The 56,352-nt window shown below is 72.2% G+C and carries 53 protein-coding genes (2 of these 53 cut by a window edge); 30 read left to right on the top strand and 23 right to left on the bottom strand.

Annotated elements, in window-relative coordinates:
- The 4 genes from ACZ404_RS06600 to ACZ404_RS06615 form a co-directional block, all read left to right on the top strand.
- On the top strand, positions 1-683 hold the 3' end of the coding sequence (locus tag ACZ404_RS06600) for a S41 family peptidase (protein ID WP_468436538.1). 2,527 nt of this gene lie to the left of the window's left edge; the window shows 683 of its 3,210 coding nt (coding positions 2,528-3,210); its start codon lies off the left edge, out of view; its stop codon occupies positions 681-683.
- 121 nt (positions 684-804) lie between these two features.
- Positions 805-1,158, top strand: coding sequence for a histidine triad nucleotide-binding protein (locus ACZ404_RS06605; protein ID WP_468436540.1), 354 nt, complete (start codon positions 805-807; stop codon positions 1,156-1,158).
- Positions 1,159-1,164: 6 nt separating this feature from the next.
- Complete coding sequence (locus ACZ404_RS06610) at positions 1,165-2,070, top strand: ribonuclease Z (RefSeq protein ID WP_468436542.1); 906 nt, start codon at positions 1,165-1,167, stop codon at positions 2,068-2,070.
- 20 nt (positions 2,071-2,090) lie between these two features.
- Positions 2,091-3,083, top strand: coding sequence for an adenosine deaminase (locus ACZ404_RS06615; RefSeq protein ID WP_468436544.1), 993 nt, complete (start codon positions 2,091-2,093; stop codon positions 3,081-3,083).
- Here ACZ404_RS06615 and ACZ404_RS06620 read toward each other — a convergent pair.
- Positions 3,047-4,279, bottom strand: a complete 1,233-nt coding sequence (locus tag ACZ404_RS06620) for an MFS transporter (RefSeq protein ID WP_468436546.1) — start codon at positions 4,277-4,279, stop codon at positions 3,047-3,049. The two genes, ACZ404_RS06615 and ACZ404_RS06620, sit on opposite strands and share 37 nt — an antisense overlap.
- Before the next feature lie 367 nt (positions 4,280-4,646).
- Here ACZ404_RS06620 and ACZ404_RS06625 point away from each other — a divergent pair, with 367 nt between their 5' ends.
- From ACZ404_RS06625 to ACZ404_RS06635, 3 genes are all read left to right on the top strand, one after another.
- On the top strand, positions 4,647-5,543 hold the full coding sequence (locus ACZ404_RS06625; protein ID WP_468437172.1) for a 5-dehydro-4-deoxyglucarate dehydratase: 897 nt from the start codon (positions 4,647-4,649) through the stop codon (positions 5,541-5,543).
- Positions 5,540-6,808, top strand: a complete 1,269-nt coding sequence (locus tag ACZ404_RS06630) for a glucarate dehydratase family protein (RefSeq protein ID WP_468436548.1) — start codon at positions 5,540-5,542, stop codon at positions 6,806-6,808. Before ACZ404_RS06625 ends, ACZ404_RS06630 begins: the two co-directional genes overlap by 4 nt.
- Before the next feature lie 102 nt (positions 6,809-6,910).
- The gene (locus ACZ404_RS06635) at positions 6,911-8,047 is read left to right on the top strand and encodes a carbohydrate kinase family protein (protein ID WP_468437174.1); all 1,137 of its coding nucleotides are present in this window, start codon (positions 6,911-6,913) and stop codon (positions 8,045-8,047) included.
- Between the two features lie 41 nt (positions 8,048-8,088).
- Here ACZ404_RS06635 and ACZ404_RS06640 read toward each other — a convergent pair whose 3' ends face one another.
- From ACZ404_RS06640 to ACZ404_RS06665, 6 genes are read right to left on the bottom strand one after another with little or no spacing between them, the layout of a single operon-like run.
- Entirely contained in the window at positions 8,089-8,442 is a 354-nt protein-coding gene (locus ACZ404_RS06640) for a cytidine deaminase (RefSeq protein WP_468436550.1), read from the bottom strand.
- Positions 8,443-8,470: 28 nt separating this feature from the next.
- Positions 8,471-9,493 (bottom strand): S66 family peptidase, encoded by a 1,023-nt coding sequence (locus ACZ404_RS06645; protein ID WP_468436552.1) that lies wholly within the window; start codon positions 9,491-9,493, stop codon positions 8,471-8,473.
- 43 nt (positions 9,494-9,536) lie between these two features.
- The gene (locus ACZ404_RS06650; protein WP_468436554.1) at positions 9,537-9,896 is read right to left on the bottom strand and encodes an MmcQ/YjbR family DNA-binding protein; all 360 of its coding nucleotides are present in this window, start codon (positions 9,894-9,896) and stop codon (positions 9,537-9,539) included.
- A complete protein-coding gene (locus tag ACZ404_RS06655) occupies positions 9,893-11,191 on the bottom strand; it encodes a hemolysin family protein (RefSeq protein ID WP_468436556.1) in 1,299 nt (432 codons plus the stop codon). Before ACZ404_RS06655 ends, ACZ404_RS06650 begins: the two co-directional genes overlap by 4 nt.
- 9 nt (positions 11,192-11,200) lie before the next feature.
- The gene (gene ybeY / locus ACZ404_RS06660; RefSeq protein ID WP_468436558.1) at positions 11,201-11,698 is read right to left on the bottom strand and encodes an rRNA maturation RNase YbeY; all 498 of its coding nucleotides are present in this window, start codon (positions 11,696-11,698) and stop codon (positions 11,201-11,203) included.
- 12 nt (positions 11,699-11,710) lie between these two features.
- The gene (locus ACZ404_RS06665; RefSeq protein WP_468436560.1) at positions 11,711-12,790 is read right to left on the bottom strand and encodes a PhoH family protein; all 1,080 of its coding nucleotides are present in this window, start codon (positions 12,788-12,790) and stop codon (positions 11,711-11,713) included.
- 372 nt (positions 12,791-13,162) lie between these two features.
- On the opposite strand from ACZ404_RS06665, the gene ACZ404_RS06670 reads away from it, so the two are divergent.
- From ACZ404_RS06670 to ACZ404_RS06680, 3 genes are all read left to right on the top strand, one after another.
- A complete protein-coding gene (locus tag ACZ404_RS06670) occupies positions 13,163-13,639 on the top strand; it encodes a hypothetical protein (protein WP_468436562.1) in 477 nt (158 codons plus the stop codon).
- 172 nt (positions 13,640-13,811) lie between these two features.
- Complete coding sequence (locus ACZ404_RS06675; protein WP_468436564.1) at positions 13,812-15,140, top strand: beta-xylosidase; 1,329 nt, start codon at positions 13,812-13,814, stop codon at positions 15,138-15,140.
- An 86-nt stretch (positions 15,141-15,226) separates the two neighbouring features.
- Entirely contained in the window at positions 15,227-16,246 is a 1,020-nt protein-coding gene (locus ACZ404_RS06680) for a DUF916 domain-containing protein (protein ID WP_468436566.1), read from the top strand.
- On the opposite strand, the gene ACZ404_RS06685 is transcribed toward ACZ404_RS06680, so the two are convergent.
- Together ACZ404_RS06685 and ACZ404_RS06690 are read right to left on the bottom strand one after the other, a co-directional pair.
- A complete protein-coding gene (locus tag ACZ404_RS06685; RefSeq protein WP_468436568.1) occupies positions 16,140-16,478 on the bottom strand; it encodes a P-II family nitrogen regulator in 339 nt (112 codons plus the stop codon). The genes ACZ404_RS06680 and ACZ404_RS06685 overlap by 107 nt on opposite strands.
- Positions 16,475-17,788, bottom strand: coding sequence for an ammonium transporter (locus ACZ404_RS06690; RefSeq protein ID WP_468436570.1), 1,314 nt, complete (start codon positions 17,786-17,788; stop codon positions 16,475-16,477). The genes ACZ404_RS06685 and ACZ404_RS06690 overlap by 4 nt, the downstream gene beginning before the upstream one ends.
- A 174-nt stretch (positions 17,789-17,962) precedes the next feature.
- On the opposite strand from ACZ404_RS06690, the gene era reads away from it, so the two are divergent.
- Positions 17,963-18,916: a GTPase Era gene (era, locus tag ACZ404_RS06695; protein WP_468436572.1), complete on the top strand. Its 954-nt coding sequence runs from the start codon at positions 17,963-17,965 to the stop codon at positions 18,914-18,916.
- On the opposite strand, the gene ACZ404_RS06700 is transcribed toward era, so the two are convergent.
- Positions 18,913-19,767: a helix-turn-helix transcriptional regulator gene (locus tag ACZ404_RS06700; protein ID WP_468436574.1), complete on the bottom strand. Its 855-nt coding sequence runs from the start codon at positions 19,765-19,767 to the stop codon at positions 18,913-18,915. The two genes, era and ACZ404_RS06700, sit on opposite strands and share 4 nt — an antisense overlap.
- Before the next feature lie 136 nt (positions 19,768-19,903).
- Between ACZ404_RS06700 and ACZ404_RS06705 the strand changes: the two genes are divergently transcribed.
- Positions 19,904-20,755, top strand: coding sequence for an NAD-dependent epimerase/dehydratase family protein (locus ACZ404_RS06705; RefSeq protein WP_468436576.1), 852 nt, complete (start codon positions 19,904-19,906; stop codon positions 20,753-20,755).
- A gap of 6 nt (positions 20,756-20,761) precedes the next feature.
- On the opposite strand, the gene ACZ404_RS06710 is transcribed toward ACZ404_RS06705, so the two are convergent.
- Together ACZ404_RS06710 and ACZ404_RS06715 are read right to left on the bottom strand one after the other, a co-directional pair.
- Complete coding sequence (locus tag ACZ404_RS06710) at positions 20,762-22,018, bottom strand: MFS transporter (protein WP_468436578.1); 1,257 nt, start codon at positions 22,016-22,018, stop codon at positions 20,762-20,764.
- Entirely contained in the window at positions 22,015-23,328 is a 1,314-nt protein-coding gene (locus ACZ404_RS06715) for a GH1 family beta-glucosidase (protein ID WP_468436580.1), read from the bottom strand. The genes ACZ404_RS06710 and ACZ404_RS06715 overlap by 4 nt, the downstream gene beginning before the upstream one ends.
- Before the next feature lie 468 nt (positions 23,329-23,796).
- Here ACZ404_RS06715 and ACZ404_RS06720 point away from each other — a divergent pair, with 468 nt between their 5' ends.
- From ACZ404_RS06720 to ACZ404_RS06735, 4 genes are all read left to right on the top strand, one after another.
- Positions 23,797-25,113, top strand: coding sequence for a nucleotide sugar dehydrogenase (locus tag ACZ404_RS06720; protein ID WP_468436582.1), 1,317 nt, complete (start codon positions 23,797-23,799; stop codon positions 25,111-25,113).
- 413 nt (positions 25,114-25,526) lie between these two features.
- Positions 25,527-26,972 carry a glycosyltransferase family 2 protein gene (locus ACZ404_RS06725; RefSeq protein ID WP_468437176.1) on the top strand — a complete coding sequence of 482 codons (1,446 nt, stop codon included), beginning with the start codon at positions 25,527-25,529 and terminating at the stop codon, positions 26,970-26,972.
- A gap of 103 nt (positions 26,973-27,075) precedes the next feature.
- Positions 27,076-29,193 (top strand): polysaccharide deacetylase family protein, encoded by a 2,118-nt coding sequence (locus ACZ404_RS06730; protein ID WP_468436584.1) that lies wholly within the window; start codon positions 27,076-27,078, stop codon positions 29,191-29,193.
- Complete coding sequence (locus tag ACZ404_RS06735) at positions 29,190-30,011, top strand: hypothetical protein (RefSeq protein ID WP_468436586.1); 822 nt, start codon at positions 29,190-29,192, stop codon at positions 30,009-30,011. The genes ACZ404_RS06730 and ACZ404_RS06735 overlap by 4 nt, the downstream gene beginning before the upstream one ends.
- A gap of 19 nt (positions 30,012-30,030) precedes the next feature.
- On the opposite strand, the gene ACZ404_RS06740 is transcribed toward ACZ404_RS06735, so the two are convergent.
- Together ACZ404_RS06740 and ACZ404_RS06745 are read right to left on the bottom strand one after the other, a co-directional pair.
- The gene (locus ACZ404_RS06740) at positions 30,031-30,297 is read right to left on the bottom strand and encodes a protealysin inhibitor emfourin (protein WP_468436588.1); all 267 of its coding nucleotides are present in this window, start codon (positions 30,295-30,297) and stop codon (positions 30,031-30,033) included.
- A gap of 31 nt (positions 30,298-30,328) precedes the next feature.
- Positions 30,329-31,399: a M4 family metallopeptidase gene (locus ACZ404_RS06745; protein ID WP_468436590.1), complete on the bottom strand. Its 1,071-nt coding sequence runs from the start codon at positions 31,397-31,399 to the stop codon at positions 30,329-30,331.
- Between the two features lie 326 nt (positions 31,400-31,725).
- Between ACZ404_RS06745 and leuA the strand changes: the two genes are divergently transcribed.
- From leuA to ACZ404_RS06770, 5 genes are all read left to right on the top strand, one after another.
- The gene (gene leuA, locus ACZ404_RS06750) at positions 31,726-33,447 is read left to right on the top strand and encodes a 2-isopropylmalate synthase (protein ID WP_468436592.1); all 1,722 of its coding nucleotides are present in this window, start codon (positions 31,726-31,728) and stop codon (positions 33,445-33,447) included.
- A 187-nt stretch (positions 33,448-33,634) separates the two neighbouring features.
- Positions 33,635-34,330: a TerB family tellurite resistance protein gene (locus ACZ404_RS06755; protein ID WP_468436594.1), complete on the top strand. Its 696-nt coding sequence runs from the start codon at positions 33,635-33,637 to the stop codon at positions 34,328-34,330.
- A gap of 154 nt (positions 34,331-34,484) precedes the next feature.
- Positions 34,485-36,563 carry an MMPL family transporter gene (locus ACZ404_RS06760; protein WP_468436596.1) on the top strand — a complete coding sequence of 693 codons (2,079 nt, stop codon included), beginning with the start codon at positions 34,485-34,487 and terminating at the stop codon, positions 36,561-36,563.
- A gap of 47 nt (positions 36,564-36,610) precedes the next feature.
- Positions 36,611-37,837, top strand: a complete 1,227-nt coding sequence (locus ACZ404_RS06765) for a sensor histidine kinase (protein ID WP_468436598.1) — start codon at positions 36,611-36,613, stop codon at positions 37,835-37,837.
- Positions 37,834-38,505 (top strand): response regulator transcription factor, encoded by a 672-nt coding sequence (locus tag ACZ404_RS06770; RefSeq protein ID WP_468436600.1) that lies wholly within the window; start codon positions 37,834-37,836, stop codon positions 38,503-38,505. Before ACZ404_RS06765 ends, ACZ404_RS06770 begins: the two co-directional genes overlap by 4 nt.
- Before the next feature lie 26 nt (positions 38,506-38,531).
- Here ACZ404_RS06770 and ACZ404_RS06775 read toward each other — a convergent pair whose 3' ends face one another.
- Positions 38,532-39,458, bottom strand: coding sequence for a dihydrodipicolinate synthase family protein (locus tag ACZ404_RS06775; RefSeq protein ID WP_468436602.1), 927 nt, complete (start codon positions 39,456-39,458; stop codon positions 38,532-38,534).
- Between the two features lie 216 nt (positions 39,459-39,674).
- Here ACZ404_RS06775 and ACZ404_RS06780 point away from each other — a divergent pair, with 216 nt between their 5' ends.
- The 6 genes from ACZ404_RS06780 (at position 39,675) to ACZ404_RS06805 (ending at position 47,036) form a co-directional block, all read left to right on the top strand.
- A complete protein-coding gene (locus ACZ404_RS06780) occupies positions 39,675-39,890 on the top strand; it encodes a hypothetical protein (RefSeq protein ID WP_468437178.1) in 216 nt (71 codons plus the stop codon).
- Between the two features lie 225 nt (positions 39,891-40,115).
- A complete protein-coding gene (recO, locus tag ACZ404_RS06785; protein ID WP_132783564.1) occupies positions 40,116-40,862 on the top strand; it encodes a DNA repair protein RecO in 747 nt (248 codons plus the stop codon).
- Between the two features lie 49 nt (positions 40,863-40,911).
- Positions 40,912-41,751 (top strand): isoprenyl transferase, encoded by an 840-nt coding sequence (locus ACZ404_RS06790; protein WP_468436604.1) that lies wholly within the window; start codon positions 40,912-40,914, stop codon positions 41,749-41,751.
- Positions 41,752-41,908: 157 nt separating this feature from the next.
- Positions 41,909-43,831: an ATP-binding protein gene (locus tag ACZ404_RS06795; RefSeq protein ID WP_468436606.1), complete on the top strand. Its 1,923-nt coding sequence runs from the start codon at positions 41,909-41,911 to the stop codon at positions 43,829-43,831.
- Positions 43,828-46,494, top strand: coding sequence for an ATP-binding protein (locus tag ACZ404_RS06800; RefSeq protein WP_468436608.1), 2,667 nt, complete (start codon positions 43,828-43,830; stop codon positions 46,492-46,494). Before ACZ404_RS06795 ends, ACZ404_RS06800 begins: the two co-directional genes overlap by 4 nt.
- Positions 46,491-47,036 (top strand): Pycsar system effector family protein, encoded by a 546-nt coding sequence (locus ACZ404_RS06805; RefSeq protein WP_468436610.1) that lies wholly within the window; start codon positions 46,491-46,493, stop codon positions 47,034-47,036. Before ACZ404_RS06800 ends, ACZ404_RS06805 begins: the two co-directional genes overlap by 4 nt.
- A 57-nt stretch (positions 47,037-47,093) precedes the next feature.
- On the opposite strand, the gene ACZ404_RS06810 is transcribed toward ACZ404_RS06805, so the two are convergent.
- Genes ACZ404_RS06810 through ACZ404_RS06825 form a run of 4 tightly spaced genes read right to left on the bottom strand, consistent with a single transcriptional unit; the run spans position 47,094 to position 50,208 of the window.
- On the bottom strand, positions 47,094-47,504 hold the full coding sequence (locus ACZ404_RS06810) for a Fur family transcriptional regulator (RefSeq protein ID WP_468436612.1): 411 nt from the start codon (positions 47,502-47,504) through the stop codon (positions 47,094-47,096).
- Between the two features lie 60 nt (positions 47,505-47,564).
- Positions 47,565-48,467 carry a metal ABC transporter permease gene (locus tag ACZ404_RS06815; protein WP_468436614.1) on the bottom strand — a complete coding sequence of 301 codons (903 nt, stop codon included), beginning with the start codon at positions 48,465-48,467 and terminating at the stop codon, positions 47,565-47,567.
- Positions 48,455-49,234 (bottom strand): metal ABC transporter ATP-binding protein, encoded by a 780-nt coding sequence (locus tag ACZ404_RS06820; RefSeq protein WP_468436616.1) that lies wholly within the window; start codon positions 49,232-49,234, stop codon positions 48,455-48,457. Before ACZ404_RS06820 ends, ACZ404_RS06815 begins: the two co-directional genes overlap by 13 nt.
- 20 nt (positions 49,235-49,254) lie before the next feature.
- The gene (locus tag ACZ404_RS06825) at positions 49,255-50,208 is read right to left on the bottom strand and encodes a metal ABC transporter substrate-binding protein (protein ID WP_468436618.1); all 954 of its coding nucleotides are present in this window, start codon (positions 50,206-50,208) and stop codon (positions 49,255-49,257) included.
- A gap of 161 nt (positions 50,209-50,369) precedes the next feature.
- On the opposite strand from ACZ404_RS06825, the gene ACZ404_RS06830 reads away from it, so the two are divergent.
- The 3 genes from ACZ404_RS06830 (at position 50,370) to ACZ404_RS06840 (ending at position 53,587) form a co-directional block, all read left to right on the top strand.
- The gene (locus ACZ404_RS06830; protein ID WP_468436620.1) at positions 50,370-51,752 is read left to right on the top strand and encodes a glycine--tRNA ligase; all 1,383 of its coding nucleotides are present in this window, start codon (positions 50,370-50,372) and stop codon (positions 51,750-51,752) included.
- 195 nt (positions 51,753-51,947) lie between these two features.
- On the top strand, positions 51,948-52,958 hold the full coding sequence (locus ACZ404_RS06835) for an aldo/keto reductase (RefSeq protein WP_468436622.1): 1,011 nt from the start codon (positions 51,948-51,950) through the stop codon (positions 52,956-52,958).
- A gap of 26 nt (positions 52,959-52,984) precedes the next feature.
- Positions 52,985-53,587, top strand: a complete 603-nt coding sequence (locus ACZ404_RS06840) for a TetR/AcrR family transcriptional regulator (RefSeq protein ID WP_468436624.1) — start codon at positions 52,985-52,987, stop codon at positions 53,585-53,587.
- 62 nt (positions 53,588-53,649) lie between these two features.
- On the opposite strand, the gene ACZ404_RS06845 is transcribed toward ACZ404_RS06840, so the two are convergent.
- From ACZ404_RS06845 to ACZ404_RS06860, 4 genes are all read right to left on the bottom strand, one after another.
- Positions 53,650-54,789 (bottom strand): serine hydrolase domain-containing protein, encoded by a 1,140-nt coding sequence (locus ACZ404_RS06845; protein ID WP_468436626.1) that lies wholly within the window; start codon positions 54,787-54,789, stop codon positions 53,650-53,652.
- Positions 54,786-54,908, bottom strand: coding sequence for a hypothetical protein (locus ACZ404_RS06850; protein ID WP_468436628.1), 123 nt, complete (start codon positions 54,906-54,908; stop codon positions 54,786-54,788). Before ACZ404_RS06850 ends, ACZ404_RS06845 begins: the two co-directional genes overlap by 4 nt.
- A gap of 6 nt (positions 54,909-54,914) precedes the next feature.
- Positions 54,915-55,139 carry a hypothetical protein gene (locus ACZ404_RS06855; RefSeq protein WP_468436630.1) on the bottom strand — a complete coding sequence of 75 codons (225 nt, stop codon included), beginning with the start codon at positions 55,137-55,139 and terminating at the stop codon, positions 54,915-54,917.
- 95 nt (positions 55,140-55,234) lie between these two features.
- Positions 55,235-56,352, bottom strand: the 3' portion of a protein-coding gene (locus ACZ404_RS06860) for an MFS transporter (protein ID WP_468436632.1). The gene runs 310 nt beyond the window's last position; only the last 1,118 of its 1,428 coding nucleotides appear in the window; the start codon falls outside the window, past its right edge; it ends in the stop codon at positions 55,235-55,237.

The raw sequence follows: 56,352 nt of genomic DNA on the forward strand, positions 1-56,352 counted from the left end.
ACGCCGTCGTCGTCCCCCTCGCCGACGAGGAGCCCCTGCGCTACCACGCCTGGGTCGCCGACCGCCGCGCCTACGTCCACGAGAGGTCCGGCGGCCGCCTCGGCTACCTCCACGTGCCCGACATGCAGGCTCCCGGCTGGGCCCAGATCCACCGCGACCTGCGCGTCGAGGTGGCTCGCGAGGGCCTGGTCGTCGACGTCCGGGAGAACCGCGGCGGCCACACCTCCCAGCTCGTCGTGGAGAAGCTGGCCCGCCGGATCGTCGGCTGGGACCTGCCGCGCGGCATGCGGCCCGAGAGCTACCCGCGGGACGCCCCGCGCGGCCCGGTCGTCGCCGTCGCCAACGAGTTCTCCGGCTCCGACGGCGACATCGTCAACGCGGCGATCCGGGCCCTCGGCATCGGCCCGGTCGTCGGCACCCGCACCTGGGGCGGCGTCATCGGCATCGACAGCCGCTACCGCCTGGTCGACGGCACCCTCATCACCCAGCCCAAGTACGCCTTCTGGCTCGAGGGCGCCGGCTGGGACGTCGAGAACCACGGCGTGGACCCCGACGTGGAGGTACCCCACACGCCCCAGGACTGGGCGGCGGACCGGGATCCCCAGCTCGACGAGGCAGTGAGGTTGGCGTTGGAAGCGCTGGAGGGGAGTCCTGCGAAGGTGCCGCCGAGCATCCCCACCTGAGGGGCGCGGGCCGCATCGACATGCGGCTCCGCCGCGTGGGCGCGAGCAACCCCCACCGGGCCCGCAGCCGAACGACTACGATGCCCAAGTAACGATCACCGGCGAAAGCGAGCGCAGCGATATGGCGGGAGAACCCCAGGACGACTGCCTGTTCTGCAAGATCGTCGCGGGCCACATCCCGGCGACGATCGTCCGCGAGACCGACACCACCGTCGCCTTCCGCGACATAAACCCCCAGGCCCCCACCCACGTCCTGGTGATCCCCAAGGCTCACTACAAGGACGCAGCCGCCCTCGCCGCCGGCGCCCCGCAGCTCGCCGCCGACGTCCTCGCCGAGACCCAGGCCGTGGCCGACGAGGAGAAGCTGGCGAGCTACCGCATCGTCTTCAACACCGGCAGCGGCGCCGGCCAGACCGTCTGGCACGCCCACGCGCACGTCCTCGGCGGGCGCGGCCTGGAATGGCCCCCCGGGTAACGAGCCGTGTCCGTACGCGAACTGGTCGTCCTCGGCACCGCCAGCCAGGTCCCGACCCGCCACCGCAACCACAACGGCTACCTGCTGCGCTGGGACGGCGAGGGCATCCTGTTCGATCCCGGCGAGGGAACGCAGCGGCAGATGCTGCGCGCCGGGGTCGCCGCCCACGACCTGAACCGGCTCTGCGTCACGCACTTCCACGGCGACCACAGTCTGGGCCTCGCCGGAGTCATCCAGCGGATCAACCTCGACCAGGTGCCGCACGAGGTCACCGCGCACTACCCGCGTTCCGGGCAGCGCTTCTTCGACCGGCTGCGGTACGCCACCGCCTACCGGGAGACCGTCCGCCTCACCGAGGCGCCGGTCGCCGCCGACGGTGTCCTCGCGGTGACCCCGTCGTACACCCTTCAGGCCCGCCGGCTGTCCCACCCGGTGGAGTCCTACGGCTACCGGCTGACCGAGCCCGACGGGCGCCGGATGCTGCCCGAGCGGCTCGCCGCCCACGGCATCAAAGGGCCGGACGTGGGCCGCATCCAGCGCGAGGGGCGGCTCGGCGAGGTGACACTGGAGGACGTGAGCGAGGTGCGGCGCGGACAGCGGTTCGCGTTCGTCATGGACACCCGGCTCTGCGACGGCGTCCACGCCCTCGCCGAGGGCTGCGACCTGCTCGTCATCGAGTCCACGTTCCTCGACGAGGACCTGGAACTCGCCGTCGACCACGGTCACCTGACGGCCGGTCAGGCGGCGGCCGTGGCGCGGGACGCGGGCGTACGGCACCTCGTCCTCACCCACTTCAGCCAGCGCTACTCGGACCCGGACGAGTTCGAGCGGCAGGCCCGGGCCGCCGGGTACGAGGGGGAGCTGACCGTGGCGTACGACCTGCAGCGGGTGCCGGTCCCGAAACGACGGTGAAGCAGCCGTACGATGCTTTGATGCCCCTCCCGAAAGCAGAACTGCACCTCCACATCGAAGGCACGCTGGAGCCCGAGCTGGCGTTCGCGCTGGCTGCGCGCAACGGCGTCCGGCTGCCGTACGCCGACACGGACGCGCTGCGCGAGGCCTACCGGTTCCAGGACCTCCAGTCCTTCCTGAACCTGTACTACGAGCTCATGGCCGTCCTGCGCACCGAGCAGGACTTCGCCGATCTCGCGGACGCCTACCTCGCCCGCGCCGCCGCGCAGGGCGTCCGGCACGCGGAGATCTTCTTCGACCCGCAGGCCCACCTCGCCCGGGGCGTGAGCATGGGCACGGTCGTGGAGGGGCTGTGGCGGGCGCTGGGCAGCAGCGAGGCGAACCACGGCGTCTCCACCCGGCTCATCCTGTGCTTCCTGCGCGACGAGTCCGCCGAGTCGGCCCTCCAGGCCCTGGAGGCGGCGCGGCCGTACCTGGACCGGATCACCGGCGTCGGCCTCGACTCCGCCGAGGTCGGGCATCCGCCGGTCAAGTTCCGGGAGGTGTACGAGGCCGCCGCCGCGCTCGGACTGCGGCGCGTCGCGCACGCCGGTGAGGAGGGGCCGCCGGAGTACATCACCGAGGCCCTGGACGTGCTCGGCGTGGAGCGCGTCGACCACGGCCTGCGCTGCCTGGAGGACCCGGCACTGGTCGAGCGGCTGGTGCGCGAGCGGATCCCGCTGACCGTGTGCCCCCTGTCCAACGTCCGGCTGCGCGCCGTGGACACCCTCGCCGACCATCCCCTGCCGGCCATGCTCGACGCCGGTCTGCTGTGCACGGTCAACTCCGACGACCCGGCCTACTTCGGCGGGTACGTCGCCGACAACTACCACGCCGTGCGCGACGCCCTCGGGCTGACCAGGGAGCAGATGCGCGAGCTGGCCCGCAACTCCTTCCGCGCCTCCTTCCTGGACGACGACGAGGAGCGCCGGGCGCGTTACCTGGCCGAGGTGGAGGCGTACGCGTTCGGGTAGGCCGTCTCGTACGTCTGCTGCCGGGCGGGCGCGGCGGGGGCGTCCACCTGGATCTCCACCACGGGCAGCGACTGCCTGCCCACCCGCACCGCCACCACGGTCATCGGCACCGCCACGCCCAGCAGTCCGACGGCCAGCACCTGGCCCATGACCGGGAACCCGGCCCACGCCGCCAGCACGCTCCCGCTCAGCGGGCCCGCCGCCGTGCCCAGGGACGCGGCCGAACCGACCAGCACCGCCCAGCGGCCGCGCGGGTCCAGGGAGGCGGCCAGGCCGATGACGTACGAGAGCACGACCGGGTAGAGCAGGTTCCAGGAGATCTCGCCGAGCGCGAAGGTCCGCAGGTCGGTCGCCGACGCGCTGAGCGCGACACAGCCCGCGATGAGCGCGGTGCCGACGCCGATCGGGACCGCCCGGCCCAGCCGGGGCCCGAGCGCGCCCGCGCCCACCACTCCGACCAGCCCGGTACCGAGCGCCACCGCGAACACCGCGCCGACGGCGGCCTCGCCGAGGTGGGCCTGGCCGAGGCCGATGCGCCCGCTGACGCCCCACAGGGCGTTCTGCGCCAGGGACCAGCACGGCATGGCCGCCGCCAGCAGCAGCCCGGCCCGGGGGTGGGGGAGCCGGCCGCGTTCGGCGCGGGACGTGCGGGGCGGGGCCGTACGGGTTGCCAGCCGGGCGGTGAGCGGCCACACCGCGAGTGCGAACAGGGCGACGGCGGCAAGCGGTTGGCCGTGGCCGGGGCCCAGGTGGGGGATCGTCAGGTACAGGGCGCCCGCGAGGGCGGAGACGCAGAGCAGGCCCAGCGTGGTGACCCGGTGAGGATCACGCTCGGCGGCGATGCCGCCTGCGGCGACCGCCGTGACCGTACCGGTCCCGAACCCGCCGGCCAACGCGCCCACCACGACGGCCGGTACGGCACCGGTGAGCGCGGCTCCGCCGTAGCCGAGGAAGGCCAGCGCGAGTCCGAACCGGGCGAGGGCGCGTGCGCCGAACCGCTCGACCCGGGAGGCCAGCAGGAAGCCGGCCGCCGCCGAACTCAGCAGCAGTGCGCTGCCGATGGCCCCGGCCTGGGTGGCGGAGAGCGGCAGCCCGGTGTCGAGCCGGCCGACGGTGGTCGGCAGCAGGTAGGGGGCGAGGTACCCGGCCGTGAACAGGGCGACGAGGGGCCAGGGAGTGGGGCGGGGGGCGGACACGGGCGTTCCCGGGGCAGGCGAGAGGAGCGGCTCTGAGAGGGGGGAGGGCGACGGCCGTCGACGGACGGGAACGCGCGAGCAAGTTGTATCAAGCACGCGGTTCCGGGGAGAAGTTCGGGTGGCGTGATCCGGATCACTCTTGCGTTTGTGCTCATGGGGAGGGGGTATGAGCGGGCTTTCATCGGGACCTTCGCCCGTCATGCTCCCTTTCGCCCCCCTTCTCCGTCCGGTCCGCGAGCGGCCGTTGACGGCTGATGTCGGGGTATCTAGCCTCTGTTTTCATACATGGACAGCATTCACAAGGGGAGATGATCAGGTGGACGGCGACCCGAGTCCGCAGGACGTTGCGCGGCGACTGCGGCAGGGCATGGCACAGGGTGTGCTGTCCTTCCCGCTGACCGCCTTCCACGACGACGGCTCCCTCGATCCCGACGGCTTCCGCGCCCATGTGGCCGGCCGGCTCGCCGCCGGCCCCGGCGCCCTCTTCCCGGCCTGCGGCACCGGCGAGTTCTTCTCGCTGGACGAGGAGGAGTACCGGCAGGTCGTCCGCATCGCTGTCGAGGAGGCGGCCGGGCGCGTGCCCGTCGTGGCCGGCACCGGGTACGGCTGGGCGCAGGCCGCCCGGTTCGCGCGCATCGCCGAGGAGGCCGGCGCCGACGCCCTGCTCGTGCTGCCGCACTACCTCGTCGCCGCTCCGCAGGACGGCCTCGCCGCCCAGCTGGAGCAGCTCGCCGCCCGCACCCGGCTGCCCCTCGTCGCCTACCAGCGCGGCCAGGTCGCCTACACGCCCGCCTCGCTGCGGCGCCTCGCGCGCCTGTCGAACGTCATCGGCCTCAAGGACGGCCACAGCGACCTCGACCGCCTCCAGCGCCTCACCCTCGCCGCCCCCGAGGACTTCCTGTTCTTCAACGGCGCCGCCACCGCCGAGATCCAGGCCCGCGCCTACGCCACCGTCGGTGTGCCCGCCTACTCCTCCGCCGTGCACGCCTTCGCGCCCGAGATCGCGGGCGCCTTCTTCACCGCCCTCCGGGACGGCGACCACGGCACCCTGGACAAGCTGCTGCGCGGCTTCTACGTCCCCTTCGTCGAACTCCGCGACCGCACCCCCGGATACGCGGTGTCCCTGGTCAAGGCGGCGGCCCGGCTGCGCGGGCAGCGGGTCGGACCCGTCCGGGCCCCGCTCACCGACCCCTCGCCCGCCGACCTCGCCGCGCTCGAGGCCCTCCTCACCGCCGGACTCGACCTCGTAGGAGCCTCCCTGTGACCCGTGACCTGACCATCGCCGAGGTGCGGCTGACGCCGATCCTGGTCGCCGACCCGCCGCTGCTCAACACCCAGGGCGTGCACCAGCCGTACACCCCGCGGCTGATCGTGGAGGTCGTCACCGCCGACGGGATCACCGGTCTCGGCGAGACCTACGGCGACACCAAGTACCTGGAGCCGGCCCGCTCGCTCGCCGCACGCCTCCCCGGCCGCTCGGTCATGGACGTGAACGGACTGTTCGCGCTCGACCTCGCCGTGGACGAGTCACGGGTCCGTGGCGAGGTCGACGCCGGCGGGCTGCGCGGCGTGCAGAGCGCCGACAAACTGCGGCTGTCCGTGCTGTCCGCCTTCGAGGTCGCCTGCCTGGACGCCCAGGGAAAGGCGCTCGGCCTGCCCGTGCACGCACTGCTCGGCGGCAAGGTGCGGGACTCGGTGGAATACAGCGCCTACCTCTTCTACAAGCTCCCCTCCGAACGGGACGACTGGGGCGCCGCCCTCGACCCGGCCGGAGTCGTCGCCCAGGCACGGCGGTTCAAGGAGCGCCACGGGTTCACCTCCTTCAAGCTCAAGGGGGGCGTCTTCCCGCCCGAGCAGGAGATCGCCGCCGTACGCGCCCTCGCCGAGGCCTTTCCCGGGCACCCCCTGCGCCTCGACCCCAACGGCGCCTGGACGGTGGAGACCTCGCTGAAGGTCGCCGAGGAACTCGGGGACGTCCTCGAGTACCTGGAGGACCCGACGCTCGGCACTCCCGCCATGGCCGAGGTGTCCGCCCGGACCGAGGTGCCGCTGGCCACCAACATGTGCGTGACCACCTTCGGCGAGATCAAGGAGGCGTTCACCAAGGACGCCGTCCAGGTGGTGCTCTCCGACCACCACTACTGGGGCGGACTGCGCAACACCCAGCAGCTCGCCGCGATCTGCGCCGCCTTCGGGGTCGGGGTGTCCATGCACTCCAACACCCACCTCGGCATCAGCCTCGCCGCCATGACCCACGTGGCGTCCACCGTGCCCGGCCTGCGCCACGCCTGCGACTCCCACTACCCCTGGCAGTCCGAGGACGTCCTCACCGAGCGGCTCGCCTTCACCGACGGCCGCGTCGTGGTGTCCGACGCACCCGGGCTCGGCGTCGAACTGGACCGGGAGCGGCTGGAGCGGCTGCACCGGCGGTGGGCCGAGGACGACGGCACCCTGCGCGAGCGCGACGACGCGGCGGCGATGCGCGTGACCGACCCCGGGTGGCGGACCCCGGTGATGCCGCGCTGGTAGCCGTCCGTACGGTGCCCGTGCCCGGTGCGATGTGGTGCACACTGGCCAGACCCGCATCACGTCAGGGAGCGCACCGTGACCCCGTCGACCCCGTCGCACACGATCGCCGGAGAGGAACCCGAGCACCTCACGCAGGCAGGGCGCCGCGAGCCCCAGGTCGACCCGCTGGCCGCCCTGCGCGCACCCGGCGACCCGCCCTGGGACGTCTACCTCACGGGCACCGTCTTCCTCGACATCGTCTTCACCGGCCTGGACTCGGCGCCCGTGCGCGGCACCGAGTCCTGGGCCCGGGGCATGGGCTCCAGCCCCGGCGGCGTCGCCAACATGGCCACCGCCCTCGCCCGGCTCGGCCTGCGCACCTCGCTCGCCGCCGCCTTCGGCGACGACCACTACGGCGAGTACTGCTGGGACGCGCTCGAGCAGGGCGAGGGCATCGACCTCACCCCCTCGCGGACGGTGCCCGGCTGGCACTCACCGGTGACGGTCTCCATGGCGTACGAGGGCGAGCGCACGATGGTGTCCCACGGGCACGAGCCGCCGCCCGAGGAGCCGGCCCCCGACTGCCCGCCCCGCGCCCGTGCGGCCGTGGCCTCCCTCACGCCGGGCACGCGGGCGCCGTGGATCGCCCAGGCCGCCCGCGAGGGCACCCGCATCTTCGCCGACGTCGGCTGGGACGACACCGGCGCCTGGGACCTCGCCGGGCTGCCCGACCTGCGGTACTGCGAGGCGTTCCTGCCCAACGCGGAGGAGGCGAAGCGGTACACCGGCGCCGACTGCCCCCGACGGGCGGCGCACGCCCTGACCGAGCACGTGCCGGTGGCGGTGGTGACCCTCGGCTCCGAGGGCGCGTACGCCGTGGACCGGCGCACCGGGGAGGCCGCCGAGGTGCCCGCGATCGCCGTGGAGGCGCTGGACCCCACGGGGGCCGGGGACGTCTTCGTGGCCGGCTTCGTCACCGGCACCCTGGCCGGCTGGACCCTGGCGGACCGGCTCGCCTTCGCGGGCCTGACGGCGGCCCTGTCGGTGCAGGAGTTCGGGGGGTCGCTGTCGGCGCCGGGGTGGTCGGAGATCGGGGCGTGGTGGCGCCAGGTGCAGTCCGTGGAGGGTCAGGATCCCGCAGGGCTGCGACGGTACGCCTTCCTGGAGGGGCTGGTCCCCGAGGAGCTGGACCGGCCGTGGCCGCTGCGGCGGGCGGTGCCGACCATCGGGTTCCGGCGCCGCGGGGACGGCGAGGCCTGACGCGCCGGCCCCACGGGGCCGGCGGCCGGCCCCCGGGCACCTCAGCCGGCGGCCACGGTGGTGCGCACCTCGCCGTCGGCGCCGGCCAGCAGCACCGGCGTCCCGGCGCCCCCGAGATCGGCGACAGCGGCCAGGTCGGCCGCGGCCACCGTCTCCGCGTCGCTCACCACGGCCGCCGCCTCCAGCGCCGTGGCCCCGGACGCCACGGCCATGGCGACGGCGGTCCGCAACGCGCTCAGCTTCAGCGACGCCAGCTCCACCGACCCGGCCACATACGTGCGCCCGGTGTCGTCCCGCACCGCGGCACCCTCCGGTACACCGTTGCGGGCCCGCACGGAACGGGCCAGGGTGACGATCTTGCGGTCCTCGGGGTCAAGCGCGTTGCTCTCGGTCATGCCCCGAGCATACGAAGCGCCGTCCCCCTCACCCCGCCAGGGTCTGGACGAGCTCGCTCCGGTCGGGGGTGTGCCGTACCCGGGCGCGGGCGCCGTTGACCACGGCCAGGGAGGGCGGGACGTGGCCGCACTCGACGTCGGCGAGGATCGGCACGCCGAGCGGGGCGAGGGCGTCGAGGACCGCCTCGTGCTGGGTGAGGGTGCCGCGGTCGGGGGCGCGGGTGCGGCCCACGAGGACGGCGCGGGCCCGGTCGAAGAAGCCGGCGAGACGCATGCCGTGCAGGTTCCGGCAGATGGTGAACGCGTTGTCCTCGCACGCCTCGACGTAGACGAGCAGCGGCTCGTCCCCGGCGAACCGCGAGGTGTCGAGATACGGCGTCCCCGCGAGGTTGACGAGGGTCTCGACGCAGCCGCCGATCAGCCGGCCCTCGACGTCCACATCGCCCGTGCCGTCGAGGCGGGTCCAGCGGCCCTCCGCGTCCAGGGTGAGGTCGCGGATCCCCGGATCACGGGTCCAGTCGTCCCAGCCGCTCGTCCGGTACCGGCCGGGCGGGGTCTGCGTGAACGGCCCGCCCTGCGGGGCGGTGACGACGTCCAGCCAGGACATCAGGCCCTCCGGCGTCCGGTACGGCGTGTCCATCAGGTTGCTGCCGTGCACGGTCGCGACCCCGGTGAGCAGCGTCAGCGGGGTGATGATCGTCGACATGTCCGAGTAGCCGACGACCCAGGTCGGCTCGGCCCGCCCGATCGCCTCGAAGTCCAGCAGCGGCATCAGGTCGATCGCGGTCTCCCCGCCCCACGGCGGCACCACGGCCCGGATCGTCGGGTCGGTCAGCATCTCCATCAGCTCGCCGGCCCGCTCGGCGGCCGGTGCGCTGATGTGCGTCGAGCCGTCCATGCACCGGCCGACGACCACCTCGTACCCGCGCGCCTCGAGGTCCCGGAGCGCGACGTCGAGCCGCCCCCGTAGCGGCTCGGCCACCCCGCTGGACGGGGAGGTCACTCCGACACGGTCACCGGGGCGCAGCGGGCGCGGGTATCGAACGGTCATGCGCCGGATTCTGACACGTGGTCACTCCCGCCCGGCAAGGCAATTACGGCCGGTCCAGCCGCAGCCGCTCCGCCTTCGGCAGACCCGCGACGACGAGGTCGTACGAGTCCTCGATCAGCTCCCGGACAAGGCGGTCGGGCAGGCCGCCGGACACCGTCACCGTGTTCCAGTGCCTCTTGTTCATGTGCCACCCCGGCACGATCAGCCCCTCGTGCTCGCCGCGCAGCCGGATCGCGTCCTCGGGGTCGCACTTGAGGTTGACCGTCAGTGGCCGGGCGCCCAGCTCCGTCAGGGCGAACATCTTGCCGAGCACCTTGAAGACCGAGGTCTCCGGGTTGAAGGGGAAGTCCTCCACGGCCGCGTTGAAGGACAGGCAGAAGGCGCGCAGGTCCTCGGGGCTCACTCGGCGCTCTCCTCCTCGGCGGGCTTGCCGGCCGGCTCCACCAGGACCGTCACGATCTTGTTCCGGCGTCCGGCCGCCGCCTCCGCCGTCAGCCTCAGCCGGCGCTCGTCGGGCAGCTCCACCTCGGCCGACGCACCGGCGATGGGCACGCGGCCCAGCGCCTTGGCGAGCAGCCCGCCGACGGTCTCCACGTCCTCGTCGTCGTACTCCTCGAGCCCGTACAGCTCGCCGAGGTCGGTGATGTCCAGACGGGCCGTGACCCGGAAGCGGTCGTCGCCGAGGTCCTCCACCGGCGGGAGCTCCCGGTCGTACTCGTCGGTGATCTCGCCGACGATCTCCTCGAGGATGTCCTCGATGGTGACGATCCCGGCGGTGCCGCCGTACTCGTCGATCACGACGGCGACGTGGTTGCGCTCCTTCTGCATCTCGCGCAGCAGGTCGCCCGCGTTCTTGGTGTCGGGCACGAAGACGGCCGGCCGCATCGCCGTGGAGACCAGATCGCTCTCGGCGTCCCGGCTGATGTGCGTCTTGCGGACCAGGTCCTTCAGATACACGATCCCGACGATGTCGTCCTCGCTCTCCCCGGTGACCGGGATCCGGGAGAACCCGGAGCGCAGCGCGAGCGTGAGGGCCTGCCGGATGGTCTTGTACCGCTCGATGACGACGAGGTCGGTGCGCGGCACCATCACCTCGCGCACCAGGGTGTCGCCCAGCTCGAACACCGAGTGCACCATCCGGCGCTCCTCGTCCTCGATCAGCGACTCCTTCTCGGCCAGGTCGACCAGCGCGCGCAGCTCCGCCTCCGAGGCGAAGGGCCCGCGCCGAAAGCCCTTGCCCGGGGTGAGCGCGTTGCCGATGAGGATGAGCAGGGACGGGATCGGGCCCATGATCCGCGCGAGCGGCAGCAGCACGTACGCCGCCACGGTCGCCGTGTTCAGCGGGTGCTGCCGGCCGATGGTGCGCGGGGACACCCCGACGGCGACGTACGAGACCAGGACCATCACGCCGATGGCGATCAGCAGGGCCTGCCAGGTGGCGGCGAACTCCTGCAGGCAGGCGTACGTCACCAGGGCCGCCGCGGCCATTTCGCAGGCGACCCGGACCAGCAGGGCCACGTTCAGATAGCGGGTGGGGTCGGCGGTGATCTGGGCCAGCTTGGCACTGCCCCGGCGGCCCGACTTCACGGCCTCCTCGGCACGGAAGCTGGACACCCGCGCGATGCCCGCCTCCGCGCAGGCGGCGAGCCAGGCGACGACGACCAGCGCGATCGCGCCGACCACGATCTGCGGAGACATATGGCCCGCTTACGAGACGGTCGGCGCCGGGGACGGCCCGGTCAGCCCCCGCTCGGACCGCCACCCGTCGACGATGGCGGCCTGCAGCCCGAACATCTCCGCCTTCTCGTCCGGCTCCTCGTGGTCGTACCCGAGCAGGTGCAGCACCCCGTGGACGGTGAGCAGCTGCAGCTCCTCGTCCATGGAGTGCTGGGTCGGCGCCTCCGCGCCCTGCTTGGCGGCGACCTCCGGGCACAGCACGATGTCGCCGAGCAGCCCCTGCGGCGGCTCGTCATCGTCCTTCGACGGCGGGCGCAGCTCGTCCATCGGGAACGACATGACATCGGTCGGACCCGGCAGGTCCATCCACTGCAGGTGCAGCTGCTCCATGGCGTCGGCGTCCACGACGATCACCGAGAGCTCGGAGAGCGGGTGGATGCGCATCCGTGCGAGCGCGTAGCGGGCGATGTCGAGGATCGCCTGCTCGTCGACCTCGGTGCCGGACTCGTTGTTGACGTCGATCGACATGGTCGTGCTGGTCTACTTCCCCTTGGGAGCCTTGGCGCCGGTCCTGCCACGGCCGCCCTTGTGACCGCCGTTCTCCGTGCCGTGCTCGCTGTCGTACTGCTCGTACGCGTCGACGATACGGCCCACCAGCTTGTGCCGTACGACATCGTGGGACGACAGCCGGGAAAAGTGGACGTCCTCGACCCCTTCGAGGATCTCCTGCACCTGCCGCAGACCGCTCTTGGTGCCGTTCGGCAGGTCGACCTGGGTCACGTCACCGGTGATCACGATCTTCGAGTCGAAGCCGAGCCGGGTGAGGAACATCTTCATCTGCTCCGGGGAGGTGTTCTGGGCCTCGTCCAGGATGATGAAGGCGTCGTTGAGGGTGCGGCCCCTCATGTACGCCAGCGGCGCCACCTCGATCGTCCCCGCCGCCATCAGCCGGGGGATGGAGTCCGGGTCGATCATGTCGTGCAGCGCGTCGTAGAGCGGGCGCAGATAGGGGTCGATCTTCTCGTAGAGCGTGCCGGGCAGGAAGCCGAGGCGCTCGCCGGCCTCGACCGCCGGGCGGGTCAGGATGATGCGGTTGACCTGCTTGGACTGCAGGGCCTGCACCGCCTTGGCCATGGCCAGGTAGGTCTTGCCCGTACCGGCGGGGCCGATGCCGAAGACGATCGTGTGCTTGTCGATCGCGTCGACGTACCGCTTCTGGTTCAGCGTCTTGGGGCGGATCGTGCGGCCGCGCGAGGACAGGATGTTCTGCGTCAGTACCTGGGCCGGGGTCTCCGGCCCGTCGCTCGTCCCGTTCTCGCTCGCCTTGAGCATGGCGATCGAGCGTTCCACTGCGTCCTCCGTCATCGGCTGCCCGGTGCGGAGCACCAGCATCATCTCGTCGAACACGCGCTGGATGAGGGCGACCTCCGCCTCGTCGCCGACCGCGCTGATCTCGTTGCCCCGGACGTGGATGTCGGCCCCCGGGAAGGCCTTTTCGATCACGCGCAGGAGGGAGTCTCCTGACCCCAGCACGGTCACCATCGGATGCTGGGCGGGGACGCTGATCTGTGCTCTCGCCTGCCCCTGCGCGGGGGTGTGAGCTGTGGGTGTCTGAGTCATGGGCCGGCGCTGTAGGCCTGCGGTTCCTCCTCGTCACGGCCGCACAGCTGAGGGCGGCCTCGCACTGTCCAGAGTACGACGGGGGGCTGACAACGCCGTAGGACTTTTCCGCGGGGACCACCCCTCCCGCGCGAGCCGGTCACGGAGCGCAGTCGGCCGGGCCGGCGGACCGAACGAAAGGTAGGCCGGAATTCAACCTTGTCGGGTTCCTGCCCCGGCGCATCAATGGACCCGTACGTTCCGACGACCCGTCAGATCCGCACCGCCGCCGCAGTGTGACCGCACCCACCTGCCCAGGCCTGCCGTTCGTCGGCGCACCTTCCACCACCACCCCCCGCACGGCATCCCCACAGGGAAGGGAAGCGGATCCCCATGAGAGGCACACGCACAGCAACGGGTGCGGCACTGGTCGCCGGGGCCCTCGCGGTCACCGGGCTCGCCTTCGCGCCCACCGCGGCGGCCGTCGCCCCGCAGTCGGCCACCATCACCGCGAGCTGCGGCATCTTCGGCGGCGGTGCGGCCACGCTCACCGCCACGCAGGACGGCACCTCGGCCACCATCACCCTCACCTCGTCCGCGATCACCGCGCCGCTGCCGGTGGCGCAGGACTCGATCACCTCCACGCTCACCATGGCCAAGGCCGGCGGCGGCAGCGTGGTGTTCAGCGGGAAGAAGAACCCGGCCATGAACACCGGCGACCCGGTCAGCGTCGGCCCGCTCGGCGGGACCGTCGCCTCCGGTGACAGCCTGGACGCCTACGGCGGCTCGCTGAAGATGGTGATCTTCGGGATCACCGTGACGTGCACGGCGAGCGGCCCGCAGTCGCCCGGCCCGTTCGTGTTCGACTGACGCGGCCCAGCGGTCTGCTCCGGTTCTCCTCGGGATGCCGCGGAATCTGCGGAATCTGATGATCCGTCAGGTTTCTGCGGCATCTCCATTGACTTCTCACCCCCGCTCCACATCAATGCCCCCTGTCGGCGCAGATGAGCCGCTGCGCCCGCAACCCTCAGGAGGGGGCCCCATGGGTTCGACACCCCGAAGATCCCGACGGTGGCGCTGGGCGTCACTGTTCGGGGCGACCGCGCTCGCGGTCACCGCGGGCGGCGCGCTGGCCTGTCCGGCCGGTGCCGCCGGCACGAACGTGGACTACGCCACGCACTGCATCCCGCCCGCCGTCGCGGGCATCCCGCCGATCGACGGCACCACCACCGCCAACGTGTCGGTGGACAACCCCAGCCCGAAGGTCGGCGACACCGTCACCGTCACGTACACCGTGGTCACGGCCGCCGCCAGCAACCCCACGGACCTGGCGCTGCCGGCCGACATCATGACCCCGACCGGCAAGGTCACCCTCGGCGGCGCACAGACCGGGGACGTCACCGTCGCCGGGCCGAAGAAGAACCCGCCGGTGCCGGGGAAGGCGGCCTTCCCGTCCTTCTCCATGACCGGCACGTTCACCGTCACCAAGGCCGGCCAGATCACCCTCTCGCCGGGCGACTACAACATCCACACCAGCTACATCCTCGAACTGGACACCCCCTGCACGGTCACCAACCCGCCCGCCCCGGTCTCCCAGACCGTCACGGCGACCGACGGCACCCCGGCCAACACCCGGGCCATCGCGCTGGGTTCGGCCTCCGGTGACCCGGGCGCCGCTGTCACCGTCAGCGGCAGCAACTTCACGCCGGGCGCGACGGTCACCCTGGCCGGGCGCGCGGGAGGCACCCAGACCGCGGACACCGCGACCGTGACCGCCAACGCCCAGGGCTCCTTCAGCGGTTCCCTCGTCGTCAAGGACAGGACGACGACCGGGATCGTGGCCTACGAGGGCGCCTCCTGGAGCGCGGACAAGGGCGCGGGCCCGGCGGCCTACGTCGTCAACGACAACACGCCCGTCCCGGCCGGCAGTCAGAAGCTGACCACCACCGTCAAGGCGGGCACGCTGTCGATGTCCCAGGCCGGGGACTCCGTCGCGCTGTCGGCGGTCGACTTCGGCAAGGGCGGGGCCTCGACCGGAAAGCTGCAGACGGTGACCGTCAAGGACTTCCGCGGCGGGCCCGCGGGCTGGTCCCTGACCGGCAAGGTCACCGACTTCACCGGTCCCGGCGCCAAGATCGACGCGAGCAGACTGAGCTGGACCCCGGCCTGCGCGACCAAGGCCGGCAGCCCCAGCACCTGCAAGGCCGGTTCGGCGGGCACGGTGGGCCTGACGGGAGCGACGCTCGCGTCGACCCCCGACTCCACGCTCACCGGCGGTGAGTTCACCGTCGACGCCGGGCTCTCCCTGGACGTGCCGGCGTTCACGCCCCCGGGCTCGTACTCCGGCGTCCTGACCCTCACCCTCACCTGACACCGCACGGCCGGGCGCCCCTGCCGCACGACAGGGTCCGCACCCGCCCGACCACCACCGTCCGAGCCCATGGGGGGTCCGCACCCATGCGCAAGCCGTACGTCCTCCTCCTGAGCCTTCTCGCCCTGTTCCTCGGCGCCGCCGCCGCGCCCGCGCAGGCCGCCGACAACGGGAGCTGGTCCGTCTACCCGGTCGCCTCGAAGATCGCCGCGCGGCCCTACTTCTACCTCTCCGCCGACCCCGGCCAGAGCCTCACCGACAAGGTCGCCGTCGCCAACAAGACCGGCCGGCCGCTGACCTTCCGGCTCTACGCGGCCGACGCCTACAACACCGCGCGCGACGGCGGGTTCGCCGTGCGGACCCTGAAGGAGCGCATGCACGGCGTGGGCGCCTGGGCCAGACCGGCCCGGTCGCGCATCACCGTGCCGGGCCACCGGACCGTCACCGTGCCCTTCACCCTGCGCGTCCCCGAGGGCGCCGCACCCGGCGACCACCCCGGCGCGATCGTCGCGCTCGACGAGCGGGTCGACCCCGGCAGCGGAAGACTGGCGCTCGGCGTGCAGCGGGCCGTCGGCGCCCGCGTCTACCTCCGGGTCAGCGGGCCCACGCTGCCCGCGCTCTCGGTCGAGCACGTGGGGATCAGCCACCACCAGCCCCTGATCCCGGGCCTCGGCGACAGCACGGCGACCGTCTCCTACACGCTGCGCAACACCGGCAACGTCACGCTGCACCCCAGGGTGGAACTGACGGCACGCGGGCTGTTCGGCCGCAGCCTCCTGGACCGCCGGCTGACCGGAGGGCCCTCCGAGCTGCTGCCCGGCCAGCAGGTGCGGCTCAGCGAACCCTGGCACGGGGCACCCCAGCTCGACCGGGGCGACATCACCCTGACGGCGAGCGCGCCGGGCACCCGTGAGTCGGCGAGCGCCTCCTTCCTCGCGCTGCCGTGGCTCGCGGTCGCCCTGGTGTTCGCGGCCGGCGTGGTGACGAGGGTGCTGCTGGTCAGAGCGCGTCGGGGCCGCGTTCGCCGGTCCGCACGCGGACGACCGTCTCCACGGGCAGCGCCCACACCTTCCCGTCCCCGATCTTCCCCGTCTGCGCGGCCTTGACGATCGCGTCGATCACGTCGTCGGCGACCGCGTCCTCGACCACGACCTCGATACGGACCTTGGGCACCAGGTCGACCCGGTACTCGGCTCCCCGGTACACCTCGGTGTGGCCGCGCTGGCGGCCGTAGCCGCTCGCCTCGGTCACGGTCAGGCCGTGCACGCCGAGCTCCTGCAGGGCCGTCTTGACCTCGTCGAGGCGGTACGGCTTGACGATCGCGGTGATGAGCTTCATGCCTGCGTGTTGACCTTCTGGGCGGAGGAGACGACGGGGGACGCGCCGACCGGGGCACCATGCCCCAGGACCCCGTGATCGTAGGCCGTCTCGGCGTGCACCGTAAGGTCCAGTCCGGTGTACTCCTGCTCCTCGCTGGCCCGCAGGCCCATCACCCTGTCGATCAGCTTGCCGAGGCCGTACGTCACCGCGAACGCGTACCCGGCGACGACCACCACGGCCAGCAGCTGCTTGCCGAGCGGGACGAGCCCGCCGCCGTAGAACAGGCCCTCGGTGCCGCCGGTCATCGCCCTCTCGGCGAACAGGCCGATCAGCAGGGTGCCGATGACGCCGCCGACCAGGTGGACGCCGACGACGTCGAGGGAGTCGTCGTAGTTCAGCTTGAACTTCCAGCCCACCGCGTAGGAGCAGACGACACCGGCGGCGAGGCCCACGATCAGTGCGCCGAGCAGCGACACCGTGCCGCAGGACGGGGTGATCGCGACCAGGCCGGCCACCGCGCCGGAGGCGGCGCCCAGCGTGGTCGGGTGGCCGTCGCGCTTCTGCTCGACGAAGAGCCAGCCGAGCAGGCCCGTGCAGCCGGCGGCGAGGGTGTTGAGGAACGCGGCGGCGGCCAGGCCGTTCGCGCCGAGCGCGCTGCCCGCGTTGAAGCCGAACCAGCCGAACCAGAGCAGACCGGCGCCGAGGACGACCATGGGCAGGTTGTGCGGGCGCATGGCGTCCTTCTTGAAGCCCAGCCGCGGACCGAGCACCAGGCACAGGGCGAGGCCCGAGGCACCGGAGGTGATCTCCACCGGCAGGCCGCCCGCGAAGTCCAGGGCGCCGAGCTTGTCGAGGATCCAGCCGCCCGGCCCCCACACCCAGTGGGTGACCGGAACGTATACGAGCAGGGTCCACACCGGGACGAACACCAGCCAGGCGGAGAACTTCGTACGGTCGGCGACCGCGCCGCTGACCAGGGCGGCCGTGATGATCGCGAAGGTCAGCTGGAAGGTGGCGAAGAGCAGGGTGGGGACGGTGCCGTGGACACTGGCCGGGCCGAGGCCGCTCATGCCGGCCTGGCCGAGTCCGCCGATGAGGCCCCCGAAGACGTCGTCGCCGAAGGCGAGGGAGTAGCCGCCCGCCAGCCAGACCACGGTGACCAGGGCGATCGACACGAAGCTCATCATCAGCATGTTGAGGACGCTCTTCGTGCGGACCATGCCGCCGTAGAACAGGGCCAGGCCCGGGGTCATCAGCAGGACGAGGGCGGTGGCTGCGAGCAGCCAGGCGGTGTCGCCGGTGTTCACGTGCGCGGCGGCGAGGGTCACGGGCGTCTCCAACGGTGTGGTGGCTCGTCAGAGCGTCACCGGTGTGCGTTTCCGGTTGCGTACGGGTGTGTTTCCGCCACGTTTCGTTGCGGTCGGGTTTCCGGAACCTCACGGGCTGCGGGGGCTCGGGCGGCTGGTACGGCGGGGGCTCGTGGATCAGGGAGAATGGGGGCCATGAGTGTTCGTACCCAGTCATCCGCACAGCCGGGCGAGACCGTCCACCGCGCCGGCTTCGCCTGCTTCGTGGGCCGCCCCAACGCGGGCAAGTCCACCCTCACGAACGCTCTGGTCGGGCAGAAGGTGGCGATCACCGCCAACCAGCCGCAGACGACGCGGCACACGGTGCGCGGCATCGTGCACCGGCCCGACGCCCAGTTGATCCTGGTGGACACCCCGGGCCTGCACAAGCCGCGCACGCTGCTCGGCGAGCGGCTGAACGACGTGGTCCGCACCACCTGGGCGGAGGTCGACGTGATCGGCTTCTGCCTGCCGGCGAACGAGAAGATCGGGCCGGGCGACCGCTTCATCGCCAAGGAGCTGGCCGGGATCCGCAAGACGCCGAAGGTCGCCGTCGTCACCAAGACCGACCTGGTCGACTCCAAGACCCTCGCCGAGCAGCTCATCGCGATCGACCAGCTGGGCAAGGAGCTGGGGATCGAGTGGGCGGAGATCGTGCCGGTGTCGGCGGTCGGTGCCCGGCAGGTGGACCTGCTGGCCGACCTGCTGGTCCCGCTGCTGCCGGAGGGCCCGGCGCTCTACCCCGAGGGCGACCTCACGGACGAGCCCGAGCAGGTCATGATCGCGGAGCTGATCCGCGAGGCGGCGCTGGAGGGGGTGCGCGACGAGCTGCCGCACTCCATCGCGGTGGTCGTGGAGGAGATGCTCCCGCGCGAGGACCGCCCGGCGGACCGCCCCCTGCTGGACATCCATGCGAACGTCTACATCGAGCGGCCCAGCCAGAAGGGCATCATCATCGGCCCCAAGGGCAAGCGGCTGAAGGAAGTCGGCATCAAGTCCCGCAAGCAGATCGAGGCGCTCCTGGGTACACCGGTCTTCCTGGACCTGCATGTGAAGGTGGCGAAGGACTGGCAGCGCGACCCGAAGCAGCTGCGGAAGCTGGGTTTTTAGTTCGCTGCCCCTTGGGGTGACATGTCCTGCAGGCCCACCACCCGCAGCAACTGCAGCCTCTCGTAGGACTCCGTGCCCGGGCGGGCTGTGTGGAGGACGAGGGCGTGGTGGTGGGCGTGGTTCAGCAGGACCTCGCAGTCCAGTTCCAGCAGGCCCACCACGGGATGCTGGAAGCGCTTGGTGGAGGCGCGGCGCACGGACACCTCGTGAGTGTTCCACAGGCGGGCGAACTCCTCGCTGGCCGAGCGGAGTTCGGCCACCAGAGCGGCCGGTTCGGGGTCGTCGGGGCGGGCCGCCGCCACCGCGCGCAGGTTGGCCACGTGGTCGCGGGCGTGCCCGGGGACGTCCTCGGGCGGGAAGAGGGCCCGGGCCGCGGGGTCCAGGAAGAACCGGCGGGTGAGATTGCGGTCGCGCGGCGGCCGGGCGAACGCGTCACCGACCAGTGCCTTGGCCATGGCGTTCTGCGCGAGCACCTCGCCGCAGTCCGTGACCACCTGCGCCGGCACGTCGTGCAGCCGGTCCAGGACCAGCAGCAGCCCGGGGCGCACATGGGACGGCGTCGCCTCCGGGCGGGGCGGCTCCTCGCCCGCCAGGTGGAAGAGGTGGTCCCGTTCGTCGTCGGCCAGGCGCAGCGCCCGCGCCAGCGCCGTGAGCATCTGGCGGGAGGGGCGCGGGCCGCGGGACTGTTCCAGCCGGGTGTAGTAGTCCACCGACATGCCGGCCAGCGCCGCCACCTCCTCCCGGCGCAGACCCGGTGTGCGGCGCCGGGCACCGGGTGCGAGACCCACGTCGGAGGGGTCGAGGCGGTGACGGCCGCGGCGCAGGAAGTCGGCGAGTTCGGGTCGGTTCACGCCTCCAGCCTGGCCGAGTCCGCCCGGCTTATCCAGGGACTGCCGATCCCCTGATCGGGAGGTCTCTCCCGGTCCGGGCCGCGGCGGCCGAGAGTGGATGCCGTTCACCGACGTCGTCCACCGAGAGGACCCCATCATGTCGACGACACTCGTCACCGGCGCAACCGGCCAGGTCGGGGCCGGGTTCCTGCCCAGGCTGCTGGCCCAGCGGCGGCCGGGGGAGCAGGTCCGGGTCCTGGTGAGGGACCCCGCCCGCGCCGACCGGCTCTCCGGCCTCGGTGCGGAACCCGTCCTCGGCGACCTGCGCGACGCCGACGTCCTCGGCAAGGCCCTCGCGGGCGCCGACGCCGTCGTCAACATCGCCGCCGCCTTCCGGGGCGTGCCCGACGAGGAGGCGTGGGCCGTCAACCGGGACGCCGCCCTCGAACTCGGCCGGGCGGCCGTCGCGTCCGGCGTACGGCGGTTCGTGCAGGCCAGCACCAGCCTGGTGTACGGGGTCGGTCGCGGCCGGCCGCACGTGGAGGACGACCCGAGCGTGCCGGGCGGGCCGATGTGGATGACGTACCCGGAGTCGAAGGCGGCGGCCGAGCGCGGGCTGCTGGCCCTCGACGGCCTGGACGTCCGCATCGGCCGCCTCGCCTACGTCTACGGCGACGGCGACCCGCACCTGCCGAACATCACCCGCTGGACCGCCCACCAGCCCGCCACCAAGCGGCACCACCTCGTGCACGTCGCCGACGTCGCCCAGGGTCTGCTGCGCCTGCTGTACGCCCCCGGCGCCGGCGGCCGGGCCTACAACATCGCCGACGACGTCCCCGTCACCGTCCTGGAACTGCACCAGTTGCTCGGCGCCGCGCTCCCGGACTCCGAGGAGCCCGACCACGACCCCTGGCACGGGCTCGTCCGCACCGACCGCATCCGCCGCGAACTGGGCTACCGGCCGCAGTACCCGACCGTGTGGACGGCCCGCGACGCCGGAGCCCTCTGACCCCCGTCAGTCCACTCCTCTGATCCGGCCCACCAGCACCGCTCCCGCCAGCCCGATCACGGCGGCCACCAGGTACAGCACCCGGTAGCCGCCGAGGTGGGTGACGACCGGCGCGGCGAGGGCGGGGGCGGCGACCTGGGGCAGCGCGTTGGCCACGTTGATCACGCCGAGGTCCTTGCCCCGGTCGAGCGCCGTCGGCAGGACGTCGGTCATCAGCGCGAAGTCGACCGAGGTGAACACGCCGAAGCCGACCCCGAGGACCGCCGCCGCCACGATCGCCCCCGGCCAGGTCTGCCAGGCGGCCAGCCCCGCCGTCGCCACCGCCATCAGCACCCCCGACCAGACGACGAACGGCTTGCGCCGGCCCACCCGGTCCGACCAGACCCCGCCCACCACCACGGTCGCCATCAGCGTCAGGCCGTTGACGGCGGTCAGGATCAGCACCCCCCGGTCGGGTTCGGAGTAGTGGAGCCGGTCCCGGAGGTAGTAGAGGAGGTACAGCAGCACGAGCGCGTTGCTGAGGTTGATCAGGAACCGGGTCAGCCAGGCCCAGCCGAGGTCCGGGTGGCGGCGCGGGCTCAGCCAGAAGCCGGCGAGGAAGCTCCGCCACGACCACGCCGGACGGTCCTCGGCAGACAGCCGCAGATCGGGGTGGCGGAGTACGTACGGCAGGACGCCGACCACGGTGAACACCGCGCACGCCGCATACCCGGCGACGACCCCGCCGGCCAGGGTGGCGAGCCCGGTGCCCCCGACCACGCCGAGGATCTGCGCGGCGCCCAGCCAGCCGCCCACCGCTCCGCGTTGGCCTCTGGGCACCCGGTCCGGCACGGCGGCCGTGACCGCGGCGAAGGCCGCGTTCAGGGTGAGCTGGACCAGGCACCAGCCCGCCGTCATCGACCACACCCCGCCCGCGCCCGCGAGCAGCAGCAGACAGAGCGCGCCGCCCGCCGTCCCGGCCACGATCCACGGCGTACGGCGGCCCCGGCGGGCGGTCGTACGGTCGGAGAGGGCGCCGAAGAGCGGGTTGGCGAGCAGGGACACCACCGCGCCCGCGCCTGTCACCCAGGCCAGCATCGTCTCCTTCGACATTCCGGAGCCGGGCGCGAAGTCCTTCGCCTGCGAGGCGAGCAGGATCTGCAGCGGGCCGAACCAGCCCACCCAGATCGCCCCGTTGGCCAGGGACAGGGCGGCCGTCCAGCCCCGCCCGACCGGTTCGACGGGCTCGGCGAGCGCGGCCGGGGTGCTGCGGGCCGTGGTCATCTCTGCGCCCGCAGCACGTCCCGGAACCAGTGGTAGGACGCCTTCGGGGTGCGCTGGAGCGTTTCGAAGTCGACGTGGACGAGACCGAAGCGGCGCGCGTAGCCCTCGGCCCACTCGAAGTTGTCCATCAAGGACCACACGAAGTAGCCGCGCACGTCCACGCCGGCGTCCATGGCCGTGTGCAGGGCCCGTATGTGGGCGTCCAGGAAGGCGATCCGGTCCTGGTCGTCGAGGCCCTCGTACGAGCAGCCGTTCTCGGTGATGACGACGGGCGGGAGCCGGTCGCCGTAGCGGTCGCGAAAGGTGGTGAGCAGCTCGGTCAGGCCCTCGGGTACGACCGGCCAGCCGAAGTCGGTCACCGGGCGGCCCTCGATCTCCCGCACCGAGAAGGGCAGTTCGGCGGGCAGCGTGAGTCCGCCGTACTCGGTGCCGACGCCTCCCGGGGCGCCGACCCGGGTCGGCGCGTAGTAGTTGATGCCGTACCAGTCGACCGGCTCGGCGATGACCTCGAGGTCGGCCTCCACGTCCCCCGGCATCAGGGCGCCGAGGCCGTCGGGGTATGCGCCGAGGAGGACCGGCTCGGCGAACAGCCGGTTGAGCAGCACGTCGTAGAAGCCGGCCGCCTCCAGGTCGGCGGGCTCCTGGGAGGCGGGCCAGGTGGGGCCGTGCGAGTTGGCGATGCCGATGCCGCCCGCCCCGGCGGCGCGCAGGGCCCGTACCGCCAGACCGTGGGCGAGGAGCTGGTGGTGGGCGGCCGGGAGCGCGTCGAACAGGAGCTGTCTGCCGGGGGCGTGCGCGCCGAGGGCGTGGCCCAGCAAAGTGTGTTCGGCGGGCTCGTTGAGGGTGATCCACTGGGCGACGCGGTCGCCGAGCCGATCGGCGACCACGCTCACGTGGTCGGCGAACCGGGCGGCCGTGTCCCGCTCCAGCCAGTCCAGCGAGGCGGGCAGGTCCCAGTGGAAGAGGGTGGGCACGGGCCGTATCCCCGCCGCGCACAGCTCGTCCACCAGCCGGTCGTAGAAGTCCAGTCCGCCGGGGGAGTTGACCCGGGGCCAGGAGAGGGAGAACCGGTACGCGTCCACGCCGAGACCGGCGAGCAGGGCCACGTCCTCCCGGTACCGGTGGTAGTGGTCGCAGGCCACCGCCGCCGTCGAGCCGTCCTTCACCCGCCCCGGCTCGGCCGTGAACACGTCCCACACGGACGCCTCGCGCTCCTCGACCGCCCCCTCGATCTGATGGGCCGAGGTGGACACCCCCCACAGGAAGCCGGCCGGGAAACGGGGGATCGGGTTGCCTGCATCAGTCGCCATGGCCGGGATCATCCTTACCCGCGGTAACAGAAGTCAACGCCCATGTGAAAGGCGACTGGTTACCACCGGTAGGGCTTCACGAGTCCTCCACAACTCATCACGCCTTGATCGCAACTTGTTAATGATCTCCCCATGTCGACGATGATCGATGGTGATCAAATCGGACCTATTCCCCGACGATTGCGCGCATATACCGGGTAAATCGCTCAAGTTGCCACGTGTCTGACGTTTGATCGAATGGCGGCACCGCAAGTAGTTTCCAGGTCAACGTTTCTCCACGGCGTCTCCACATGGACCGGGTCAGGCCAGCGCCCGCCGCCGTGGACACGGGGCTCCCCTCTGCCGGGCGGGCTGCGCGACCCGCAGCGCTGGTGCAGCACGGCCCGCCGCCGCATGCCCGACAGCCATGCCGAAGCGGCCCGGTGGGGGGCGGCTGCCCATCTGCCCTGATCTTGACCACGGAGAGTCATGGAACTTCTCTCGCCCGCACGGCCGGCTTCCGCCTCCAGTGCCCCTTCTCCCGACGAGCACGCCGCCGCGCCGGTGGCCGTCGTGGGCCTGGGCTACGTCGGCCTGCCCACCGCCCTCGCCCTGCTCGCCGCGGGCAACGAGGTGGTCGGCATCGACGTCAGCGAGGCCCGGCTGGCCGCCATCCGCACCGGCGACGTCGATCTGCTGCCGAGCGACCACGACCGGCTCACCGCCCACCAGCGGGACCCGCGCTTCACGCTGACCTGCGACCCCTCGGCCGTCCAGCGGGCGAGCACCGTCGTCATCTGCGTACCCACGCCGGTCGACCGCCACCTGGTGCCCGACCTGGGCGCGCTCTCCGCCGCCTGCGCCGCCGTGGTCGCGCACGCCGTGCCCGGCCAGCTCATCATGCTGACCTCCACCACCTACGTCGGCACCACCCGCGAACTGCTCGTGGAGCCGCTGACCGCGCGCGGCCTGCGCGTCGGCACCGACGTGTACGTGGCCTTCTCGCCCGAGCGCATCGACCCGGGCAACGCCCACCACGCCCAGGACGCAACCCCCCGGGTGGCCGGCGGCACCAACGAACTGACCAACCGGCTGGCCGAGGCCGTCCTGCAGCGCACGGCGCCGGCCGTGCACCTGCTGCCCTCCGCCGAGCAGGCCGAGATGACCAAGCTGTGGGAGAACACCTTCCGCGCCGTCAACATCGCGCTGGCCAACGAGTTCGCCGAGGACTGCCGGGTGCTGGGCCTGGAGCCGCTGTCCATCATCGAGGCGGCCGCCACCAAGCCGTACGGCTTCATGCCGTTCTACCCCGGCCCGGGCGTCGGCGGGCACTGCATCCCGTGCGACCCGCACTACCTGCTCTGGCAGCTGCGCGCCCGCCGGGTCTCCTCGCCCCTCATCGACGCCGCCATGACGGCCATCGCGGGCCGCCCGCGCCGGGTCGTGCAGCGCGTGCGGGACCTCCTCGCCGAGCACGGCACCTCCGTCTCCGGCGCCCGCGTCCTCGTCGTCGGCGTCGCCTACAAGCCGGGCGTGGCCGACCTGCGGGAGTCCCCGGCGCTGGAGATCATGGAGGAACTCGCGGCCGACGGCGCGAAGACGGAGTTCCACGACCCGCTGGTGACCTCGCTGCGCCTCGGCGCCGCCGTGCACACCAGCGTGACCGACCCGGCCGCCGGGGACTGGGACCTCGTCCTCGTGCACACCGTGCACCCCGGGGTGGACCTCGGCTGGCTCGCCGCGCAGCGGCTGGTGCTGGACGCCACCTACCGGCTCGACTCCGTGCCCAGCAAGGCGGTCGTGTGAGCAACGGACCGCACCTGCCGCCGGGCGACGGGCGGTGGTACGAGGACACCCCGCCCGTCCGGCCCGGCCGCACCGACCCGCCGGCCGAGCACCCGGGGTACGCCGACCGGTGGGGCACCGGGGACGCCCTGGCGTACGTCGACGAGGCGTTCGGCAACCGGCCCGGCGGTCCCGCAGCCCCCGCCCAGCCCGCCCAGAACCCGTCGTACCCGCCGGCTCCGTCGTACGGGACGTCGTACGACACGGCGTTCGACACGGCGTTCGCCACGGCCTCGGTCGGCGTGCAGCCGTACGACCCGGGCGTGCCCGCCGGCGGCACGGCCCACGACGCCGCGTACGGCGGGTTCGGCACCTCCACCGCGCCGGCCGGCGCGGTGACCGCGCCCGCCCGGCCCTCGGCGCAGCCCGTGCCGCTGCCCCCGCTGCGCTCGGCCCGCCGGCACAAGCCCGGGCTCCTGCGCCGCTGGCTGGACCGGCAGGACCCGGCCATCCGGCACGCCGCCCGGCGCGTGCTGACCCTGCTCGGCCTGCTGCCCCTGCTGCTGATCCTGGCCCGGGAGGCACCCCGGCTGGCGCAGAGCCCCCTGGTGCTCGGCTACGGCTTCACCGTGCTGGTCGGCACCATCGCCATGCTCTACATCGCCTACAGCCGCTACGACGACCCCTCCGAGCGCCGGCTCAGGCGCCGTCCCCGCGCCAAGGACCTGGCCGCCTTCCCCGCGCTGCCCACGGTGCCCCGCGTGTCCTTCCTGCTCGCCGTCAAGGACGAGGAGGACTGCATCGAGGACTGCGTGCGCTCCATGGCCGGCAGCGACTATCCGGACCTGCAGGTCATCGTGGTCGACGACCTCTCCGAGGACGGCACCCGGGACGTACTGCGCCGGCTGGAGGCCGAACTCGGCATCACCGTCATCTACCTGGAGAAGAACCTCGGCAAGAAGCACGCCCTGGTCCGGGCCTGCGAGATCGCCGACGGCGACGTCATCGCCTTCACCGACTCCGACTGCATCCTCGCCCCCGACGCGCTGGCCCGCTGCATACGCGCCCTGGTCACGCACCCGGAGCTGGGCGCCGTCAGCGGTCACGCCCGGGCGCTGAACGCGGCCGACACCTTCTTCACCAAGGCCCAGGACGTCTGGTACGAGGGCCAGTTCCGGGTGGCGAAGGCCGCCGAGTCCACGTTCGGATCGGTCACCTGCGTCTCCGGTCCGCTGGCCGTCTTCCGCCGCGACGCCATCTACAACTACCTGCCCGCCTGGGCCGGCGACCGCTTCCTCGGCGCGCCGTTCCGCTTCGCCACCGACCGTCAGCTCACCGGCTACGTCCTCGGCCAGCGGTGGCGCGGCAAGGCCCTCAAGCGGCGCTACGCCGACTCCCCGTTCGTCACCGCGCAGGACTATCCGGAGCGCGCCTGGCGGATCGGGTACGTGCAGTCCGCGAAGGTGTGGACGAACGTGCCGGCCCGGTTCAAGCCGTTCATGAAGCAGCAGATCCGCTGGAAGAAGAGCTTCATCCGGAACCTGTTCTTCACCGGCTCCTTCATGTGGCGCCGCGGCCTCGGCCCCGCCGCCCTGTACTACGGGCACGCCCTGTGGGTGGTCGCCGCGCCGGTGATGGCCTTCCGGCACCTGCTGTGGGCGCCGCTGCACGGCGCCGCGTTCCTCACGCTGCTGTACCTGTGCGGAGTGGTCCTCAAGGGCTGTGTCTGGGGCCTCGCCTTCAAGATCGACAACCCGGACGACGGCCGCTGGCGCTACCGCCCGCTGATGAGCCTGCTCTCGGCGCTCGTCCTGGCCTGGCTGCTGCCGTACTCCTTCGCCACCATCCGGCGCGGGGTGTGGGCGCGGGGGGCCAACTGATGAAGAGGCCGCCCTTCGTGCTGCGGCTGCTGGCCGCCCTGCTCACCGTCGCCGTGGTCTGCGGCATCTACTTGATCGTGCTCACGAGAGGAAGCGTTCTGCCGTGACTCACCCGGAGTCCTTCGCGGCGCAGGCCACCACGCGCCGCAGGCAACGCCGTGGGCCGGGGCACTACGCCGCCCGGGCCGGCCTGGTGCTCCTCGCCCTGGCCGTGCTCGCCCTGCCGTTCTACGCCGCGACCGAGTACTACCTGTACCAGAAGTACGTCAGCACCCAGGTGGACACCGCCGCGGTCGACCTGACCGCCGCCGACACCGGCGCCTGGGCCGCACGGATCAAGACCCTGCCCGCCACCTCGGCTCCGGTCGTCCTCGCCTACCACGACATCAGCTACAACAAGAGCGACTACGCCGTCACGCCCAAGGCCTTCGAGGCCCAGATGGCGGCCCTGGAGCAGGCCGGGTACCGCAGTCTGACCACGGACGAGTTCGTCGACTACCTCAAGGGCGGCCCGGCGCCGCCGCGTTCGGTGTACATCACCTTCGACGACGGCCCCAACGGCCTGTGGGTGTACGGCGACCGGATCCTCGCCCGGCACCACATGCACGGCACCGTCTTCCTCATCACCGGGCGGGTCGACCAGCGGCCGTACTACCTGTCCTGGAAGGAGATCCAGCGCATGGCCGACTCCGGCCGCTGGGACTTCCAGGACCACACCCACGCCCTGCACCAGCGAGGCCCCGTGGACGCCATCGGGCACACCGCCTCCATGCTGGCCAACCGGCTGTGGCTGAAGGCCGAGAACCGGCTGGAGACGCCGGCGGAGTACGAGAGCCGGGTCACCGCCGACATCAAGCGCTCCTTCGCGGACTTCGCCGACCACGGACTGCCCAAGCCGCAGGTCTTCGCCTTCCCCTTCTCGGAGGCGACCGAGAAGGTCAACCTGCCCACGCCCGGTCCCAGTCTGCAGGGCCTGATGGACCGTTACTTCGCGGCGACGATGACCAACGTGTCGTCCCGGCCGCTGACGGCCAGCCGGCGAGCGGCCGCGGCCCGGGACGTGCAGCGACTGGAGGTGGTCAACACCACCAGGCTCGACCGCCTGATGTCCGACATCACCCGCTGGACCCAGGTGGCCCCGTCCGACCCGGCGCCGCTGTCCCACCCGGCGCTGTGGGAGAGCAACGACGGCACCGGGCAGGCCGACATCGGCGCCCTCACCGGGAAGGGCACCACGGGCTCCGGGTCCGGGCGCTACGTCGCGGCCGACTACCGGCAGATGAGCAGCGTCGACTGGACCGGCTACCAGGTGGACGCCACGATCGGCCACCTCGGCGACGGCACCAACCAGGGCGGCATCCAGGTCCGGCACGGCAGTCTGGAACCGGTGGACGTCAGCGTGAGCCAGGGCAGCCTGCTGCTCTCCGTCAAGGGCAGGCACGCCGGCGAGGCGAAGCTGACCCCGGGCGTCTCCCACCGCGTCCGCGTCACCGTCAAGGGCGCGACCACCACCGTGCAGGTCGACGGCACGGTCACCCTGCACCACACCTCCCGTCTGCCCGCGGCCGACATCACCGGCGGCATCGGCATCCGGGTGGGCATCAACCGGGCCGGCGCCGCCTGGGCGCGGTTCACGGCCCTGTCCGTCAAGCAGCTCACCGGCACCTTCGCCGACTCCGGCGGCGCCCAGCAGGACGTCTCCGGGGCCAAGCCGATGGACCCGGCGGCGGAGTGGCTCAGCGCCCCCGGCGTCCGGGCGCCCTTCCACATCTCCCGCACCGCCGTCGAGCCCACCGGCCGCACCCTGTCCGCCTACGGTGCCTACCAGCCGGAGCGGACGCAGGGCTGGACCGGCTACACCGTCACCGGCACCGTGCAGCGGCTGTCCGGGCCCGGGGTGAGCGGGGCGATCTGGGTCCGGGTGGGCAGCGCGCTCGCCATCAGCGTGCGGGTGGGCCGCGATCAGCTGAACGTCTACTCCGGTGACGCGGACAACCAGCAACTGGTCGGCACCCGCACCCTCACCGCGGCCGACAGCCACCGGGTGTCCGTGACGGTGACCGACGGCTCGACGGTCGTCGCCGTGGACGGCGCCACCCGCATGACGCTCATGGCCAGGTCGGAGACCGGAGGCGTGGCCTACTCCGCCTACCGGGACATGACCCGGCACTCCTGGCCCACCGTCACCGGCCTCGCGGTGACGCCCCGGGTGAGCTCGTGACCGACGTTCCGGACACGGGGCGCCCCGGGGTGTCCCGGCGCGCCCTGCTGGGCGGCGCCCTCGCCGCCGGTGCCGTGGCCGCAGCGGCCGGGTCGCTCCTCGTGGTGTACGGCTCCGGGCGGCACGGGACGGCGCCCTTCGCGCCGGTGCTGACCGGAGCGGGACTGGTGACGAACGAGTACGCCTTCCGCCACCCGCACGCCGCCGGCGCCCGCCGCTCCGAGGACTGGGTGGTCACCAGCGGGTCCCTGTTCGCCGTGCACGGCGACGGCTGGACCGGAGTGCCGGACACCGGCTTCACCGGCCCGGACTCCGCCCGGACCACCGACTCCGCCGTCTTCCGGCTGGTCAGCCGGCGCCGGGACTTCGGCGCGGTGTCGGTCACCACCCGGGTCCGCCTGAGCCCGCCCGTCACCACCCCCCGTACCCCGGCCCAGGACTGGGACGGGGGCCACCTCTGGCTGCGCTACCACAGCCCCCAGGAGCTGTACGCGCTCAGCTTCCGGCGGCGGGACGGCTCGGTGGTGATCAAGCGGAAGGTCCCGGCCCGGGACGCCGCGGCCGTCGACGGCGGCGACTACGCGACCCTGGCCGAGGCCCGCCACGCCTTCCCCTACGGCGGCTGGCACCAGGTCACCGCGTCGGCCGTCAACCAGCTCGGCGGTGTGCGGCTGGAGCTGGCGGTCGACGGCCGCACGGTGCTGGACACCGTCGACCGCACCCCCGGCTCCCTCGTGCTGCCGGGGGGCGTCGGCATCCGCGCGGACAACTCCGAACTGCTCTTCCGGGACTTCCGCGCCACCTCGGCCGGCTCCTGAGGCCCCTCGTAAGCCCCTCCTAGGCCCCCTCCTTCAGCACCCGTGAGATCAACTCCCGCTGCTCCTCGGTCAGTCGGGGATCCGCCGCGTACACCGTGCGGCCGTCCACGGTGATCTCGTACCGAAAGCCGTCCGGGACGCCGGCGGGCGGTGCGCCCCGGCCGGACGCGAGGGCGCGCTCGGCCAGGGCCTGCCACTCCAGGGCGTCGGGCCGGCCCGAGGTGTCCACCTCGGCCCGCCGCTCGATGCCCGCGAACCCGCCCGTGCGCCTCACCTGAATCCGCATGGGCTCAGTGTCGCAGCACGACGGCGTCGTCCTACAGCGTCCGCACCCCGACCTGCTCCCAGCCCTTCTGCACGGCCTGCAGCTCGTCCCCGGCGCCGTAGCGCTCCCGGGCCGCCTTGACGGTGAGGGTGGCGAAGTCGGCGAACAGGGCGTCCTGCTTCAGCTCGCCACCGGTGAGCACGTCGTACCAGATCTGGCCGGCCTTCTCCCAGGAGTGGCCGCCGATGGCCGTCGCGACGAGGTAGAACGCGTGGTTCGGGATGCCGGAGTTGATGTGCACGCCGCCGTTGTCGCGGCCGGTGCGCACGTAGTGCTCCATGGTCGCCGGCTGCGGGTCCTTGCCGAGGACGTCGTCGTCGTACGCCGTGCCCGGCGCCTTCATCGAGCGCAGGGCCACCCCCGTGACGCGCGGCGCGAGCAGCCCCGCGCCGATCAGCCAGTCGGCCTCGGCGGCGGTCTGGCCGAGCGTGTACTGCTTGATCAGCGAGCCGAAGACATCGGAGAGCGACTCGTTCAGGGCGCCCGACTGGCCGAAGTAGTCGAGGTTCGCCGTGTGCTGGGTGACGCCGTGGGTCAGCTCGTGGCCGATGACGTCGACCGGGATCGTGAAGTCGAGGAAGATCTCGTTGTCGCCGTCGCCGAACACCATCTGCTCGCCGTTCCAGAAGGCGTTGTCGTAGTTCTCGCCGAAGTGCACGGTGGCGTCCAGCGGGAGCCCGTCGCCGTCGATGGAGTGCCGGCCGTACGCCTTCAGGTACAGCTCGAAGGTGGCGCCGAGGCCCGCGTAGGCGCGGTTGACGCTGGCGTCGGAGCCGGGCCCGGAGCCCTCCTCGCGGACCTTGCGGCCGGGCAGGTCCTGGGTGTGCCCGGCGTCGTAGATCGTGCGGTGCGGCTGGTCGGCGGCGGCGCCGGCGGGCGCCGCGACGGAGGGCGCGCCGATCACCGTGGTCAGGCGCCGCTTGGTGCGCTGGTAGGCGTCGTGCTCCAGGGACCGGCGGGCCGGTCCGGAGAGCGCGGAGTCCTCGTGCTGCGCCAGTTTGTCCAAGATGTGCGGCGGCACGATCGTGCAGAAGACGGGCTCGAAGCCCCCGTTGGTGGTCATGTCCGCACCATCGCACTGAGTGATGCCGGTGTCACTACTCGCAACCATGATTGGTGAAATACACGGACATTCGTCGTCGCGCTGCGTCACGGAGTGGTATGGCGCACTTTTTGTCCGATTCGCCCCGGCGGTCCCGCATACTGGAACAGGCCCGCGCATCCGGCGCCGCTCGGCTAGGCTGCGGAGCATCATGCGTTTCGGGCTGCTTCTTCTTAGCTGCCGCGGCGAGGGCCTGTAGTCAAGGCCGACTCCCTCCCCGCGGAGCTTTGGCGTTGCGTCGTCGGCCGTCCACTCGGACATCCGGACACCTGAGGAGCCCTCGCATCATGGCGAACCGCCAGCAGCCCAGCCCCATGCCGATCCACAAGTACGGCCGCTACGAGCAGGTCGACATCCCGGACCGCACCTGGCCCGAGAAGCGCATCACCGCCGCTCCCCGCTGGCTCTCCACCGACCTGCGCGACGGCAACCAGGCCCTGATCGACCCGATGTCGCCCGAGCGCAAGCGCCGGATGTTCGACCAGCTGGTCAAGATGGGCTACAAGGAGATCGAGGTCGGCTTCCCCGCCTCCGGCCAGACCGACTTCGACTTCGTACGCTCCATCATCGAGGAAGAGGGCGCGATCCCCGAGGACGTGACCATCTCGGTGCTGACCCAGGCCCGTGAGGACCTGATCGAGCGGACCGTGGAGTCCCTGAAGGGCGCCCGCCGGGCCACCGTCCACCTGTACAACGCCACCGCCCCCGTGTTCCGCCGGGTCGTCTTCCGCGGCTCCAAGGACGACATCAAGCAGATCGCCGTCGACGGCACCCGCCTGGTGATGGAGTACGCCGAGAAACTGCTGGGCCCCGAGACCGAGTTCGGCTACCAGTACTCGCCGGAGATCTTCACCGACACCGAGCTGGACTTCGCGCTGGAGGTCTGCGAGGCGGTCATGGACGTCTACCAGCCCGGCCCGGGGCGCGAGATCATCCTCAACCTGCCCGCCACGGTGGAGCGTTCGACCCCCTCCACGCACGCGGACCGCTTCGAGTGGATGCACCGCAACCTGACCCGCCGCGAGTACGTCTGCCTGTCCGTCCACCCGCACAACGACCGCGGTACGGCCGTGGCGGCGGCCGAGCTGGCCCTGATGGCCGGCGCCGACCGCGTCGAGGGCTGCCTGTTCGGCCAGGGCGAGCGCACCGGCAACGTCGACCTGGTCACCCTGGGCATGAACCTGTTCTCGCAGGGCGTCGACCCGCAGATCGACTTCTCCGACATCGACGAGATCCGTCGTACGTGGGAGTACTGCAACCAGATGGAGGTCCACCCGCGCCACCCGTACGTGGGCGACCTGGTCTACACGTCCTTCTCCGGCTCCCACCAGGACGCCATCAAGAAGGGCTTCGACGCCATGGAGGCCGACGCGAAGGCCAAGGGCGTCACCGTCGACGACATCGAGTGGGCGGTGCCGTACCTGCCCATCGACCCCAAGGACGTCGGCCGCTCCTACGAGGCCGTCATCCGCGTCAACTCGCAGTCCGGCAAGGGCGGTATCTCCTACGTCCTGAAGAACGACCACAAGCTGGACCTGCCGCGCCGGATGCAGATCGAGTTCTCCAGGCTGATCCAGGCCAAGACGGACGCCGAGGGCGGCGAGATCACCCCGAAGGAGATCTGGGCGGTCTTCCAGGACGAGTACCTGCCGAACCCGGACAACCCCTGGGGCCGCATCCAGGTGCGGACCGGCCAGTCCACCACGGACACCGACGGCGTGGACACCCTGACCGTCGAGGCGACCGTCGACGGCGTGGACACCGTCCTGACCGGTTCCGGCAACGGTCCGATCTCGGCCTTCTTCGACGCCCTGCAGTCCATCGGCATCGACGTACGCCTGCTGGACTACCAGGAGCACACGATGAGCGAGGGCGCCTCCGCGCAGGCCGCCTCCTACATCGAATGCGCGATCGACGACAAGGTTCTGTGGGGCATCGGCATCGACGCGAACACGACGCGTGCGTCGCTGAAGGCGGTCGTCTCGGCCGTCAACCGCGCGACCCGCTGACCCCCTCCGACCGGCACTTTCCGGGGCTCCGACCGCTGTCCACGGCGGCCGGGGCCCCGTCGGTTCTCGGCCACCGAGCCGGTCAGGTCACAGAAAGGTCTCTTACGGGGTACTGACTCAGCCTCCGGGATGTGGCTAACATCACGCCAGCGCGGCGATGTTGCCGCGCTGGTTACGGAGGTGCGACGTGCTGCCAGTACGGGGACGAGACGACCGTGCCACCAGGGCTGTGCGCATCCTGGGCACCCGCACCGCCTGGACACCCGTCGGAGACGGCGAGTTCTTCTGCCCCGGCTGCGGAGGCGACCGCAACTACCAGCGGCTGACCGGGCGCCGCCGCTTCACCCTCCTCGGCGTGCCCGTGCTGCCGCGCGGGGCGACCGGACCCGTCGTGGAGTGCGCCGCCTGCCGCCACCACTACGGCACCGACGTCCTGGACCACCCCACCACCCGCCGCTTCTCCGCGATGCTCCGCGACGCCGTGCACACCGTCGCCCTCGCCGTCCTCGCCGCCGGCGGCACCTGCTCCCGCACGGCCCTGGAGACGGCCGCCGGCGCCGTCCGCGCCGCCGGGTTCGACGAGTGCACCGAGGACCAGCTCGCCGCCCTGGTCGAGGGAGTCGCCGCCGACACCGGCCGGGTCCTCGGCGGGCCCTGCGGCGCCGGCCTGACGATAGAGCTGCACGAGGCGCTCGACCCGCTCGCCCCGCACCTCGCCCCGGCCGGCCGCGAGTCCCTCCTCCTGCAGGCCGCCCGCATCGCCCTGGCCGACGGCCCCTACACCCCGGCCGAACGGGACGCCCTCACCACCATCGGCGCGGCCCTCACCATCTGCGCCGACGACGTGAGCCGGCTGCTGGCGGCCGCGCGCACCCCGTCCTGACGGCCCGCCCCGTACTCCCCGGGGAGTAACGCGGCCGCCCGGCCGCCCCCGGCAGTACCGCCGAACTCGCCCCCACGTCCGACGAACTCGGCCCCGCGCGGCGGAAGTCTGGAAGCCGAAACCAGACATCCGCTGCGGAGGGAGGCCCGTTTCCATGGGGGCCGCGAGAACAGAAGTGACCGGCGGGCGGCGGGCGCTGCCCTGGCTGGTGCTGGGCCTGTGGGTGGTGCTGCTCGCCGTGGCGGCGCCGTTCGCCGCCAAGCTCGGCGACGTCCAGCACGACCGCGCCACCGACTACCTGCCCGCCTCCGCCGACTCCACCCGGGTCGCCGAGCTCCAGCAGCGCCTCCCGGGCGGCGAGAGCACCGAACTGGTCCTCGTCTACCACCGCGCCGGCGGCCTCACCGCCGCCGACCGGGCCACGGCGGCCGGGCAGGTGGCGGCCGTCGCCCGTCGGCACACCCTGACCGGACCCACCCCGCAGGGCATCCCGTCCGCCGACGGCACCACCCTGATGTACCCGGTCACCAGCAACGAGCCCGGCACCGACGAGCACCGCCGCGACGCCTTCGTCACCGACGTCCGCCGGCTCGCCCACGACCGGGACGGCCTCACCGTCCGGGTCGGCGGCCCCGCCGCCCTCGCCACCGACGCCGCCGGCATCTACTCCTCCCTCGGCGGCCCCCTGCTCTACACCACGGTCACCGTCGTCGCGATCCTGCTCGTCCTCATCTACCGCAGCCCCCTGCTGTGGCTGGTCCCGCTCGTCGTCGCCGGCGTCGCCGACTTCCTCGCCCGGGCCGCCGCCTACGGCCTCCACCAGGTCTTCGGCACCACCGTCACCGGCCAGAGCTCCGGCATCATGACGATCCTCGTCTTCGGCGCCGGCACCGACTACGCCCTGCTCCTCGTCTCCCGCCACCGCGAGGAACTGCGGCGCCACGAGCGGCCGTACGACGCGATGCGGGCCGCCCTGCGCGGCTGCGGGCCCGCCGTGCTCGCCTCCTCCGGCACGGTCGCCGCCGGACTGCTGTGCCTGCTCGCCGCCGACCTCAACTCCAGCCGGGGCATGGGCCCGCTCGGCACGGTCGGCGTGCTGTGCGCGCTCGTCGCGATGCTGACCCTGCTGCCCGCCGTCCTGGTCCTGCTGGGCCGCCGGGTGTTCTGGCCGCTCGTACCCGCCCAGGGCAGCACGCCCAGGGCCCGCCGGTCCCTGTTCGCCGCGATGGGCTCCTCGGCCGGACGCCGTCCGCTGACCGTCCTCGCCTGCGGAGCCGCCGTGCTCGGCGCCCTCGCGCTGGGCGCGCTCAACCTGCCCGGGCCGATCCGGCAGCTCGACGGCTTCGTCGACCCGCCCGAGTCCGTGACCGCCCTGCGGACCGCGGCCCGCGCCTACCCGGAGCGGTCCGCCCAGCCCATCGAGATCCTCACCCCGGCCGGCCGCGCCGACGCCACCCTGGCGACGGTCAGGGGCACCGGGGGAGTGGTGGACGCGCGCGCGGGCCGTACCGGCCACGGCTGGACCGAGATCACCGTGACCGCGTCCGCCGCGCCCGAGTCGGCCGCCGAGACCGCCACCATCAAGGCGCTCCGGCACCGGCTGCCCGGCTCCTGCGTCGGCGGGCCCAGCGCCCAACAGCTCGACCTGGCGGACACCAACGCACGGGACCGGCTGGTCGTCGTACCGATCGTGCTGCTCTCCGTCCTGCTCGTCCTGGTCGCCCTGCTGCGCTCCCTGGTCGCCCCGCTGATGCTGGTGGCCGCCGTGGTCGCCGTGTGGGGAGCCGCGCTCGGCATCGGCGGACTCGTCTTCGGGCCGCTGTTCGGCTTCCACGGCACCGACCCGGGCCTCGGCCTGCTGTCCTTCGTGTTCCTGGTCGCCCTCGGCGTCGACTACGGCATCTTCCTGATGCACCGGATGCGCGAGGAGTCCCTGCACGGCGCCGAGCCCGCCGAGGCCGCGCTGACCGCCCTGCGCACCACCGGCGGGGTCATCGCCTCCGCCGGACTCGTCCTGGCCGCCACCTTCGCGGTGCTGACCGACATGGGGCTGGTGCCGCTGGTCGAGCTGGGTCTCGTCATCTCCGTCGGCGTCCTGCTCGACACCTTCCTGGTCCGCACCTACCTCGTGACCAGCGCGAGCGTGGCACTGGGGCGCAGGGTGTGGTGGCCGGGCCGGCAGGCCCGGGCGCCCCGGCGGGAGCGACCCGAGCGGCAGACCCAGCCGGCGTGACGCGCGCGGGCGCCCCGCCTTCACCCGGGGCGCCCGCCTACCGGAGGATGAACCCCGTGCAGGCACCCACCACAGCCGCCCGGCCCCGTACCGGCGAGCGGATCATGGCCGCGATCAACCGCGACCCGCGCACCGCACCGCACGCCGTGCGCAACGACACCCTGCTGGCCCTGACCGCCGCCGCGCTCGCCGTGACCCTCGCCCTGCTCACCGACCCGGGCCGCCGCCCGGACGCCACCGGCTGGGCCCTGCTGCTCGCCGCCCACGCGCCCCTCGTGCAGCGCCGCCGCCATCCGCTGCTCACCCTGGCGGCCGTGGTCGCGCTGGTCCTGCCGTACCACGTCCTCGACAACAACCACACCGCCCCGACCCCGGTCACCTGCGTCGCCCTCTACACGGTCGCCGTCACCGGGCGGCCGCTGCGCACCCTCGCGACCGGCACCGCCGTGCTCGGGATCTCGGTGGGCGTGCTGCTGACTGTGAACCCCGTGCAGGGCGTCGAACTGCTGCGGATCTCCGGCTGGATCATCGCCGTGCTCTTCTGCGGCGTCGACGTGCGCTACTACCGCCAGTACGTCGCCGCCATCGTCGAACGCGCCGAGCGCGCCGAACGCACCCGTGAGGAGGAGGCCCGCCGCCGGGTCGCCGAGGAGCGCCTGCGCATCGCCCGCGACCTGCACGACCTCCTCGCGCACAGCATCACCCTGATCGGCGTGCAGACCTCCGTCGCCGCCCACGTCCTGGCCGCCGACCCCGACCGCCTGGACCGCGCGGCCGTCGCCCGGGCCCTCGACGACATCGCCGAGACCTGCCGCAGCGCGCGCGGCGAACTGCGGACCACCCTGGAGGTGCTGCGCGAGCACGGCGGACCCGAGGCACGCGGTCCGGTGCCCGGCCTGCACGGCCTGCCCGACCTCGCCGAGACGGCCCGCGCGGCCGGCGCCGAGGTCGAGCTGGCGGTGGCCGCCGACACGGTGCCGCCCTCGGTGGGCGCGGCCGCCTACCGGATCGTGCAGGAGGCCCTCACCAACGCCGTCCGGCACGGCGGCAGCCCCGCCCCGAGCGTCCGGGTACGGGTGTACGACGACGAGGGCTCCCTGCGCGTCACCGTCACCGACGACGGCGCGGGCTCCCCCGCAGGCACGCCCGGCTTCGGCCTGGTCGGCATGCGCGAGCGGGCCCGCAGCGTCGGCGGCACGGTGGACGCCGGGCCCCGCGAGGACGCGACCGGGTTCCGGGTGAGTGCCGTACTGCCGCTGGGAGGCAAGGGATGAGCCCGATCAGGGTGCTGCTCGCCGACGACCAGACCCTCGTGCGGGCCGCGTTCGCGATGCTCGTGGAGTCCGCGCCCGACATGGCCGTGGTCGGCCAGGCCGCCACCGGCCGCGAGGCCGTCGACCTCGCCCGCGCCGAACGCGCCGACCTGGTGCTGATGGACATCCGCATGCCCGACCTCGACGGCATCGAGGCCACCCGGCTCATCGCCGCCGACGAGGACCTGGCCGGGGTGAAGGTGCTCGTCCTGACCACCTACGACACCGACGAGCACATCGTCGACGCGCTGCGGGCCGGTGCCTCCGGGTTCCTGGTCAAGGACACCCGCCCGGCCGACCTCCTCGACGCGGTGCGCACGGTCGCCGCCGGCGAGGCGCTGCTCTCCCCGGGGCCCACGGCACGGCTCATCGAACGGTTCCTGCGCAGCCCCGCCGTCCCGGTCCCCGCGGGCGGTCCCGAATGCCTGTCGGAACGCGAGCGCGAGGTGCTCACGCTGGTCGCCCGGGGCCTGAACAACACCGAGATCGCCGAGACGCTGGGCCTCAGCCCGCTCACCGCGAAGACCCACGTGAGCCGCATCATGGGCAAACTCGGCGCCCGCGACCGGGCCCAACTGGTCATCGTGGCGTACGAGTCCGGGCTGGTGCGGCCGGGCGGCACCGGGTGACGACCGCGCGGGGTGTCGGACAGGCGCTAGAGCAGCCCGGCCGCCGTCAGGAACTTGCCCACCTTCGCCACCTCGTCGCCCGACAGGGGGACCTGCGGTTCGGCGGTCACCGGGCAGTCGATGACGCCCCGCAGGTGCAGGGCCGCCTTGAACGCGCCCAGCGCCGACGAGCCGGCGCCCATCCGGGCCGGGTCACCGGCGCGGACCATCCCGAACAGCGCGCACAACCGCTCCTGTTCGGCCCGCGCACCGTCCTGGTCACCCGCCCGGCTCAGCCGGTACAGCCGGACGTAGCCGTGCGGGTCGACGTTGGCCAGCCCGGGCACCGCGCCGTCGGCACCCATGTCCAGCGCGGCGTCGACGAGCAGCTCGGAGCCGGTCAGCACGCTGAAGCCGGCGTGGGCACGGGAGCCGGTGACGATCTCCCGGAAGGCGGCCAGATCCCCGCTGGAGTCCTTCACCCCCGCCAGCACCCCGTCGGCGGCCAGGCCCAGCACCAGCTCGGCGGGCAGCTTGGTGTGCACCGCCATCGGGATGTCGTAGGCGATCACCGGGACCGGGCTCGCGGCGGCGGTCCTGCGGTAGTGGTGGACGATCTCGGAGGGGTGGGTGCGGGCGTAGAACGGCGCGGTGACGACCACGGCCCCGGCGCCGGCGGCGGTCACCTCCTCGACGTGGTCCAGGACGCGCGGGGTGGTCATGTCGATGGCACCGGCGAGGACGGGGAGCTGCCCGCCGACATGGCCCACGACCGCCTCCACGACCTGCCGGCGCTGCCGGTCCGTCAGGTAGGCCGCCTCCGACGTCGACCCGAGCAGGAACAGCCCGTGCACCCCGGCCTCCACCAGATGGCCGACCAGCCTCAGCAGCGAGGGCACGTCCACCTCGCGCTCCGGGGTCAGCGGCGTGCAGACGGGCGGGACGACACCGGTGAGCGGTGCGGGGAACGTCATGCGGGGCTCCTGGCGGCTCGGGTCTCGGCGCGGCCGCCTCTCGGCTCGGCGGCCCTCTTCCACCGATGGTGGCAGTGGTCACCGTGACCCGGGTGCGACGCGGCCGTGCCGCCTGCGGTCGGGACAGACTCCGGCCGAGTGTAGACACGCTGGGCCACCAGAGGCATGCGAAGCGTGAAATTGCCGCGGGCAGGGGAGCGACCGGACGTGGACGCGATGAAACTGCCGGTCGGCTCCTGTGCCGTCGACACCGGTACCGGCCGCCTCGGCATCGTCATGGGGCACGTGGGGCCGTACGTACAGCTGCGACCGTACGGCGGCGGGCGGGAGTGGGACGCCCGGCCGGAGAACGTCCGCCGGGCCACCCAGGCGGAGCGGCTGAGCGCGGCGACGGCCCACGCGAACGCGCGCAGCCGCGGCGAGGTCCCTTGAAGAGCCGCCCCCGGCCCCCAGCACCCCACCGGACGGGCAGAATGGATGCATGACCCCGTCCCGCGCCCCCGTATCCCCACCCCCGTCGGGGGCCGCGACGAGTCTTTTCCGGGACGACGGCATCGTCCTGCGCACCCGGAAGCTGGGCGAGGCGGACCGCATCGTGCTGTGCTCTCCCGGGGGGCGACCCCCGTGCGCCCGGCCGTATGACCGTCGGGGGGCGTGATGAGTCTTTTCCGGGACGACGGCATCGTCCTGCGCACCCAGAAGCTGGGCGAAGCGGACCGCATCATCACCCTCCTCACGCGCGGGCACGGGCGGGTGCGGGCCGTGGCTCGGGGAGTGCGGCGGACCAAGTCGAAGTTCGGGGCGCGGCTGGAGCCCTTCTCGCACGTGGACGTGCAGTTCTTCGCACGCGGCAGTGAACTGGTCGGGCGCGGCCTGCCGCTGTGCACGCAGAGCGAGACCATCGCCCCGTACGGCGGCGGCATCGTGACCGACTACGCCCGCTACACCGCCGGCACGGCCATGCTGGAGACCGCCGAGCGGTTCACCGACCACGAGGGCGAGCCCGCCGTGCAGCAGTATCTGCTGCTGGTCGGCGCGCTGCGGACGCTCGCCCGGGGCGAGCACGCGCCGCACCTCGTCCTCGACGCGTTCCTGCTGCGCTCCCTCGCCGTCAACGGCTACGCCCCCAGCTTCGGCGACTGCGCCAAGTGCGGCATGCCCGGCCCCAACCGCTTCTTCTCGGTCGCCTCCGGCGGCTCCGTCTGCGCCGACTGCCGGGTGCCCGGCAGCGTCGTACCCTCGCCGCAGACCCTGGTACTGCTCGGCGCGCTGCTTACGGGAGACTGGGAGACGGCGGACGCGTGCGAGGCGCGGTACGTCCGGGAGGGCAGCGGACTGGTGTCCGCCTACCTGCACTGGCATCTGGAGCGCGGGCTGCGCTCGCTCCGCTACGTCGAGAAGTGACAGCCACGTCGTACAGCGACACCCCGAGGCAGAGGGAGACGAGAAGCTCATGGTCGTACGCGGGATCCTGGGTCGCCAGCGCCGCGAGTACAAGGCGCCGGAGCCGCACCCGTCCGGCGCCCGCCCGCCGAAGCTCCCTGGGGAGCTGGTCCCCGAGCACGTCGCGATCGTCATGGACGGCAACGGCCGCTGGGCCAAGGAGCGGGGGCTGCCCCGCACCGAGGGGCACAAGGTCGGTGCCGAGCGCGTGCTGGACGTGCTGCAGGGCTCGATCGAGATCGGCGTCCGCAACATCTCCCTGTACGCCTTCTCCACCGAAAACTGGAAGCGCTCGCCCGACGAGGTCCGCTTCCTGATGAACTTCAACCGCGACTTCATCCGCAAGACCCGCGACCAGCTCGACGCCCTCGGGATCCGTGTGCGCTGGGTGGGCCGCATGCCCCGCCTGTGGAAGTCGGTCGCCAAGGAGCTGCAGGTCGCCCAGGAGCAGACCAAGGGCAACGACCTGCTCACCCTGTACTTCTGCATGAACTACGGCGGTCGCGCGGAACTCGCCGACGCCGCCAAGGCGTTGGCCGAGGACGTGAAGGCCGGCCGGCTGGACCCGGCCAAGGTCACCGAGAAGACGATCCAGAAGTACCTGTACTACCCGGACATGCCGGACGTCGATCTGTTCCTGCGCCCGAGCGGCGAGCAGCGCACCTCCAACTACCTGCTCTGGCAGAGCGCCTACGCCGAGATGGTCTTCCAGGACGTCCTCTGGCCCGACTTCGACCGCCGCGACCTGTGGCGCGCCTGCCTCGAGTTCGCCTCCCGCGACCGCCGCTTCGGCGGGGCCATTCCCAACGAGCAACTGCTGGGAAATGAGGTGCCCCAGAGGGAAGAGTGACAATTCGGCGCTCGACTTCTTTCGCTTTCCTGCGCACCGCTGTTGTTAATTGATCGAAGCGATCCCTGTCTCTCGATGCCTTGTTGACCCGGTCATATGCGGATACGATGAGCCTCTCAATGCTGGCCTGTCATACATGGCACGGGGGGCGGGGTCGGTGCGCGAAGCAGACATCGGCATGGACGTGAGCAGTTTTCTGTCCTTGGTCGAGGGTTTGTTCGACAAACCCGAGGTCTTGTTCCGAGAACTCTTACAGAACTCGCTCGAGGCCACGTTCCAGGCGGTGCGGCTGGGCGCGGATCCCCAGCCCATCCACATCACCACCGCCCAGGCCCTGGAGATTCCCGGGGAAGGGGAATACGGCACCCTCACCATCGCCGACGGCGGCATCGGAATGACCGACGGCGAACTGGAGAGGAACCTCTGCAACGTCTTCTTCAGCGGCTGGCCCAAGACGGCCGGTGACACCCTGGGCATCGGCAAGTTCGGCTTCGGCTTCTACACGGTGTTCCTCGCCGCCACCAGCGTCACGGTCACCTCGCGGTCCCTGCGCGCGGTCCCCGGTGGTGGCGCCACCCGCTGGACCCTGGACCGGCGGCGACGCACCGCCGTCATCGAGTCCGTCCCGCAGTGGCCGAAGGCCCACGGCACCGAGGTCGAGCTGCGGATCGACCCGGAGTCCGAACACCTCCTCACCACCGACGGAATCGTCGAATACCTGCGGGACTCCTATCTCTATGCGCCCTACCCCGTCTTCGTCGACGGAGTGCCTCTCGGAATTCCCCGGGCGGAGGGGTGGCGCGATGCGGTGTCCACCCGGGGCGGCGGAATCGGCGAACTGCTGCAGAAAAGATTCGGCTGGAGTGAGCCACCGCTTCACGTGCGCACGGTGGACGTCGCCGGCGAAGGCGTACTCGCCGTCATTCCCGAAGGCGTGCCGGCGCCGCCCGTCGACGTCTACCGACGCGGCATCAAAGTCACCTCCGAGGAACTCCTCCCGTATCCGCTCAACTATTTCCTGTGCGGGCTGGTCAACGTGGACGGGATCGAGCTGAAGCCGGACCGGGCCGCGCTGCGCCAGGACGAGAACTACGCACAACTGAGGCAGAGTCTCTTCGACGGGGCCAAGGACCTTCTCACGGCACTGGCCGAACGCCGCGGGGGCGTCCTGGACCGGATATTCGACGTGCACGGCGAGCATCTGGCCCGCGTCCTGTCCAAGAGCCGGGACCTGCGCCGGGTGCTCGGACCGAGGCTGCCGCTCCCGCTGTTCTTCCCGGTCGCCGACCACCGCCACACCTCCGTGGCGGAGATCCTGGAGCGCGGGGACGGGCGCGTCCTTCGCTGGGCCCACGACCGGGGCGCCGACCGGCTGTTCGCCGACCGGGCCCGGCACCTCGGATCGCCTCCCGTGCTCCTCGACGACCCGCGGCTGCGCGAACTGGTCGGCTCGGTCTGCGACGACGCAGGGCTGACCCTGCGCCATGTCGTCGCCGACTTCATCGCGCAGGCCCACGACAGCGCCGACCACCACAGCCCCCTGCACGGGCTCTTCGAGTCCGTCGTGGACGACGGCTGGTCGGTGCTGTGCGCGGACGACGCCGACGCCAGGGTGCCCGTGCGCCTGCTCACCGTCGGCGGACCCGAGCGCAGCGGCCCCGATTCCCTGCTGGGTCTCCTGTCGGACCTCGACCCGGACTGGTGGCTGCTGGACCACGACTTCGAGAGCCTGCTCGGTGCCCTCGGCGGCGAGTCACCGAAGGACGCGTCCCGGACGCGGAACGGGGGCGAAGCGGACGGAGGCCGCTGGGCCGTGGTCAACACACGCAACGGCACCGTCCGGAACCTGCGCGCGGCCCTCGAGGCCGGACAGCCGCTCGGCGCACTGCGACGGCACGCGCGCATCATGGTCGCCCTGGCCCAGTTCATGGCCGAGACCAGCATCAGCGCCGAGCGGTTCGACCTGCTCAACAAGGAAGTGCTGGGCGTCCTGCACGACAGCCTCGGAGCAGCCGGGCCGGCCGGCCGACACCACGACAGCACGGCGGACACGGACGAAACGGGGGGCGGATCGCGGTGACGGACACCCAGGACACGGCGACACGCGGCGACGGCAAGATCTCCATCGGCGCGGTGTCGACCATCCTCGACCTGCTGGTACGCGACCTGTACGGAAGCGACCCCTTCCTCACCATCCGGGAGCTGATCCAGAACGCGCACGACGCGCTGATGGAGCTCCCCGACTCGATCGGCCGCGAGCACCCCATCCGCGTCAACGTGGACGGCGCCTCCCCGACCGAGCCGTACGTCGAGGTCATCGACCACGGCATCGGCATGTCCGAGGAGGACATCCGCACCAAGCTCTGCATCGTCGGCAGCAGCGCGAAGCTGCAGTCGCGGAACCCGAGCCTGATCGGCAAGTACGGCATCGGCTTCCTGTCGGCGTTCATCGTCGCCGACCGGGTGGAGGTCGTCACCCGCCGCCTGGACGGGAACAAGACGCTGCGCTGGGAGACCCGGGACAAGGAGAGCTGGCGTATCGAGGAACTGCCGGGCCACGAGTTCGCCCACGGCACCCGCGTGCGCCTGTACTTCCGCGACGCCTACTCCCGCGAGTACGCGGACCGCATCGACAGCCTCCGCGACGACGAGGGCCTCGCGGAGATCATCCGGCAGCACTGCTACCTCATCCCGGTGCCGATCCAGGTCGCGCAGAGCGGCGTGGCCGGAAACGCCCGCCAGGTGAATGCCCAGAACGTCCCTTGGCACAGCGACAGGGAGGCCCGCAGTGCCTTCCGGTCCATGTTCGGGCAGCGCAACGAACCGCTCTTCATCCACCGCTTCGACGTGACGGACGAGCGCAGCGGACACACCGCCTCCGGCGTCCTCTACTTCCGCGACGAGATCTCCATCTCGCTCGCCGCCTCACTCCATGTGAAGAAGATGCTGGTCGACCGGGAGGTCAACCGGCTCATCCCGTCCTACGCGCCGTTCGTCCAGGCGATCGTCGAGTGCCCCGACCTGCCGTACGACCTGGCCCGGCGCACCGTCAAGGATTTCGACCCGGTGTACCTGTGGGTGCGCTCGGTGGTGGCCAAGGAGTTCGAGAAGGCCTTCGTCGACTTCGCCAAGCGCCGGCCCGACGACTTCTACGGGCTGTGGCCCAACATCGACAACACGGTGATCGGCCGGCTCATCCAGGCGATCCTCTTCGGTGATCCGGGCGCGTCGACCAGCGAGCACGACGCGGCCGAGTCCTTCCTGCTCGAAGCCTCCCGCTACATCCCGTTCTACGTGGTCAACGACCGGATCGGCGCCCAGGGTCAGCCGGTGTGGCGCGCCATCGACGAGATGATCAGCGGCAGCCGTTCGCCGGAGGGCGAGAAGGCGTACGTCTACTACTCGGACAGCGCCAACCCCATCGAGAAGGAGATGCTGCTCTCGACGTATCCCGAGATCATCGACGTCAGCCGGGCCGAGAAGAAGTCGCACCAGGCCATGCTGATGCAGATGCAGCTCTACAACGACTCGTTCCCGGACTTCCAGCTCCGCAAGGTGAACGCCAGCCGGTTCGAGGCGCTGCCCCTGGCGGAGGGGGTGGTGTGGGCCGATCTCGCACAGAGCATCACCTCCGGCATCCAGTTCACCGCGCGGCAGCACGAGGTGCGCGTGGAGCGGTTCGAGCCGGCGTCGACCGCCATCGCCATCACCGACTCGCACGTGGACCCCGAACACCTGGAGAACATCAAGAGCCAGCTGAGCACCTTGCGCGACGCGACCGGCTCGGAGGTGATCGTCGACCAACTGCTGCGGACCGTCGAGGGCATGGAGCAGAAGGGCGGCGTGCTCACCATCCACGTCAACGCCAACAACCCGCTGATGCGGCTCCTGACGGAGTCCCCCCACAAGTCGATCGCCTCACTCGGCGCGATGGCCGTGTGCTGGCGTGCCGTCCTGGACTACTACGGGTGGAACAGCACCCGTTCCATGATCAGTACGGAGAAGCGGTTCACGGGCCAGCTCATCGAGGGGCTGCTGAAGACCACCGAGGACGCCGCGAAGTACCGGGAGGTCAGCAAGCAGTTGTCCGTGGAAGTACGCGATCTCAGAACCCGCATCGCCGAGTCGGACGCGACGGGCGAGCAACTGGAGCTGGACGCGTTCGTCGGGGTCCTCGACATGCAGGGCTCGACGGCGGGCGTCATCGGGAACGCGGCGAGCGGCCCCATGCAGGCGGTGCGCTACCTCAGGCTCCTGCTGGCAGACCTCAAGGAGTTCATCGAGTCCGTGGCCCAGGTCATCGGCTACACCGGCGACGGGCTGCAGTTCTACATCCCGAACGACTCAGCCGGCCACCGCAATGTGCACAACGCCCTCACCACCGGGCTGGCGGACCGGGTCCGCTCCTTCCCGGAACGGGTCGAGGAAGCCGGGGCCATCGTCGCGGAGACGCGCTTCTCCGAGCCGGTGCTGCGCGTGGCCCTGGCCTACGGAAGGATCTACGTCGGACCCATCGTCTCCGCCGTCGACCTCATGGGCCTGCCCGCGGTCGAGGCCACCCGGCTGTGCGCGGACGAGAGGCTGTACACCGAGGCGGGCTCCCGCCTGCTGATCACCAAGAACGCCTACGACGAGGGCACCCACGCCGGCCTGTGGAACGCCTCCGACTTCGGCATCTGCCGGCAGGTGACGCTCAACGGCCTGGCGACGCCGGTCCAGGTGTACCGCCCGGCGACCTCATGACGGCGGACCCGCACCAGCGGCATCTGCTCTACGTGGAGGCCCTGCTGAAGGAGACCAGGGAGGAGATCAACCGGGCCGACACCAAGGCGGGCATCCTGCTCAGCGCCGCCGGAGTGATCGGGAGCGTGCTGCTGACCGGGGCGCTGGCGGGCCAGTGGTCGCCCGGGCGGCTGACCGCCACGGCCGAGACGGTGTGGTGGTGCGCGGCGGTCGCCGGCGCGTACGGCGTCCTGATGATGGCCCTGGCCGTCATGCCCGGCTCCGGGCGTCCGCATCTGCTCGGGAGGCCCGCACCACCGCCCGACGGCCCCGGCCCGGTGCACTTCTACGCGGACATGGCCGCACTGGCCGACATCACCGCACTCCGCGAGGCCACGGCCCGGGACGCCCAGGACGCCCTGACGCGGCATCTGGCCCAGCTGTGGACGGTCAGCCGGCTCGTGCAGCGCAAATACCGCCGCATCAGAACGGGGATACTCGCCCTGGGCGCCGCGCTCGCGGGCTTCGCCCTGGCCCTGGCACTCCAGGTGGCCCTGAGATGACGTCAGGGGTGCCGCTGGGCAACGTCGGCCGGTGACGTCGGGGAGCGCGTGGGCGGGCTACTGCCGGGCGCACTCCGCGCAGGTGCCGAAGATCTCCACCGTGTGGGCCACGTTCACGTAGCCGTGTTCCGCCGCGATCGCCTCCGCCCATTTCTCCACCGCCGGCCCCTCGACCTCGACGGCCTTGCCGCAGCTGCGGCAGACGAGGTGGTGGTGGTGCTCGCCGCTGGAGCAGCGGCGGTAGACGGACTCGCCGTCGGCGGTGCGCAGGACGTCGACCTCGCCGGCGTCGGCGAGGGACTGCAGGGTGCGGTAGACGGTGGTGAGCCCGACCGAGTCGCCCTTGTGCTTGAGCATGTCGTGCAGTTCCTGCGCGCTGCGGAACTCCTCGACCTCGTCCAGGGCCGCCGCCACGGCTGCACGCTGCCGGGTGGCGCGGCCCTTCACGGGCGGTCCAGCGGTCGTCACCGTTGTCTCCTCACCTCTCGCGTCTGCCCGGGCCATTGTGCCAGCCCGGGCTGTCGGCGGTCAGGCGCCGATCTCGTCCCCCGCGGCTCTGGTGGCCGGGATCGCGCACTCCACCGGGTCTCCCGCGGGGTGCGCCGCGGCCGCCGCGCGGGCGCGCCGCCGGGCCAGTGGGGCGGCCAGCGCGGTGAGCGCCACGAACGCGGCGATGGTCAGCAGGACGATCGTCGCGCCGGGCGGAACGTCCTGGTAGAAGGACGTGATCGTGCCGCTGATCGCCACGGTGACCCCGAGGGCGACGGCGATCGCGAAGGTCGCGGCGAAGCTGCGGGTGAGCTGCTGCGCGGCGGCGACCGGTACGACCATGAGCGCGGAGACCAGGATCAGGCCCACCACCCGCATGGCGACGGTCACCGTGACGGCGGCGGTGACGGCCGTGAGCAGGTTCAGGGCCCGGACGGGCAGCCCGGTGACCCGCGCGAACTCCTCGTCCTGGCTGACCGCGAAGAGCTGGCGGCGCAGGCCCAGGGTGACGACGACCACGAACGCCGCCAGCACCACGATCGCGGTCACGTCCGACGGGGACACCGTGGACAGCGAGCCGAACAGGTACGACGTCAGGTTGGCGTTGGAGCCGCCCGGCGCGAGGTTCACGAACATCACGCCGCCGGCCATGCCGCCGTAGAAGAGCATCGCGAGGGCGATGTCGCCGCGCGTCCTGCCGTACCAGCGGATCAGCTCCATCAGGATGGAGCCGAGCACGGAGACGGCCGTGGCCATCCACACCGGCGAGGCGTGCAGCAGGAAGCCGAGGCCGACGCCGGTCATGGCGACGTGCCCGATGCCGTCGCCCATCAGGGGCTGGCGGCGCTGCACGAGGTAGATGCCGATGGCGGGCGCGGTGATGCCGACCAGGACGGCCGCGAGCAGCGCCCGCTGCATGAAGGCGTAGTTCAGGAAGTCCATCGGCTCAGCAGTCCCGTACGGATCGGATCGGCACCCGCGGAGGTGTGCGGGTGGACGTGGTCGTGGCCCGGCAGGGCGTGCTGGCCCAGGGCCTTCGGGGGCGGGCCGTCGTGCAGGACGCAGCCGTCGCGCAGGACGACCGCCCGGTCGATCAGCGGCTCCAGCGGGCCCAGCTCGTGCAGCACGAGCAGAACCGTCGTACCGGCCGCGACCTGCTCCTCGAGCGTGTGCGCGAGCACCTCCTGGCTGGCCAGGTCGACGCCCGCCATCGGCTCGTCCATGATCAGCAACTCCGGCTCGGCGACCAGCGCGCGGGCGATCAGCACCCGCTGGTGCTGGCCGCCGGACAGCGCGGTCACCGAGTCCCCCGCGCGGTCCGCCATGCCGACCAGCTCCAGGGCCCGGCGCACGGCCTCCCGGTCGGACCTGCGGAACAGGCCGAAGCGGGTGCGGGAGAGCCGGCCCGAGGAGACGATCTCGGTCACGGTGGCGGGCACCCCGCCGGCGGCCGTGGTGCGCTGCGGCACGTACCCCACGCGCGCCCAGTCCCGGAAGGACCGGCGCGGGGTGCCGAACAGCTCGACGGTCCCGGCGCTGACCGGCACCTGGCCGATGACGGTGCGCACGGCCGTCGACTTGCCGGAGCCGTTCGCGCCGAGCAGCGCGACGACCTCACCGCGGTGCACGGTCAGGTCGATGCCGCGCAGGACGGGGCGCGAGCCGAGCTCCGCCCTCACCCCGCGCATCGCTACGACGGGCTCGCCCATGATCTCCTCCTCGCCGCCGGTCACTTGGCGCCCAGAGCCCGCTCGAGCGCCTTGAGGTTGGCCTCCTGGACGGAGAAGTAGTCCCTGCCGCGGGACTTGGCCGTGATGCCCTCGATCGGGTCGAGGACGTCGGTCTGCAGGTCCGCGTCGCCCGCGATGGTCTTCGCGGTCTTGTCGCTGACCAGCGTCTCGTAGAAGACGGTGCGGACCCCGTCGGCCCTGGCCATCGTCTCCAGCTCCTTCACGCGCGCGGCGCTGGGTTCCGACTCGGGGTCGAGGCCGTTGACGGCCTCCTCGGTGAGGCCGTAGCGCTCGGCGAGGTAGCCGAAGGCGGCGTGGGTGGTGATGAAGACCTTGGTCCTGGTGCGGGCCAGCCCGTTCCTGAACCGGGCGTCCAGCTCCCGCAACTGCTTCACCAGGGCGGTGGTGTTCTTCTCGTAGTCGGCCGCGTGCTCGGGGTCGGCCTTCTCGAAGGCCTTGCCGACGCCCTCGGCGACCTGGGCGTAGCGCACGGGGTCGAGCCAGATGTGCGGGTCCTTGCCGCCGGACTCCTCGCCGTGGGAGGTGTCATGGGCGGCCGCGTGGCCGCCCACCTCGTTGCCGTGCTCCTCCAGCGTGGTCAGGGAGGCGGCGTCGATCTTCGTCTTCACCGGGGACTGGGCCACCGCGTCGTCGACGGAGGGCTGGAGGTCCTTCAGGTACAGGACCGCGTCGGAGTCCTGAAGCAGGGCGATCTGCCGGGGGCTGATCTCCAGGTCGTGCGGCTCCTGGCCGGGGGAGGTCAGACTGGTGACGTGGACGTGGCTGCCGCCGATCCGCTCGGCGAGGAAGGTCATCGGATAGAAGGAGGCGACGACGTCGAACTTGCCGGTGTCGCCCGCCACGGCGTCGGTGGAGCAGGCGGAGAGGGTGCCCAGCCCGAGGGCGGTGACCGTGGTCACCGCGACGGGTATGAGGCGTCGTCGTACGTTCATGACAGTCATTTTCAACAAATATGGAAACCGTTGTCAACAACGGCTGTGAGGGCGCCCGGAGCGGGGGCCGATTTGGTCGTGGGGGAGCCTGCGCCGGTAACCTGAGTCATTCGCTGGAAGCATCTCGCTTCAACGCCCGTCGTCGTAATGAAGAGAGCACCGTGGCCGCCGACAAGATCGACACCATCGTCAGCCTGAGCAAGCGCCGTGGCTTCGTTTTCCCGTGCAGTGAGATCTACGGCGGACAGCGTGCCGCCTGGGACTACGGACCGCTGGGTGTCGAGCTCAAGGAGAACATCAAGCGCCAGTGGTGGCGCTACATGGTGACGTCGCGCGAGGACGTGGTCGGTATCGACTCGTCCGTCATCCTGGCCTCCGAGGTCTGGGTCGCCTCCGGCCACGTCGCCACCTTCACGGACCCGCTGACCGAGTGCACCTCGTGTCACAAGCGGTTCCGCGCCGACCACCTCGAGGAGGCGTACGAGGAGAAGAAGGGCCACGCCCCGGCGAACGGCCTGGCCGACATCAACTGCCCCAACTGCGGCAACAAGGGCCAGTTCACCGAGCCCAAGCAGTTCTCCGGCCTGCTCTCCACGCACCTCGGCCCCACCCAGGACTCCGGCTCCGTCGCCTACCTGCGCCCCGAGACCGCCCAGGGCATCTTCACCAACTTCGCCCAGGTGCAGACCACCTCGCGCCGCAAGCCGCCGTTCGGCATCGCCCAGATGGGCAAGTCGTTCCGCAACGAGATCACGCCGGGCAACTTCATCTTCCGCACCCGCGAGTTCGAGCAGATGGAGATGGAGTTCTTCGTCAAGCCGGGCGAGGACGAGAAGTGGCACGAGTACTGGATGGAGCAGCGCTGGAACTGGTACACGGGCCTCGGCCTGCGCACTGAGAACATGCGCTGGTACGAGCACCCGAAGGAGAAGCTCTCCCACTACTCCAAGCGCACCGCCGACATCGAGTACCGCTTCCAGTTCGGCGGCAGCGAGTGGGGCGAGCTCGAGGGTGTCGCCAACCGCACCGACTACGACCTCGGCGCCCACTCCAAGGCCTCCGGCCAGGACCTCTCCTACTTCGACCAGGAGGCCGGGGAGCGCTGGACGCCGTACGTCATCGAGCCCGCGGCCGGTGTCGGCCGCACCATGCTGGCCTTCCTCCTCGACGCCTACGTCGAGGACGAGGCGCCCAACGCCAAGGGCAAGATGGAGAAGCGGACCGTGCTGCGCCTGGACCACCGCCTGGCGCCCGTCAAGGTCGCGGTCCTGCCCCTGTCCCGCAACCCGGAGCTGTCCCCGAAGGCCAAGGGCCTCGCCCAGGCCCTCCGCCAGCACTGGAACATCGAATTCGACGACGCCGGCGCCATCGGCCGCCGCTACCGCCGCCAGGACGAGATCGGTACGCCGTACTGCGTGACCGTCGACTTCGACACCCTGGACGACAACGCGGTGACGGTCCGCGAGCGCGACTCGATGAAGCAGGAGCGGGTCTCCCTGGACCAGATCGAGGGCTACCTGGCGAGCCGCCTGCTGGGCTGCTGAGGCCCGCGGCGCTCCGCCTGAACTCCTGATCCGCGCCCACCCCCGTCCGACTCGATCGGACGGGGGTGGGCGCTTTTCGTCTGTCCCGCGCGTCCTCGCCGCGGTCACCGGCACGGCCGAAGAACCGACGGACCGGGTGACAACTATGGAGTGACAGATATTGAAATCTGTCATCCGTCATGCCAGAGTGGAGGCATGACGATGCACACACGCACTCTCGGAACCACCGGCCCCCAGGTCTCCGCCCTCGGCCTCGGCTGCATGGGCATGTCCGGCATGTACGGCGAGGCCGACCGCGCCGAGTCGATCGCGACGATCCACGCGGCCCTGGAAGCCGGCGTGACCCTGCTGGACACGGGCGACTTCTACGGCATGGGCCACAACGAGCTGCTGATCGGCGAGGCCCTGCGCACCGCCCCGCCGGCCCTCCGCGACAACGCGCAGGTCAGCGTCAAGTTCGGTGCCCTGCGCGACCCGGACGGCGGCTGGTCCGGCTTCGACGGCCGCCCCGCCGCAGTGAAGAACTTCGCCGCCTACTCGCTCCAGCGCCTCGGTGTCGACCACATCGACGTCTACCGCCCCTCCCGCCTCGACCCGGACGTGCCGATCGAGGAGACGGTCGGCGCCGTCGCGGAGCTGGTCGAGAAGGGCTGGGTCCGGCACATCGGCCTCAGCGAGGTCGGCGCCGACACCATCCGCCGGGCCGCCGCCACCGCCCCGATCGCCGACCTCCAGATCGAGTACGCCCTCATCTCCCGCGGCATCGAGCAGGAGATCCTGCCGACCCTCCGGGAGCTGGGCATAGCGGTCACCGCCTACGGCGTGCTCTCGCGCGGCCTGATCTCCGGCCACTTCAGGCCCGAGCAGCAGTTCGCCTCGAACGACTTCCGCGCCCACTCGCCCCGCTTCCAGGGCGACAACTACCGGCACAACCTCACCCTCGTCGAGTCCCTGCGGAAGATCGCCGAGCAGAAGGGCGTCACGGTCGCACAGATCGCCATCGCCTGGGTGCTCGGACGCGGCGAGGACATCGTGCCGCTCGTCGGCGCACGCACCCGCGAGCGACTGACCGAGTCGCTGGGCGCGCTGGACGTCACCCTGGACGAGGCCGACCTCGCCGCCATCGAGAGCGCGGTCCCGGCGGACGCGGCGGCCGGGGAGCGCTACGCCCCCGCCCAGATGGCCATGCTCGACAGCGAACGATGAATCCCGCTCCAGGTACGGTCTAGGGCATGGCACCGACCACCGAGACACTGACCGCCGAGCGCATCCTCGAAGCCACCGAGGAGGTGCTGCGCCGGCACGGCCCGGCCAAGGCCACCGTGGTCGACGTCGCCCGCGCGCTCGGCGTCAGCCACGGCAGCGTCTACCGGCACTTCCGCACCAAGGCGGCGCTGCGCGAGGCGGTGACCAAGCGCTGGCTGGACCGTACGTCGGACCGTCTCGCCGGCATCGCCGCCGGGGAGGGGGACCCGGAGTCCCGCCTGCGGGAGTGGCTGACCGCCCTCTTCGACGCCAAGCGGCACAAGGCGGGTGACGACCCCGAGCTGTTCGCCACGTACTCGGTCCTGGCCGACGAGAGCGGCGGGGCGGTCGGCGAGCACATCACCGACCTCACCGGACAACTGGCCCGGATCATCGCCGCCGGCCAGGACTCGGGCACCTTCACCACCCCCGACCCGGCCTCGGCCGCCCGAGCCGTCTTCCAGGCCACCGGCCGCTTCCACGACCCCTGCTACGCCCGCGAGTGGCAGCGTCCCGACATAGAGACGGAGTTGGAGGCGGTGGTGGACCTGCTGGTACGCGGGCTGCGGGCCGCCGACGGCCGGGCCTGAGCCCTGGTCGGGCCTGCGCCTTGCGGGGGCCCGTCACCGCCGGCCGGCATCGGTCGCCGGAGTCAGGCGGTGACCCGCCAGAAGTCGCGCATCAGCGGCGTCGAGGCCGGGCCGGTCATGCCGACCTGGGTGAGGAGGATCGTCACCGTGCCGGTGGCCGGGACGACGTGGGCCGTGGTGCCGGTGCCGCCCACCCAGCCGTAGCGGCCGGGGACGTTCCAGGGCTGGTCGGGGACGACGTCGACCTGGCCGCCGTAGCCCCAGCCCTGGCCCTCCAGGAAGAGTTGGCCGATCTCCCGCTGGCGGGCGGTGAGGTGATTGGTCGTCATGCGGCTCACCGAGGTGGGCGACAGCAGGCGGCGGCCGTTCACCTCGCCGGCGGCCAGCAGCATGCGGGCGAAGGCCAGGTAGTCGTCGGCCGTCGAGGCGAGGCCACCGCCGCCGGACGGGAAGGCGGGGACGCGGCTCCAGTCGCCGTCGGGGGTGTCCGCGAGTTCCAGGGTGCCGTCGGCGGCGGGCCGGTAGTACGAGGTGAACCGGTCCCGCTTCTCCGGCGGCACCTCGAACGCCGTGTCCTTCATGCCCAGGGGCTCGAAGACCCGCTCCGCCAGGAACTCCGGGAGCGTACGGCCCGACACCCGGGCGATCAGCACGCCCTGCAGATCGGAGCAGGTGTGGTACAGCCAGGCCTCGCCGGGCTGGTACAGCAGCGGGACCCGGGCCAGGTCGGCCGCCCAGGCGTCCGGCGGCGGGTAGGCATGCGGGGCGCGGCCGTCCTTCTGGACCTCGAACAGGGCCTGGACCGCGGGCAGGGAGAAGTCCGACGGGAAGCCCCAGCCCGCCCGTGAGCTGAGCAGATCCTCCACCGTGATCGGGCGGTCCGCCGGCACCAGGTCGTCCAGCGGGCCGGCCGGCGTGCGGACGGCCATCGGCTTCGCCAGTTCCGGCAGCCACGCCTCCACCGGGTCGTCCAGGCCGACGAGCCCGTCCTCCAGCAGCATCAGCACCGCCGCCGCCGTCACCGGCTTGGTCAGCGACGCGATCCGGAACACCGAGTCCCGTGCCATGGGGGACGAGCCGCCGGCGTCCGCGTGCCCGACGGCCACCACCTCGACGTCGTCCCCGCGGGCGAGCAGCCCCACCGCGCCGGGCACGGTGCCGTCGTCCACGTACCGGCTCAGGGTGTCGTGCAGTGCGGTCATGGTTCTCGGCCCTCCGGTCGGCTCGCGTCGGCGTACCCGTCGTACCCGTCGTACCCGTCGTACCCGTCGTACCCGTCGTACCCGTCGTACCTACGACTCCCGGCGCCGGACGAAGTCATCGGTGCTCAGCGTGCCGGCCGGCCAGGGGCCGCCGGGTCCACCGTCGCCTGGTGGGCCCCGGCGAGATGCTCCTGCGCCTTCAGCCAGGGCAGGAACTGGGCGCCCTGGCGCCAGCCGCAGGTCTCGCATCTGATCGTGCGCTGCACGCCCCTGCGCTGCACCCGGACCACATGCTCCCGGCCGTGCTGGTCCCAGCGGCTGACCTTGCTCGTGCTGCTGCCCTCCGGCATGACGCCTCCCCGCGTCCGGCACACCCCGCCCGCAAGGAGTGTGCAGCAGGAGCGGGGCCAGCGGCACCGGGCGCGGGGCGGATTGTGGATGTGCGTCAGCCGACCGTGCGGGGCAGGCGCAGGCTGAGCAGGCCGGTCAGCACGACCCCGGCCAGCTGGACCAGCAGCGTGATGACCAGGGCGTCCCGCATGCCCTGGTGCGGGACGAGGGTGAGGAAGAGGGTGCCGAGCGTCGCCACGCCGAGGGCGAGCGCGGACTGCTGGGTGGTGACCATCACACCGCTGCCGACGCCCGCCCGGGCCGACGGCACCTCGGACATCACGATCCGCAGCACGTTGGGCAGTTGCAGCGCCTGTCCGGCGCCGGCGACGGCCGCGCCCGGCAGCAGCGGACCGAGGCCCAGGTGCGGCCAGTCCCGCCACGCGGCGAGGACGATGAGCAGGACGCCCACGCCCTGCAGGACGGACCCGACGGCGACCACCCGGGTGCCGTAGCGGGCGATCAGGCGCGGCCCGGCGAGAGAGACGAACAGGAACGCCACGGCCATCGGCGCGAGCGCCAGCCCCGCCGGCACCGGACCCAGCCCGGCGCCCTGCTGCAGCGCCAGCGCGATGACGAACATGAACCCGCTGAAGCCCATCGAGAACGGCACCATCAGCACCAGCCCCCGCCGCAGCGACGCCAGCGCGAACAGGCTCGGCGGCACCAGCGGGGTGCGCCCCTGCCGGTCGGCCCGCCGCTCCACGGCGTAGAACGCGGCCGCGACGACCGGGAACGCGGCCAGCGACAGCCACGTCCACAGCGGCCAGCCCGCCGCCCGGCCCTCGGTGAGGGGTGCGAGCAGCGTCAGCAGCGAGGCGGCGAGCAGCACGGTGCCGGGACCGTCGACGGGCTCCGGGTGCTGCGAACGCGTCTCCGGCACGTACCGCACGGCCAGCACCAGGCCCAGCACGACGACCGGCACGTTGACCAGGAAGATCGCCCGCCAGCCGCTCCCGGCGATGTCGGCGGCGACCAGCACACCCCCGAGGATCTGGCCCGCGACCATGGACAGCCCGGCCGTGGCGCCGTACAGGCTCATCGCGCGGGCCCGGCGGCCGCCGCTGGTGGCGGCCTGGATGGTGGCCAGCACCTGCGGCAGCATCGCGGCGGCCGACGCCCCCTGCGCGACCCGCGCCGCGACGAGGCTCCAGGCGCCGGGCGCGAGCCCGC

Source organism: Streptomyces sp. NPDC030798 (assembly GCF_055572275.1).

Coding starts and splice junctions, on each gene's coding strand:
- ACZ404_RS06745 (WP_468436590.1), bottom strand. CDS start 31,399: ATGACCACCAACGGGGGCTTCGAGCCCGTCTTCTGCACGATCGTGCCG.
- ACZ404_RS06850 (WP_468436628.1), bottom strand. CDS start 54,908: ATGACTTCGTCCGGCGCCGGGAGTCGTAGGTACGACGGGTACGACGGG.
- ACZ404_RS06720 (WP_468436582.1), top strand. CDS start 23,797: ATGGAACTTCTCTCGCCCGCACGGCCGGCTTCCGCCTCCAGTGCCCCT.
- ACZ404_RS06805 (WP_468436610.1), top strand. CDS start 46,491: ATGACGGCGGACCCGCACCAGCGGCATCTGCTCTACGTGGAGGCCCTG.
- ACZ404_RS06835 (WP_468436622.1), top strand. CDS start 51,948: ATGACGATGCACACACGCACTCTCGGAACCACCGGCCCCCAGGTCTCC.
- ACZ404_RS06675 (WP_468436564.1), top strand. CDS start 13,812: ATGGGTTCGACACCCCGAAGATCCCGACGGTGGCGCTGGGCGTCACTG.
- ACZ404_RS06665 (WP_468436560.1), bottom strand. CDS start 12,790: ATGACTCAGACACCCACAGCTCACACCCCCGCGCAGGGGCAGGCGAGA.
- ACZ404_RS06770 (WP_468436600.1), top strand. CDS start 37,834: ATGAGCCCGATCAGGGTGCTGCTCGCCGACGACCAGACCCTCGTGCGG.
- ACZ404_RS06640 (WP_468436550.1), bottom strand. CDS start 8,442: ATGACCGAGAGCAACGCGCTTGACCCCGAGGACCGCAAGATCGTCACC.
- ACZ404_RS06765 (WP_468436598.1), top strand. CDS start 36,611: ATGAACCCCGTGCAGGCACCCACCACAGCCGCCCGGCCCCGTACCGGC.
- era (WP_468436572.1), top strand. CDS start 17,963: ATGAGTGTTCGTACCCAGTCATCCGCACAGCCGGGCGAGACCGTCCAC.
- ACZ404_RS06760 (WP_468436596.1), top strand. CDS start 34,485: ATGGGGGCCGCGAGAACAGAAGTGACCGGCGGGCGGCGGGCGCTGCCC.
- ACZ404_RS06815 (WP_468436614.1), bottom strand. CDS start 48,467: ATGGACTTCCTGAACTACGCCTTCATGCAGCGGGCGCTGCTCGCGGCC.
- ACZ404_RS06615 (WP_468436544.1), top strand. CDS start 2,091: ATGCCCCTCCCGAAAGCAGAACTGCACCTCCACATCGAAGGCACGCTG.
- ACZ404_RS06840 (WP_468436624.1), top strand. CDS start 52,985: ATGGCACCGACCACCGAGACACTGACCGCCGAGCGCATCCTCGAAGCC.
- ACZ404_RS06855 (WP_468436630.1), bottom strand. CDS start 55,139: ATGCCGGAGGGCAGCAGCACGAGCAAGGTCAGCCGCTGGGACCAGCAC.
- ACZ404_RS06645 (WP_468436552.1), bottom strand. CDS start 9,493: ATGACCGTTCGATACCCGCGCCCGCTGCGCCCCGGTGACCGTGTCGGA.
- ACZ404_RS06715 (WP_468436580.1), bottom strand. CDS start 23,328: ATGGCGACTGATGCAGGCAACCCGATCCCCCGTTTCCCGGCCGGCTTC.
- ACZ404_RS06625 (WP_468437172.1), top strand. CDS start 4,647: ATGGCACAGGGTGTGCTGTCCTTCCCGCTGACCGCCTTCCACGACGAC.
- ACZ404_RS06845 (WP_468436626.1), bottom strand. CDS start 54,789: ATGACCGCACTGCACGACACCCTGAGCCGGTACGTGGACGACGGCACC.
- ACZ404_RS06740 (WP_468436588.1), bottom strand. CDS start 30,297: ATGCGGATTCAGGTGAGGCGCACGGGCGGGTTCGCGGGCATCGAGCGG.
- leuA (WP_468436592.1), top strand. CDS start 31,726: ATGGCGAACCGCCAGCAGCCCAGCCCCATGCCGATCCACAAGTACGGC.
- ACZ404_RS06825 (WP_468436618.1), bottom strand. CDS start 50,208: ATGAACGTACGACGACGCCTCATACCCGTCGCGGTGACCACGGTCACC.
- ACZ404_RS06710 (WP_468436578.1), bottom strand. CDS start 22,018: ATGACCACGGCCCGCAGCACCCCGGCCGCGCTCGCCGAGCCCGTCGAA.
- ACZ404_RS06685 (WP_468436568.1), bottom strand. CDS start 16,478: ATGAAGCTCATCACCGCGATCGTCAAGCCGTACCGCCTCGACGAGGTC.
- ACZ404_RS06680 (WP_468436566.1), top strand. CDS start 15,227: ATGCGCAAGCCGTACGTCCTCCTCCTGAGCCTTCTCGCCCTGTTCCTC.
- ACZ404_RS06655 (WP_468436556.1), bottom strand. CDS start 11,191: ATGTCTCCGCAGATCGTGGTCGGCGCGATCGCGCTGGTCGTCGTCGCC.
- ybeY (WP_468436558.1), bottom strand. CDS start 11,698: ATGTCGATCGACGTCAACAACGAGTCCGGCACCGAGGTCGACGAGCAG.
- ACZ404_RS06790 (WP_468436604.1), top strand. CDS start 40,912: ATGGTCGTACGCGGGATCCTGGGTCGCCAGCGCCGCGAGTACAAGGCG.
- ACZ404_RS06780 (WP_468437178.1), top strand. CDS start 39,675: ATGAAACTGCCGGTCGGCTCCTGTGCCGTCGACACCGGTACCGGCCGC.
- ACZ404_RS06775 (WP_468436602.1), bottom strand. CDS start 39,458: ATGACGTTCCCCGCACCGCTCACCGGTGTCGTCCCGCCCGTCTGCACG.
- ACZ404_RS06670 (WP_468436562.1), top strand. CDS start 13,163: ATGAGAGGCACACGCACAGCAACGGGTGCGGCACTGGTCGCCGGGGCC.
- ACZ404_RS06820 (WP_468436616.1), bottom strand. CDS start 49,234: ATGGGCGAGCCCGTCGTAGCGATGCGCGGGGTGAGGGCGGAGCTCGGC.
- ACZ404_RS06705 (WP_468436576.1), top strand. CDS start 19,904: ATGTCGACGACACTCGTCACCGGCGCAACCGGCCAGGTCGGGGCCGGG.
- ACZ404_RS06605 (WP_468436540.1), top strand. CDS start 805: ATGGCGGGAGAACCCCAGGACGACTGCCTGTTCTGCAAGATCGTCGCG.
- recO (WP_132783564.1), top strand. CDS start 40,116: ATGAGTCTTTTCCGGGACGACGGCATCGTCCTGCGCACCCAGAAGCTG.